This is a genomic window from Pseudomonas sp. 382 (assembly GCF_002759075.1).
GTDB classification, from domain to species: Bacteria; Pseudomonadota; Gammaproteobacteria; order Pseudomonadales; family Pseudomonadaceae; genus Aquipseudomonas; species Aquipseudomonas vlassakiae.
The window spans coordinates 1-43,995 of the sequence record NZ_PEMX01000040.1 but is presented as its reverse complement, the minus strand read 5'-3'; the positions used below and the strand labels follow the sequence as shown (position 1 = coordinate 43,995).

Here is a 43,995-nt window from a genome sequence, read left to right as displayed (position 1 = left end):
GTCCGTATGACCAAGGGCGCAGACCGCCGCGTCGTGATGGCTGATGGCAGCCAGAAGCGCGGCTATCACGTTGAATTCAAGCGCGCCGGGCAGCCGGCCGGGGAGGGGGTGTGAGCCTATTCCAGTGTGAAGAGTGCGGTTGCCGCGACAACACCGCTACCAGCGGCTACTGGTTCCGCAATGACGAGGGGAATCCATGCCAAGGCCGAAAGCTTTGCGCAGCGTGTGATCCCAGCATCGGCAAGTGGCACGGCGTGTTCAGGCGCGAATACCTGCCCAAGGGTGAGTTTTTCACCAATCGCCAAGGAAATCTTGAGCACAAGACCACGGGCAAGCTTTGCCACGAGTACCTGGCCGAGGAGAAGCACTGATGGACACCAACAAGATGCGCGAGCAGTTCGAGGCCTGGGTCTTGAGTGAGTACCCGAACCAATCCCTGGAGCGCTTCAATCCGCTCCACGGCGTGACTGAAGGCGAGTACACCGGGTTCACCGTTCAGCACTGCTGGCAAGCATGGCAGGCCTCACGCGAGGCCGTGGTGGTGGAGCTGCCTGCCGAATGGGTGACCAATGTAGGAACAATGCTGCCCCCTCCAGGCGTGCGGCGTGCGATCGAGGCCCAGGGAGTGAAATGCAAATGATCCCTATCGAATACTTAGTTGAGTGCCTCGATTACGACCCAGTTGGTGGCCAGTTGATCTGGAGGTCTCGCCCTCTCGGTCATTTCGGCTCGCGGAGATCAGCGTCTGTTTTCAATTCGCAGTTTGCAGGGAAGGAGGCTGGATCAGTCTCTTTCAAAAAATCTGCGGGCGCCGAGTATCGCAAGGTGTGCATTTCTGGGCCGTTTGGCTCAAAGACCATCGAGGCGCACCGGCTTGCATATGCGATCTACCACGGCGACTGGCCAGAGATGGTTGATCACTTCGACGGGAATACCCTGAACAACAGGATTTCCAATCTTCGACCTGCAACAAGATCAGTCAATGGCCGCAACCGCCGCTTAGCACGCCACAACACAAGCGGCGTGCCAGGCGTGTCGAGGAACGGCAGTGGCTGGATTGTCTACGGTGGAGGGTCGCCAAAGGAGTACCTGGGTCGCTTCCCAACCATCTTCGAAGCCGCCTGCGCGCGCAAAGGCTACGAGCTCAGGAGCGGGTATACCTTGCGACACGGGGAGATCAGACCATGACCGAGAAGATAAGCGTCAACAGCCAAGCCAAGCTCTCCGAGGCCGTGACCATGCTCACCCGCCTGTTCCGCGATAAGAAGTTCGTCGTGGTCACCATGCGCCCGGGCAAGGACCGCACCCTGGACCAGAACGCCCTGTGGTTCGCCATGTACGACCGCATCGCCAAGAGCACCGAGATGGGCGACATCGAGGACGTTCGCCGGTACTGCAAGCTCCACTTCGGCGTGCCGATCATGCGCGCCGGCTGCGAGGAGTTCCGCACCGGATGGGCCGAGTCGTTCATCCACCTGCCGTATGAGGTGAAGCTGCGCCTGATGGGACCGTGCGCCATGTTCGGGCCGGATGGCTTCCCGGTAACCCGCCTGTTCGACCGGGCCCAGGGCTGCCAGTACACAGACCGCATCGTGGCGGAGTTCGCGCCGCAGGGCGTGGTGTTCAGCGATTTGCTTGGGGAGGAGGCGGCATGAGCCTGACCAAGGAGATCAAGCCGAAAAAGTGCAAGGCACCAGGTTGCGGCAAGCCCTTCAAGCCAGTCATGACCACGCAGAAGGTGTGCAGCGTTGCATGTGCCCGCGCCATGGCCAAAGACCCGAAGCTACAGAAGATCGCCGCCAAGGCCATCACCAAGCAGGCCCGCCAGGACCTGCAGGAGCGCCGCGAGAAGCTCAAGACGCACCGCGAGCACATGGTTGAAGCGCAGGCCGCGTTCAACGCCTACATCCGCGAACGTGACGCCGGGCTGCCGTGCATCAGCTGCGACTCGCTGCCGAGCGACCACGACCTCATCACTGGCAGCCGCTGGGATGCCGGCCATTACCGGTCGGTGGGAGCCTGCCCGGAGCTGCGGTTCGAGCCGCTGAACGTCCACCGGCAGTGCGTGAAGTGCAACCGGAACTTGTCTGGGAACGCGGTCGAGTACCGCATCCGTCTGGTGAAGCGCATCGGCGCAGACCAGGTGGAATTCCTCGAAGGGCCTCATAAGCCCCAGCGCCTGACCATCGAAGACCTGCAGGCCATCAAGGCTATGTACAGGCAAAAACTCAAAGACCTACGGAGGGCAGCAGCATGAACTGGACACCAACCGACAGCGGCCAGCTGCTGATCCTGGCCATGGTTATCTTCGGCAGTTACGCGATTGTGCGCGGCATGGTCATCAAGGCCAAGCGCAAGCGCGAGGAGGGCGGCCCATGCAACTGAACAGCGCGCGTCAGTCCTGGCACGACTGCCTGTACATCCCGTGGGATAGCCAGGGCGTGTTCATCGAGCAACTGGGCCTGCTGGGCACTATGGTCCAGACCACGGAGAAGCAGCGTAAGGCGAGTCACGCTGTGCACCAGGCCCTGGCCGGGGGTGTGCAGGCGGCGATCTTCAAGCTTCCCGGCAGCCTCCGGGCCTTCGGCAACTTCATGTACGCCCCGCGCTGCAGCGATGACGAGCGCGAGGTGGCCGAGGAAGTGATCTTCAGCATGGCCATGGCCAGGTCCGGGCGTATGACCGCGGCGAAGCGCGAGCGCTGCGAGTATGTGTGCAAGGGCGTCATGTTCCGTTACCGCCGCATGCACCAGGGCGGGCAGTCATCGGCTCAGGATCCATTCGCCAGCCCTGAGTGGTTCAAGCGCTGGATCGACGAGACCTACGGCGTGGCGCTGCCGTCCTGTGCCTGGGCACGCGACTGGGAGCCTTTCGTGCAGATCTGCTTCGAGGTTTGCGAGGACATCGACAAGCGTGCTCTGTCGCCGGTGGCAGCGGCAATCTACGAAATGAAAGAGGCCGCTTGAGGGCCTATTGCGCTCCCGCACGCGTGGTGCTATCTTTTCGCCATTGTTAGAGTTTTGCCTACGGCAAACATCACCAAGAACCCGGCCAATGTGCCGGGTTTTTTATTGCCCATTGAGGCCCTCAAGAGACCCCGGAGGCTCAGTGACACGATCGGCTTGCTGGAGCCTGCTGGCCCTCGGGCTGGCCATGCTCAACTACGTGATGCACCGCGACATCAGTACGAACATCTTCTTCGCCACGTTCATCTTCATCCAGGCCCTGAAAAGGCCAGCCGAGGAAGATAACCTGGTTACCGGCAGGATGGTCGAATTCGCGGCATGCGCAGGCGCTGCCCTGCTGACCTTTGCGATTTTCTCAAGGCTGCTCGGTATCGAATGGAGCCCGCCGGCCTCATGGTAGGCCTGGCAGCCGCGCAATCATCCCGCCAGGAGGACTCATGAGCGCAGATGGAATTTCAGGCGCCATAGTCATTGGTGCAGCAACTGGCTCGGGTGTAGCGGCAGCGGCTCAGATCCCCATCGACCACGTCGTGATCATGGGTGCTATCGGCGGCTGCTGCGCTTTCCTGGCTTCCACGGCTGAACTCAGGTGGGGCTCCAAGATCCTATACGCTGTGTTCTCATTCATCGCCGGCTACCTTGCCGGGCTACTGGTGCTTGAGTACTACCCATACAACGTCGTGGCCGCCTTCATCGCATTGCTGATATCCGGTTTGGCCTCTGGCATGTTCGGATCACTCAAGGCGTGGTCGGAAGGTGGTCCTAAGCCCGGCTGGGTTGCCTGGATCGAGCGTTTCATTCCTTCCGCGCTTCTGCGAGGTAAGCGTGATGAAGGATGACACTGGAATCTACGCCGCCATAGGCCACTGGGCGCAATCGTTCGGGGAGTGGGCTCAGTCGTTCGCCCCCGAGGCGATGCTCTCCACCCGGGCCCTGTGCCACTTCGCCATCTTCCTGGTGATCGCCGGGTATCGGAAGAAGACGGACCACCACCGCCGCGTTGTCGGCCTGATGGCTGGCCTGCTCGCCGGAGCCAACCTGGCCGAGGCCTACCGCATCACCGTCAACTTCAGCTCATTCGCCGCGCTGACCCAGTACCCGCTCACGGTCGTGATGATCGGCTTCCTGTTCTTCGTGATCTACTCGCGGGGGAACGTGGCCAAGCTGATCCCGCCAAGGCTGAACCGGATACTGCGGTAGTCCGCGCCACGAAACGGCGTACTTCTGTTTTGTGGCGCGGATGTGGGCGTTATCGATAGGCGTCGCTTAGTCGGTCGCGCTCGGAGATTGCGTCAGCCTCCAAGTCGAACTCCCCATGCCGTCCACCGCCTTCGTCCTCGATTACGAACCAGAACTGGTTGGCGGGTGAAGGCTGGATCACCTCGCCAGGCCTGAACCCTTTAACCACAACCTTTGGCACTCTCTTCACCTCAAATTTGCGTTGCATAGACACCTCCGTTGTCAGTGAGCGAGTGAGTGTTACACCGGACCTATAGCATTGCCACTGGGATAGACCAATGAGCCGTCCTCAGCCTCCGGCCGACCTGCTCGAATCGCTCTGGCTGACCCTGTGTCCTGCCACGGGTGTTTGGGATTGGATACAGAGCGAGATCCTGGCAGACACAGGCACCATTCATAACCCAGAGCATGCCCACCTGATGGACGCCAACATCGGCGTGCTCTGGGCATCCAGCGGGTTCGCCAAGCAGGGGCGGGTCGTTCTCGGCCAGGCTGAACAGCTCATGTTCCGCGCTGGTGGATGGCAGAAGGCCCGGCAAGAGCAGCAGATGCGGCAATGGTTCGGCGAGGAGCCGACCTACCTGATCACCCTAGCCGCCGACTACTGCGCCCAGTGCACCGACGCTGAGTTCTGCGCCCTGGTCGAACACGAGCTGTACCACATCGCCCAGGCGACTGATGAGTTCGGCGCACCCAAGTTCAGGCAGGACGGAATGCCCAAGCTCTACCTGCGAGGCCACGACGTCGAAGAATTTGTCGGGGTGGTGAGGCGCTACGGTGCAAACGAAGAAGTCCAGCAGCTTATCGACGCTGCAAGCCGGCCGCCTGAGGTGGCCAAGATCAACATTTCGAGGGCCTGCGGAACCTGTCTACTCAAGTCGGCGTGATTCTGTACAGGCTCTGGACGGATGACAGCCTATGGCAGCCCTCAGCAACGACGTGAAGGCCTTTATCGTTCAGGCCCTGGCGTGCTTCGACACGCCTTCACAGGTGGCCGAGGCAGTCCAGAAGGAATTCAGCATCACCGTGACCCGCCAGCAGGTGGAGACACACGACCCTACCAAGTACTCGGGCAAGGGCCTGGCCAAGCGTTGGGTGACTCTGTTTGAAGACACCCGCAAGCGTTTCCGCGAGGAGACTGCCGAGATCCCCATCGCCAACAGGGCCTACCGCCTCCGTGCGCTGGGGAGGATGGCCGAGAAGGCCGAGTCAATGAAGAACATGGCCCTGACTGCGCAGCTGCTGGAGCAGGCGGCAAAGGAAGTCGGCGATGTCTATGTGAACCGCCAGACCAAGGCCGACGTGCCGCAGGACAACGTGGTACCGACCAGTATCCGGGTCGAGGTAGTGAACGCGAGGAAGCCAGATGCCGACGCTTAACGTCCCGCAGGCGCGCTTCCTTCAGATGGAGCACAAGTTTCGCGGGTTCGTGGCGGGCTTCGGATCGGGCAAGACCTGGGTAGGCTGCGCGGGCATCTGCAAGCACGTGTGGGAATGGCCGCGGATCAACTCCGGCTACTTCGCCCCGACCTATCCGCAGATTCGCGACATCTTCTTCCCGACTATCGAGGAAGTCGCCTTCGACTGGGGCCTGAAGGTCAAGACGAAGGAGAGCGACAAGGAGGTCGAGTTCTACAGCGGCGGCCAGTACCGCAGCACGACCATCTGCCGTTCGATGGAGAAGCCGCAGACCATCGTGGGCTTCAAGATCGGGCACGGCCTGGTAGACGAACTCGACGTACTGCCCAAGCTGAAGGCTGAACACGCCTGGCGCAAGATCATTGCCCGGATGCGCTACAGCGTGCCCGGACTCAAAAACGGTGTAGACGTCACCACGACCCCCGAGGGGTTCAAGTTCGTCTTTCAGCAGTTCGTGAAGCAGCTGCGCGAGAAGCCAGCGCTGAACGAGATGTACGGTCTGGTGCAGGCCAGCACGTTCGACAACGAGCTGAACCTGCCGCCGGACTACATCCCCTCGCTGAAAGAGTCGTACCCCGAGCAGTTGATCATGGCTTACCTCAACGGCCAGTTCGTCAACCTGACGTCGGGGACGATCTACACCGCCTACGACCGCAAGCTCAACGGCAGCAAGGAGACCATCCAGCCGGGTGAGGCCTTGTTCATCGGCATGGACTTCAACGTCGGCAAGATGTCGGCAATCATCCACGTCAAGCGCCTGGGCCTGCCGCACGCGGTGGACGAGATCATCAACGGCTACGACACGCCGGACATGATCCGCCAGATCAAGGAGCGGTACTGGCTATTCGACGGCACCGACTACCGCAACACGCGGCAGATTCGGGTCTACCCCGACGCCTCGGGCGGCTCACGCAAGTCGGTCAAGGCCAGCGAGACCGATATATCCCTGCTCAAGCAGGCCGGTTTCATGGTCTCGGCACCAGGTGCCAACCCACCGGTGAAAGACCGCATCAACTCCATGAACGCCATGTTCTGCAACGCAGCCGGCAAGCGCCGGTATCGGATCAACGCCGACAAGTGCCCGACCTACGCCGATGACCTCGAGCAGCAGATCTGGGACCCCAACGGCGAGCCGGACAAGAAGCAGGGCAACGACCACCGGCCAGACGCCGGCGGCTACTTCATCCACAAAGAGTACCCAATCAACAAGTACTCCCTCGCAGGTGTTTCCTAATGGGCGTAGTCCGATACCTCAGCGACAAGCTGGTGAACCTGGTGGCGAACCTGGGCACCGAGCGGGACAAGGCATCGGGCTCGACGTATGCGCCGGTGATCCTTACCGACGAGCAGCTAATCAACGCCTACCGAGGCGCTTGGCTGCCGCGCAAGATCGTGGACATCCCAGCCCTGGACGCCACGCGCCGCTGGCGGGCATGGCAGGCTGACAAGGCGCAGATCGAAAAGATCGAGGCCGAGGAAGCTCGCCTGGACCTTCGCGCCAAGGTGAAGCAGGCCATTATCCGTGCTCGACTGTTTGGCGGGGCGGCCATCTTCATCGGCACTGGCGAGACGAACACTGCGGTGCCGCTCAATGCAGACCGTATCCAGGCCGGGGGACTCAAGTACCTGGCGGTCATGAACCGCCGACAGCTATCTCCTACCGTGATCGAGCAGGACCCTCAGTCAGAGCGCTTCGGCAAGCCAAAGGCCTACCGCCTGGCTGATAGTCAACTCGAGATCCACCCGTCGCGCCTGGTGATCTTCTCCGGCGCCGAGCATCCCGACCCTGACCTGGCCCCGGCCAACATCTTCGGCTGGGGTGACTCTGTCCTCCAGGCGATTTTCGAAGCCATCAAGCAGTCAGACGGAACAATGGCCAACGTGGCCAGCCTGGTGTTCGAGGCCAAGGTCGACGTTATCCGCATTCCTGACTTCATGCAGAGCCTGCAGGACGATGGGTACCGGAAGCAGGTGCTGGAGCGAATCACCCTGGCAGCAACTGCCAAGGGCATCAACGGGACGCTGCTGCTGGACAAGGAGGAGGACTACGAGACCAAGTCTGCGAGCTTTGGCACGTTGCCCGACATCATCGACCGCTTCCTGCAGGCCGTATCGGGTGCTGCGGACATTCCGGCTACCCGCTTGCTCGGGCAGTCGCCGTCCGGCCTGAACTCCACCGGTGAGGCTGACCTACGCAACTACTACGACCGCATCCAGGCGCTGCAAGAGCTGGACATCACTCCGGCCCTAAAGCTGCTCGATGACTGCCTGATCCGCTCGGCGCTCGGCTCCAGGCCGGCCCAGATCCACTACGTGTGGAATCCCCTCTGGCAGGCTACGGCAAAAGAGCGGTCCGAGATCAGCAAGCAGACGGCCGAGACCGTCAAGATCCTTGGCGAAACGAAGCTCTGGCCTGAAGACGCGCTGAGCAAAGCGGCTACCACGCTGCTGGTCGAGCAGAGCGTTCTGCCGGGCCTTGAGGCGGCCATCGCGGAGTTCGGGGCGGAGCTGCCTGAAGAAGAGCCAGACGACGTTCCGTCCACGCCCTGAGGTAAACCATGCACATCACTGACAAAGTCAGCCTGGGCGACACCAGGCTGAACGATTCCGGCTACCTGGAAGCTTTTGCGCTCACCGCGCGCACTGGCATTCAGCAGTACCTGGGGGCCGAGGTAGGCCGGCCTGACCTGAAGGTCGTGAACGTCTACCGCGACGAGAAGGAGGTCTTCTCCAAGCGCTCGCTGGAGTCGTTCTCCAAGATCCCGATGACCAACGACCACCCTGGCCAGCCGGTCACGGCTGCCAATTGGAAGCAGGTTGCCGTGGGCACCACTGGCGAAGAGGTGCTGCGCGACGGCGAGTACCTGAAGATCGGCCTGAAGATCACCGACGGTGACGCCGTAGCCGCGGTGCAGGCCGGCAAGCGCGAACTGAGCGTGGGCTACAGCTGCGAACTGGTCTGGGAGGACGGGGAAGCCCCGGACGGCACCAAGTACCAGGCCAAGCAAACCAACATCATCGCCGACCACATCGCCATCGTTCAGCGCGGGCGGGCCGGCAGCCGGGCAAGCATTGGCGACTCCTGGCCACAACACACACCAACCCCCGAGGAAAGACCCATGACCCTGAAGACGGTTACCGTCGACGGCATCCCGGTTGAAGTAACCGACCAGGGCGCCGTTGTCATCGCCACCCTGCAAGGCCGCCTGGCCGACGCCGCCGCCAAGCTCAGCACCACCGAGGCTGCGCACGCCACCGCAATGGCAGCCAAGGACGCTGACCTGGCCAAGAAGGACGCCGAGATCGACGACCTCACGGCCAAGCAGATCACCGACGCGCAGATCGACGAGCGCGTGAAGGCTCGTGGCGACCTGATCGCCAAGGCCAAGGCTATCCATGACGGCGATTACGCCGGGAAGAGCGATGCGGAGATCCGCAAGGCCGTGGTCATCGCCAAGATCGGTGACGCGGCCATCGCCGGCAAGACGGATGCCTACATCGATGCGCGGTTCGACCTGCTGGTTGAGGACGCAGCCAAGGACCCGGTCCGCCAGCACCTGATCAATCAGGACGGCAAGTCGCCGAAGCCCAATGACAACGGACAGCAGGCCTACGAGCAGCGTCTGAACGACGCCTGGAAAGGGGGTGCCAAGTAATGGCCGTTCAAACAAGCTACACCTCGAACATTCGCGCCGGCCTTCCTGGCATGATCGTGGACATGATCCCGAAGACCCTGATCTCCCGCACCGTTGAGGCTGCTGGCGGCCTGGCGTTCGGCGTCCCGGTTATCCAGGGCACTGCCGATAAGGCTGGCCGTGCTGCCACCACCGGCGACACCGCTGCCAAGTTCGTCGGCATCAGCGTCCGCGATCGCTCGGTCAAGGCCGAGGCCAACCAGTACAGCCAGTACGAATCGGCCCGCGTCATGACCAAGGGCGCCATCTGGGTGACCGCTTCCGTGCAGGTAGCCGCTGGTGACCCGGTCTACTTCGTGCCGGCTACCGGCGTCTGGACCAACGTGGCCACCAGCAACGTGCTGGTCGCGAACGCCCGCTTCGACACCAGCACCACCGGTGCCAACCAACTCGCTCAAGTCCGCCTGGGCTAAGGAGAAACCATGCGACACATTCAGCTCCTCGATGCTCAGGCCGCCCTGGGCTTCGTGGTCTCCCAGACCTCGTACATCGAGCGTCAGGTGAACGAGATCGTCTATGCGGATATCCAGTACCCGCAGCTGATCCCGGTCGACACCTCGGCGCCCGAGTGGATCAAGACCGTCACCTACTACTCGGCCGACAAGGTCGGTAAGGCCGACTGGATCAACGGCAATGCCGATGACATCCCGCTGGCCAGCACCGAGCGCTCGAAGCTCGAGACCCAGATCCACATGGCCGGTATCGGCTACGGCTACGGCCTGGAAGAGATCAGCCAGGCGCAGATGCTGGGCATCAACCTGACCGCTGACGACGCCATGGCAGCGCGCCGCGCCTACGAGGAAATGGTCGACCGCGTTGCCCTGCTGGGTGACTCGTCGAAAGGCTTCTCGGGGCTGTTCAACTTCCCGGGCGTAACCGCCGGCACCGCTGTTACCGGCAACTGGGCCACCGCGACCGCCGACCAGATCCTGGCCGATGTCAACACCGCGCTGACCGTGCAGGCACAGGGCACTCTGTTCACCGCGTTCTCCGACACTCTGCTGCTGCCGTACAGCAAGTTCCTGCTGCTGGCCACCCGCAAGGTGAACCAGGATGGCCTGGAGTCGATCCTGACCTACCTGCAGCGCAACAACGTGTACACCGCTCAGACCGGCCGACCGCTGATGATCAAAGGCCTGAACGGCCTGGACACCGCCGGCGCCGGCGGTACCGCGCGCATGATCAGCTACCGCCGCGATCCGTCGGTGCTGAAGATGCACATCCCGATGCCTCATCGCTTCCTGCCTGTGTACCAGGCCGGACCGATCCGCTGGGAAGTTCCTGGCATCTTCCGCCTGGGCGGCGTGGACGTTCGCCGTCCTGCCGAAGTTCGCTACACCGACGGCATCTAAGGGGGTCACATGGCTAAGGTAACCAACACCCATAGCAAGACCCCCATCGGACTCCCTGACGGCTCTGTGGTGCCTCCTGGCGGCACCATCGATGTGCCGCAGTGGGTCGACTACAGCAAGCGTCAGAATCTGGCGTTCTACGTCGAGTCCGGCGTGCTGGTTGTCGAGGGCGGTGAGCCGGCCGAGCTGACCAAGGAAGAGTTGATGGCCAAGCTGAAAGCTTTGGGCATCGAGGTTGGCGCCAACGCTAAGCCTGAGACCTTGCAGAAGCGCCTGGTCGAGGCTGAAGCCAAGGCCAAGGAAGAGGCCATCGCCAAGCTCAAGGAAAAGGGCATTGAAGTCGGCGACGACGTCACCCTGGAAGAGCTGCAGGCCGAACTGGCCAAGCACCCGTAACAACCCCGGGCGGTTCGCCGCCCACTTATTCGAGGATCAGGGCATGAGACAGATCAAGGCGGAGCGCGTCGGCGACGTGGCGGCGGTAACCGGTCCAGGCTTCGAGTACCACAAGGCCGGCCAGCTGGCTGTGTTCAAGCAATGCGGCAAGGTGCCGTCGCTGCGCGCCGCCAAGGCCTTCTGCAAGATGTTCACCTCCTGATTCACGGCCTGTGGGCCATCCAATCGAGATATCCCGATGCCAGAATTCTACGGATCCGTCGCAGGTGCCGACGCCTACCATGCTGCGCGGGCAAATGCTGCGTGGGATGGCAGCGATGAGGCGAAACAGGCCGCGCTCATCCGGGCATCGTCCTACATTGACGGCAAGTACCAGCAGCAGAACAGCTGTGGGCGTTGGGAGTCGATGTTCTCCGGTATCAAGACTGGAGGCCGCGGGCAGGAACTCCAGTGGCCGCGCACCGGAGCCACTGACAACGAGGGCGCGGCCATCCCGCCCACCGAGGTGCCGTCCGAGATCGAGCGGGCCACCTACGAGGCCGCTCTGCGCGAGATCGTCGCCCCTGGCAGCCTCAGTCCTGACTATGTCGCCTCCGAAGCCATCAAGCGGCAGAAGGTCGATGTGCTGGAGATCGAATACCAGGCCGCTGCCGATGCTGGCGGCGTTCCCACGCGCCCGGTCATCACCGTGGTCGACGAGCTGGTGGCACCGCTCCTGCGCAGCACCAGGCTGTGCGGTGTGGCGGTGTATGTCGTATGAAGGCCTCCGAGGTAGAGGCCGAAATCGAGCGCCTTGAAGTCGAGGTGCAGCAGGCCTACCTGGATCAGGTCGCGCAGACGGTGCGCTATGTGAGCATCAGCGAGCTCGAGCAGGCGGTATCGGACAACGACGAAGACCGGATAGCCGAAATTCTGTCGCTTGGGCTATTCGCGCTGCTGGTGGAACGCCTGCGCGCTGTGTATGCCCGGGGCGCGAGCAAGGAACTCATTGCTGTCATCATCCCTGGAGTGCGCCGGGAGATCGACATGGGCGACCCTGACGTGACCTCGTTCCTGGCCAGCCAGGCCACTGCACTTCGCGAGCAGGCCGCCCGCGAGCAGGCCGAAGCCGTGCGGGTGGTGCTGTCCATGGGGCGTGACCGGGGCGACACGGCGCGCACCGCTGCGCTGAACCTGGCCGGCCGGATGAGCAAGCAGACTGGCCGGCGAACTGGTGGTGTGGTCGGCCTGAATGGGCCCGCCGCCGAGGCATCCCAGCGAGCACGCGACCAGTTGGCCAGCGGCGACCCTGCGCGCATGCGCGAGTACCTGACCCGGCTGCGTCGTGATCCAGCCTTTGACGCGGCAGTCCGCGAGGCGATCGAGCAGAAGCGGCCGGTGCCGAAGGTGATTATCGACCGGGCGGCCTCAGCCTATGCCCAGCGCCTGCTTGGCACCTATGCCGAGGCGCTGGCCCAAACCAACACCTCCGAGGCCTACAACAAGGGCCGGGAGGAGGGCTGGAAGCAGCTCACGGCACGCAGCAATGGCATGTACACCTTCGCCAAGACCTGGCGCTCCATGCGTGACAACAAGGTCAGGCATACCCATGCAGCAATGAATGGGCAGGTGGTCATGGCTGACCAGCCATTCACCTCGCCGAGCGGCGCGATGCTGATGTTCCCGTGCGACTCATCGCTGGGCGCACCGCTCAATGAGCGCATCCGCTGCCGCTGCGTCGTCGAATACTCACTCAGGAAGACCAGCCAGGCGGTGTGACATGCCGATCAAGAGCACCATGCAGTCGTCGTTCGGGCGCCTGTTCGATACCGCGTTCGCTGAGGCGGTGCGCGACTTCACCGGAACCTACCCGGGCGAAGGCGTCTGGGATCCGGTAGAGGAGGTGACCACCGCCCAGCCGGTCATCTACACCGGCCGCGGCGTGCTGAGCCGCTACAAGAAGGACCAGGTCGACGGTATCAACATCCTGGCCACCGATGTGAGGCTGATTGCCCTGGTGAACGAAGTCACCGATCAGCCGGCGCCCGACCACATCGTCACCGCGCCCGACCTCATCACCAGCCAGCCCAAGCAGTACCGGGTGGTGGAGGCCACCACCGACCCGGTTGGCGTGCACTACCAGATTCAACTGAGGGCGACGTAATGGCCGGCTGGTCGCTGTCGCCCGTACTGTTCGCCGACCAGATCGAGGAAGACCTGGTGGAGATGCAGCGCAGTATCGTCATCGAGCTGGTGGACGAGATCACAATCCGTGCGCCGATCGACAGCGGCAACTACATGGCGAACAACATCGTCTCGATAGGCGCCGAGGACTACAGCGTCAACACCAGGCTCGACATCCTTGGCACCGAGACCAGAAGCGCAGCCCGTTCAGCGCTGACCGATCTGAAGCCTTTCAGCACGGTCTTTGTGCAGAACAACAGCGTGTACGGCGAGATCATCGAGTTCGGCGGCTACCCCAGCGGCCCAAGCGTCAAAATTACCCCTGATGGCTTCAGCCGGATGGCACCCAAAGGCGTGTACGGGATTTCCTTCATCGCCGTCACCGAGAAGCTGATATGACCGTACCCTTCGAGACAGTCCGCAAGACGCTCACAGCTAGGATGGCGTCTTTCACCGGCATCGAGCAGTCCAGGATTGAGTATGCCAATAGCCCGATCCCGGGCGGCGGGGTGTTCAAGCCGCCGACCACGGGCGTCTGGTGCGCCTTCGAGATCCTGTATGCCACAGCGTCGTTCGCCGGCATGGCAGACAAGCCGCACTACCGCCGGCCTGGCCAGGTGGTGATCCAGTGCTTCTGCCGTCGATCCACCGGGCTGTCCGCCCTCAATAAGCTGGCCGACGCCCTGTCCGACCACTTCCAGTCCTGGCAGGACGGCCATATCGAGTGTCTTGAGGCTTCCCCGCAGGTGGTGGGCGACTTCGAAGACTACTACCAGATCAACGTGAATGTCCGGTTCCGCGCCGGCTGACCTGCAAAGACCCTGATCCTGCCCGCCTTGAGCGGGCTTTTTTATGCCCGCAGAAAGGAGACATTCGCATGTCATCTGGCGCCCGCGTTACCAGTTACCTCATCCCCGAGGTCACCCCCGGCATCACCCCGACCACAGGCAACTGGGATACCCTGCGCCTGACCAGCAACACCTTGTCGCCGACCGTGAACACCCAGGTCAGCGATGAAATCACCGAATCCCGTATCAGTCAGGGCTCTGTGGCCACCAGCGCCGACATTCAAGGCGACCTGGTAGGCGAACTGTCCTTCGGGTCGTTCGACAAGCTGTTGGAGGCCGCCTTCTACGGCACCTGGGCCGGCAACGTCCTGACCGTAGGCGACACCCGTCGCACCTTCACCATCGCCAAGAACTTCAACGATGTGAGCGTGTACACCCTGTTCAAGGGTATGCACGTGTCGACCTTCGCCCTGGACATCCCGTCCGACGGCAAGATCACCACCACCTTCACCATGGTGGGCCTGGACTATGCCGACGGCGACACCAACAGCGTCACGCCGGTCAATCCGCCGACCACCACGCCATTCATGTCGAACATCAACGTCGGCACGCTTACAGTGGACGGGCAATCCCTGGAAGGCGTTGCGTGCGTCTCGGCGCTGACCGTCAACCTCGACAACAGCCTCCAGGCCCAGCGCTGCATCGGCACTACCAAGCTCGGCCCTGGCGCGCAGATCGCCACCGAGGCGGCGATCACCGGCACTATCACCATGGCCTGGTCGAACCGCGCCTGGCAGATCTGGAAGAACACCTTCACCCGCCTGCCGATCGCGCTGTCGTTCCCGATCGAGGACAGCCTTGGCAACCAGTACATCTTCGACTTCCCAGCCATCGAGGTGGACGGCGACCTGCCGAATGGCGGCAAGCGCGACCTGATCGAGGTCACGCTGAACTACACCGTGGCAAAGGTCGCTCCGACTGTCACCCGCGTGCCCATGGTTGCAGTGACCGCTGTCGATGTCTCGCCGGCCACCGCCACCCTGGATGTCGGCGACACCCAGCAATTGACCAAAGCCGTGACCCCGGCCGGCGCACCGCAGAACGTGACCTGGTCGTCGAGCGCGCCGGGCGTGGCCTCGGTGAGCAGTGGCGGTCTGGTGACTGCGATCAGCGCCGGTACCGCCACCATCACCGCGACCAGCGTTGCCGACGGCACCAAGACCGATACCGCAACCATCACAGTTTCCTGATCCTTTTCGGTCGCTCCGGCAATAACGCCGGCCGGGGCGGCCATTTTTATGGCGTGGCGTGAGGATGATCCATGGCTCTCAAGCTGAAGAAGACCGACACCAGCAAAAGCGCTGAGGCGCGCTGGGAAGATTTCGACAAGGACACGAAGGTCCTGCTGATGCCGCTGGACAATCAGCAATACCAGATCGCCCTGGAGCGCATGCGCCGCAGACTCGCTCGCAACGACGCTCAGTTCAGCGAGGGTGCGGTTGGCGTGATCGATGGCGAGAAATCCGAACACGACAATCACTGCCAGCTCCTGGCCTCGTTCATCGTCCAAGACTGGCAGGGCGCCGAAGATGAGAACGGCCAACCTCTGGCCTACAGCGAGACCATCGGTGCTGAAATGCTCAGCGGTGATACCGAGTTCTTCTACTTCGTCCTGCGTCGCGCAGGTGCTATTGCTGCAGAGAACCGCCAGGAGCTCGAAGAAATCAAGGGAAAGCCATCGCCCGCTTCGAATGGGAAGCCGAGTGGGGCCAGGGCACGCAAAAGAGAAGCCTGATCTACCAGAAGCTTCGCATCGCCGTGCCGGAGGAGCCGACCCTGGACGTGATCACCGGCAGCCTGCTCAACACCTTCCGCAACGTCGCTCGAGGGCGTCGGTATCTGGTTGGTGCAGCGGCAATCCTCCCGCTTCGGCTGTCAGCCCGAGAGATCACCGACTGGCTGGATGCGCACCCGCTGCCTTTGCCGAGGCATTTGATTGACGAGGTGGTCTTTGCGCTGGACGAACTGGCGTTGTCTGAGGCGGCTGAACAGAGCAACAACTGACGCGGCAAGGCCGCAGGAGGGTGTGATGTTTAATGACAAAAAAACGATTGCAAAGGAGGTCGGAGAAAGAGCTAAGCGTGACTTGGCATTCCGCGACCTCCTGGACGGCATTAAGCGTCGGGAGCAGGAACCCGAGCCAGGTCCTTGATCAAGTTCTCAAGCGTCAGGTCGAAAATTTCCTTGTTATCGACGGCGGGGTACTCTGCATCGATGTGACCCTGCAGTCTCGTTGTATAGAGGCTTGAATGAAGGGCTCCGTTCTGCTTAAGGCTTGCGGCCAAGCATTTTAAAGCTACTCCGAGTGCACGAACTTCACTTTCAGTTGCGGTTTTGAGAGACACGACTACCTCCTGTCAAATAAGCGCATCCAAGATGCGCTTGCCCCAGTCCATGGGCTTTCCGGCAACGGACCGGGGCGGTTCGTTGGAGGCACAACGCTACTACGCCGCCAGCCTGGCCGGTTACTGGCTTTCCATCCACGCTGGATGCCTGGACAGGGCCTCGCAGCTGCTGGCCTTGGGATGGTAAATTTCAACCATCCACAGGGAGATGTTTTATGAAGAGAATCGCCGTATTTGCAGCAGCCGCAGTCTTTTGCGCTTCAGCATTTGCTGATCCAGTGGCCGCGGCATATGACGAGGCGCTGGCGTCGGGTCGGGTAGCGCTCAAAATGCACAAGGACTGCGAGAAGTCCATTGAGCGTAATGACATGAAGCCTTGCAAGCAGGCCAGGGGCGCGTTCGACCTATTCAAGCAGAAATCCAAAACGTTTTTAGCTTCAGTGAAACCGCAAGATCTTTTCCTTCATGTTACTCAAGACCAGATGGATGATCTGACCCTGGTTAATAAGCAGATCGGGCAGTCAATGGATTACATTACGGCCTATTTGGACGCGAAGGGAAAGTAGCTCCTCTATTATCAGAGCCGGGAGATTTCCCGGCTTTTTTTCGCCTGGAGAAAAGCCATGGCTTTGAAATCCCGCCTTGAACTTGAAGTTGATGGAAGGAGTGCTGAGCAGCAGGTGATCGACATTCGATCGGCCTTGGAAGCACTTGAGCAGGCGGGCATCAGGGCCAGCTCGACCCTTCGAAAGTCTGGCGGCGATTACACGAACCTCGCCATGTCCCTGGCGAAGGTCCAGGCAGCGAATGACAAGGTCACATCGTCGAATGATGCTGCGGCCAAGAGTGCAGACGCTGCTGCGAAGGCTGCCGCGGCCCAGCGAAAGGAGCTCGACAGCCTGCTCGGAAAGATTGACCCGCTCACCAAGAAACTGAATGACCTGGCGGCACAGGAGGCAGCTCTAGTACAGGCCAGAGATTCTGGCCAGATCAACTCCGCAGCCTATGACGCCTACAGCAGAAAGCTTCAGGATTCTCTGAACGCGCTCTCTGGTGTGTCAACCGCTCAGAAAGTTGTAGGCGAAACCGCAGAGCAGGCCCGCACACGTATTCTCGCGATTGCCGATGCCTCGGTGAAGGCGGCCCAGGAGCAGCGAAACCTGACCAATGTGGCTACCGGACTGTCCGAGGCCGAACAGGGTCTCTTGTCTGGGAACATGGTGCTTGCAGCAAATCAGGGGCGCCTGGCTGAATCGTCGCAAAAGGTCGCGGCAGCAACCAGGGCAGCTGAAACAGCGACGCAAAGCCAGAGCGACAGCTTGCAGGAGCTTCTCGCAAGCATTGACCCTACTACCCGCGCATTGAATCGCCTGGATGAGCAGGAGCGCAAACTTGCGCAGCAGAAGAAAATCGGCGCCCTGGATGATGACACCTTCGCCCAGTACCAGGGCAAGATCGATCAAGCGCGAGCGGCACTGACCGGTTTCGATGACGGACTGACCAGGACCGGGAACACGGCAAAGCAGAATGCCGCGGCCCTGAGAATGCTGCCCGCCCAGTTTTCCGACATCTTTATCAGTCTGCAGGGCGGACAGGCGCCGCTGACCGTCTTCTTGCAGCAAGGCTCGCAGATCAAAGATTCCTTTGGCGGAATCGGTGCTGCCGCCAAGGCAATGGGTGGATATGTTGCTGGGCTTGTAAATCCGTTTACTGCGGCAGCCGCAGCCGCGGCAGTGCTTGGGCTCGCTTACTATCAGGGGTCCAGGGAATCCGATGCGTACAGAGTGTCCTTGCTTGAAACTGGCAATGCGGCAGGAACAAGTTCGGGCGAGCTCGCTGCTATGGCCGAGCGTCTGAGCGCAATGTCAGGTACCACGGCATCTGCGGCAACGGCATTGGCTCAAATTGCTGGTACAGGCAAGGTTGCTGCGAGCAGCTTTGAGGAAGTAGCCCGAGCAGCGATCAACTATCAAAAAGCTACAGGTAAGGCTGTTTCCGACACAGTCGCTGATTTTGCTAGGCTTGGCGAGGATCCCGTCAAGGCTATTGCTGAGCTCAACAACAGGTACAACTTCCTGACTGCGTCCGTGTATGAGCAGGTAAGGGCTGCGCAGGAGATGGGGGAAAAGGAGGCAGCGGCGGCCATCGCTCAGGAGGCCTATTCCAAAGCCCTGACCCAGAGGGCAAAGAAGGCCAAAGAGGACCTGGGATACATCGAATCCGCATGGAACTCAATCACAAGCGCCGCAGGCCGGGCCTGGGATGCGATGCTGGCAGTAGGTCGCGATACTTCGCTTGAAAAGAAAATCAGCGATCTGCAAGACAACATCGCACGCCGGCAGAAGAATGGTTTCACCGTAGAGCCCTATCTTGACCAGCTCGAAGCCCTTCAGAGGCAACTTGCATTGCGGAACGCGAATGCGAAAGCAGAAGCGGACACAGCTCGAACGCAGCGTGACGGTCAGTCGGCTTATGAGGCATTCCAGAAGAGTATTGAGCAGAACTTCACCAAGCAGCAGAAGATGAACAAGGCCTTGGAGGACGAGCAGAAGCGCATCAACGCTGCTCGCGCTGCCGGTTACACGATCACGAAGCAAGAAGAGGAAGCCGCTCTCAAAGCAATCCGAAACAATCCGGCCTACAAAGACTCGAGTGCAAACAAGCCAGTCAAGGAAGATGCCGGCCAGCGCATGCTGGACGAGGCCCGCCAGCGCTACGCCGTTCTGCAGCAGCAGAGCCGGGCAATCGACGGCGAGCTGGATCAGACCCAGAAGCTTGGGACTGAGGCCCGCAAGCTGATCGAGCTGGAAACCGAGATCGCCAGCCTCAAGGAGAAGAAGACCCTCACTACGTCCCAGAAGCAGGTTCTGGCGATGGCTGAGCTGAACCTGGCCCAGCAGAAGCAGAATGCTGAGCTGGAGAAGGCAAACCAGTTGACCAAGGAGCGATACGAGACCGAGGCGAAGCTGAAAGCGTTCAGGGATAACCTGCAATCGCAGCTGTCGACGGCTCGTGAGGGGCATGATGTCGAGTTGGCCGGCTATGGGCAGGGCGACAAGCTCCGCCAGCGCCTGCAGGAAGACCTGAAGATTCGCCAGGACTACCAGCGTGAACTGGACAAGGTCACCCGCGACTACAACCGCATCACCAATCCGACGGCCAGCGACACCGCTCTCTACGAGGGGCAAACGCAGGCCCTGAAGTCGGCTCTGGCCACTCGTCTGTCGGATCAGCAGGCGTACTACTCGGAGGTTGACCGCCTTCAGACCGACTGGACGGTAGGCGCCTCGCAGGCGATCAACACCTATGCCGAGCAGGCGGCAGATGTCGCCTCGCAGACCCGGAATCTGTTCTCCAATGCCTTCAGCAACATGGAAGACGCGGTCGTCAACTTCGTGAAGACCGGCAAGCTTTCCTTCAAGGATTTCGCTGACCAGGTTGTCGAAGACCTCATCCGTATTCAGGTGCAGCAGGCAGCAGCAGGCTTCCTTGGGTCGGCCTTCGGTTTCCTTTCCGGCGGCAGCCAGGCGCTGGGGCAGGGCACGATGACTGGCTTCAGTGAGCCACTAAAGCAGCTTTCCACTGGTGGTTACACCGGCGATGGCGGAAAGTTCGAGCCAAAGGGTGTCGTGCATGGCGGCGAGTATGTTCTGCGCAAAGAGGTTGTGGCGCAGCCAGGCATGCGGGATTACCTCGATCGACTCAATCAAAAAGGGTATGCCAGCGGCGGGTACGTCGGTCCCGTTTCGTCGTCGTCAGATTCTGGCGTGAGTGTGGAAACGTCAGCAGGACAGGTGCAGATTGTTCAGCATATCACTGTGCAAGGCACCGCCGACGACGCCACTCTCGCGCGCATCCAGCAGGCCGCCCAGAAGGGCGCGCAGGATGGCTACAACCTGGTGCTGCGCGACTTCAAGATGAACGGGCCGGCGCGGCAGCTGATCGCCCGCAACCGATAGCAAGAAGGAGTACTGCATGGCTATCCAATGGCCGGCATCGCTGCGCCCGTCTGAAATGACGTGGGGCTTAGTCAACAACAGCCGCGCCTTTACCTCGACGCTCTCGAACGCCCAGCAGATCGTCGGGCAGCCGGGCGCGTACTGGCAGTGCACCCTGACGTTTGGTCTGCTTACCCGAGAGCAGGAGCGCGAGCTGTCGGCGTTCCTCGGGCGCCTGGACGGGCTGTTCGGAACGTTCAACCTGCCGGCGTTCACCCGAACCCGGAAAGTGAGCGTTGGAAGCCTCACCGTCGTGTCAGGCGTGGCCCAGGCCAGGGCCATCACGGTGGCCGGTGCCGCTGCGAACACCCCGGTTTTCGCCGTGGGGGATTACCTCACGGTCGCCGGGGAGATGTTCGAAGTGGTGGAGCCTGCTTCCTCCAACGCCCAAGGCCAGGCCATCGTGTCGGTCAACAAGCGCATCCGCAAATCTCTAGTCGCCGGGATGCCGGTTGAATACCTCAACCCCTACGCCGAATGCCGCATGACCCAGGACACGTGGAACATGACGGTGCGGCCGGTGGTGGCCAGTGGCAGCTACCAGTTCAGGGAGGCCTTCTGATGCCCTCGACGTTCCCATTCAGCCAGAGCGTGGTCGATATCATCGCCACCGGCAAATTCCTCAGCGTGTACGCCTGCCAGCTCGACTTCGAGGATGGCCCGGTGTACGCGCACACCGGCACCGGTGACCTAGTGATCGACGGCATTACCTACCTCGGGGTGGGACAGTTCGGCGAGGTTGGTCAGTCGCAGGAGAGTGACAACTCGAACTCGCCCATGTCCATCGACCTGGCTCTCACCGGCCTGGACAGCTACATCATCACCGAGACCAACATCCGGGGCTGCCGCGGGCGCTCGGGGAAGCTCATGTTTGTGGTGTTCGACGAGCTGGGCAACTACGCCGCCGACATCCTGTTCTCCGGCCGCATGGACGCCGCCACCTTTTCCTACGCCGGCAACGGTGAGGACGGCAACAAGATCACCGTCCCGATCGTTGACCGGATGGCCGAGTGGAGCCGAACGGGCACCGAGCGGTTCACCGACGAGAACCACCGGGCCCGCCACGAGGGCGACCGGTTCTTCTACGCCATCGCCCAGATGTCCGAATGGCCCATCTACTGGGGCTCCAAGAAGGACGCCCCGACGTTCACCTACGAGAAATAGCCATGCGCTACCGAGACTGGACCACACGCCTCAGCGAAGTGATCAAGGCCGCCTTAGAGCGGCCTTTTTCATGGGGCGAATTCGACTGCTGCCTGTTCGCGGCGGACTGCGCGGTAGCGGTGTGCGGTACCGACCCGGCCGAGACGTACCGCGGCACCTACAAGACCGAGGCGGGGGCGAAGCGGGCGCTGAAGAAGCAGCACGGAAGCCTCGAGGCAGCATGGGATGCCTGCTTCGCCCGGGTTGCGCCGGCATTCATCCAGCGCGGCGATATCGCCATGTACGAAGCGCCCGGCGGCCGTTCTATGGCCGTGTACTGGGCAAACGAATTCTGGGCGACCACTGACGACGGGGTGGCCCGCGTGGTGTGCGACCCGCTTGCAGTCTGGAGAGTTGAATAATGTCCGGTGGCGTCAGGAAGATTGCTCAAGTCGCCGTCGGCGCGGTGATTGGCTTCGTTCAAGGTGGCCCGGTGGGCGCGGCAATTGGTGCCGGCCTGGCGTTCTACATGGCCGAGCAGCAGGAAAAGCTGAACACCAAGTCGCCGATGCGCGACAACGAACCTTCGGCCCAGACCGTCCGCTCCTCCAAGGCGCCCGCGCGCTTCATCCTTGGCCGGGTCAGTACCGGTGGCGTGCTGGTCTGGGCGCAGGAGCAGGCCGGTGACCAAACCGATGGCGAGTGGCTGCACCTGGTGTACGTCCTCTGTGAAGGCCCGGTCGACGCCCTGGAGAACATATACCTGGGCGAGGAGGAGATCGCCACCTATGGCGAGCATGCCTCCTATGAGCTGGTCGTCAACCCGACCCAGGTGAACGCCTTCCTGAAGGCCAACTGTCCTGACTGGAAAGACGAGCAGATCGGCCGTGGGCTGTCGTTCGTGCGTCTGTCGCTCAAGTACAGCGCCGAGAAATTCCCGTCCGGCATCCCTGACGCACGCTTCATCGTCCGTGGCCGCAACGATATCTACGACCCGCGCAGCGGCATGGCCGTGTACACGGAGAACACCGCGCTCCACATCCTCTGGTTCCTGCGCAACCGCTGCGGCGTGCCCGACGATGAAATTGTATTCGAGACCTTCGCCAGCGGCGCCAATATCTGCGATGAATCGGTCGCCAACCCTGATAACACCACCAGCCCGCGCTATCGCAGCAGCTGCGTGATCGGCGCCGACGAGCAGCGCACCAACGTGCTGCAGAAGCTTGAGGCTGCCTGTGGTGGCAGGACAATCCGCGTCGGCGGCCGCTGGATGTTCCAGGCCGGGGCCTACTATGGCCCGTACGACTTCGAGGTCACCGAGGACATGGTGATCGGTACCATTACCGGCAGCACCGAGCCGACCAATGATGCCGCGATCAACACTGTGCGCGGCACGTTCATCGACACCTCGCAGTCGTGGACAGAGACCGATTACCCCGAGGTCAGCGTTGCCGAATGGGTGGTCGAGGACGGCGGGGAGGCGGCTGAAACGCTGACCTTCTCCTACGTCACGGATGCCTACCAGGCCCAGCGCCTGGCGAACATCGAGCTGCGCCGTCGGCGTGCGGGTGGCACCATCAGCATTCCCATGAATTTCCTAGGCTACAACTGCCGGCCGGGTCGCGCCGTGCGCGTGAACCTGCCGTCGCTGAACATCCTTGGTGAGTTCATCGTCACCAACTGGAGCATGGGCGCTGACCAGGGCTGCACCGCCCAGCTGCAGCAGTACGATGCAGCGCAGTTCGACGATGCCGTGGGCCAGCCGTACAACCCGATCGGCTTCATCAACCTGCCGACTGGTGGACTGGGCAGTCCTACCAACCTGGCCTGGGAACCCGACGAGACTGCCGAAGTCACCCAGGGCGTGCTGAGTTGGACGCAGCCGGCCGGCATTGTCACGGGGTATGCGGTCACCATCCGTCAAGGCGGTACCGCGGTGCAGGCCCAGCAGGTGCCAGAGACCACCCTGCAGCTGCCGATCGCTGGCCTGCCCTCGGGCAACTACACGATGAGCGTTGCCGCACTCGGCCCGCTGACCCGCTCCGGCGAGGCCAGCATCACCGTGAACATCGATGGCCCGCCTATTCCAGAGGCGTGCACGGTGCAGTCCACGATCGACACCATCACGCTGTTCCCAAGCAACGTGCAGCACGGGCTGAACGGAGGCACCTACGAGTATTTTTACAGCGAAGACCCGCAGGCTCCCGCTGCTCAGGCGACTTACCTGGGGCAAGGACTCAGCCTGACGCATACCGGGTTGGCCTTCTTCACCAACTACTTCTACTTCATCCGCTCCCGCAACGCCTACGGGGTTAGCGGCTTCCTCAAGATCGCCGCGTCCACGTCGAACGACGTCACCGCCATGCTGGCAGCTCTGTCGGGCAAGATCACCGAGAGCGAACTGGGGCAGGAGCTGCTGGAGGAAATCCAGAAGATTCCAGGTCTGGAGGAGCAGATTGCTGCGCTGGATGGGCTCAAGGCCTACGACAAGGATGAGACCTACCAAAAGGGTCAGATGGTCGTGGTTGATGGACGCATCTACCAGGCTCTGCAGGCTGTTCCCGCAGACGCGTCTGGTGCGAATGCTCCGCCAAATGCCGCTCTTTGGGGCGACGTTGGCCAGTCGATCGAGGCTGCTAATGGCCTGGCCCAGCAGGTGGCCACCAACACAGCCGACATTGCCGAGGTCGACGGCAAGGTCACCGCTACGGCAGGCAGCCTACAGGCGCTGCGCGCCTCTGCCCGTGATGACAACGGGGAAGGGGAGCTGCTGGATGCTCTGAAGGGCTGGGACAGCACCGCCAGCTACGCCCAAGAGGTAAAGGTGCGGGCCGAGGCAGACTTTGCGCAGACCCAGCGGACCACCACTCTGGAGGCCCGAGTCGGTGGCAATGAAAGCCGTATCACCACGGTTGAAACCACGGTTGCAACCAACCAGCAGGCTACGGCCACGGCGATACAGCAGCTGAACGCCTCGGTTGCCGACAACTCTGCTGCGATCCAACAGACCTCTTCGGCCTATGCCGACACGGCTGGCAAGCTGACCACGATGTGGACCGTGAAGATGCAGCTCAACGCCCAAGGCCAGTACGTGGCAGCGGGTATCGGCTTGGGCATCGAGAACGGCCCGGCCGGACTGCAAAGCCAATTCCTGGTCAGCGCCGACAGGTTCGCGGTGGTGAACGGGGTAAATGGCACGCTCTCTTCGCCATTCGTGGTGCAGAACGGTCAGGTGTTCATCAACCAGGCGTTCATCAACACCGCCTTCATCCAGCAAATCATCCTTGGGATGACTTTGCGGTCGCAAGCCGTTGACTCGCAGGGTCGGCCGCTGATCGAGCTCAACATGGTCAACGGCACGTTCACCCTGCGCGGCCAGGATGCCAGCGGCAGTCTGCTGATCAATAACGGCGGGGTCTACGTCTATGACGCCAACAGCATCGAACGAACTGCGGTGGGGAGGATGACTCAATGACCGACGTGTATGGCCTTCGGACGCGTGATGCGTCCGGAGCTATCACCCTGGACACCACCATTACCCCGATCCGCTCGCTGAAGATGATGCAGGTCACCGGTAATAACGCACAGGACCAGTACATCGCGATACCTGAAATACAGGCCGCCTCGTTCGTGGTAGTTGACTCGCTGTTTGATGGAGGAGATAGCGGTTCCTTCAGCCCTCAGGCCTGGTACACAACGGGTCAGCTGCAACTTCGTCGCCCCATGACGAGGCAGTGGCAGGTCATGATTCTTTCTCAAGGTGGGGAGCCCTTTCAGGCTGCAGGCAGTTACGGGATTCGAGCAAACAACAATAACGTCAGAACTCAGATAGATGCTGTAAACAGAGTCCTGACGGTTCGCTATAACGGCGCACTCAATCTCGGCCAACAGGGACCAGGCTCCGGGAGTGTGATCCAGTGGGGTGACGTGACCTTCCCTGCGCCGGTCACCACGTACGAGCGGCCGTTGGTGTTCTTCAACGCTGCTGACTACATGATGATTGGAAACTTCTACGTCAGAGGATCGCCAGGAAACTGGACAGGCTTCCGAATCAAGGCTTTTCCGTCCAGGGCCGCGCATGGCGACATTGCCCTGTACCCGATGGCTATTAAATGGTTCTGCGCGAGTTACATGACGCCAAATACGCCTGTCGGTGAGTATGGAGCATCGGTGAAAGATGCCGCCGGCAATCGCCTCTTCGTGACGTCGGCGAACCTGTCTCTGCTAAACAGCCAGCCAGCGACAAACTCATTCGCTACTGCCGGCACGCCAATCACTGGGACCGGCTATTACGCTTCGCCTGCGCAGATGGCCTGGACAGGAAGTTTCGAAGACTACGTGCTGGGCAACGCCCTTTTCTCAAGCACCAACGTTGGACAAACCGCGCAGCCAATTCGGGCAAACTTCGGCGGGTTTCTCTCCGGCAACAGAAGCGTACTGCAGATGTACTGCGAAAACTTCGACGGAATAAACGCGGTGAGCGTCAACGGGCGAACACTTTTCGCCTCGCGCCCAATGAAACCACTTTGAAAGGAAACATGCATGCCATGGTACAGATCAGGCACGGTCGCGATCACGACCGGCCAAACGTCGGTGGTCGGCACGAACACTGACTTCGCCGCGAATGCCAGGGTGGGGGATGCCTTCCAGGGGCCTGATGGCCGCTGGTATGAGGTGGCCAACATCGCGAGCGCGACGGTGCTGAGCATCCTGCCGGCCTACCAAGGTGCGACCGTATCCGCTGGCGGTTACGGCCTAGCCCCGATGCAAGGCTACGTCAAAGATTCTGCGGACGCCCTGCGTGCCTTGGTGAATCAGTACGGGAACAAGCTCGCTGCTCTGGGAACTACGGGCAACTATGAAATCCTTCCAGTCGCCAAGGGAGGGACAGGCGGCGCAACTGCGGCAGACGGGCGAGCTGGCCTTGGGCTGGGTGCTGTCGCTGTAGAGAGCGTGCTCCCTGTGGCTAAAGGAGGTACTGGCGGCACCACTCCTGCCTCTGCAAGGGTCGCCCTCGGGTTAGGTACGGCGGCTGTCGCGCCATTGACTACCTCGAACTACGACCCTTCAGTGGGTAGCGTGCTCAGGGTGGGCGATTTTGGTCTCGGAGGCTCGAGCGGCGGTGTTCTTCGCTCACCCAACCTGACCTACATCCCCGGGTTTTCTCGATTCAATGGTGAAGAGGCAGGAGTTCCACACCCAGGAACTGGCGGCTCTTTGTTGACTAACACTTTGGGCGGATCGTACATCCAACAGATCGCCCAGGATCCGTCTGCCGGCATCTACAACCCGTACATCGCTGTTCGCCACTTCTCGTCGCAAGGAAGTCCTGGGCCATGGTGCGTGTTTTATCACACGGGAAACACCACTCGCGGCTCTGGCGGGGCTTTATCTGCAGCTTCACCCATTCTCCGAATCGCTGACATTGATCGATCCGAGCGTCGCGATCTTCTGGAGCAAAGCTTTGAGCGTGCTGGCGACTACGGCGCAACGAACGACGAGGCCCGTGGCGTCACCGTTGAGCGAGTAGATGTTGGCGTCTACCTGGTCACCGGCAGCCTAGGCCTTGCAATGGAGGGCTGGCGCATTCAAGACCCGTGCTCACCCGACGGCGGCCGGATGCTCGGCATCACCCAGAGCGAACAGGATGACCAAGGAGTGATCATCATCAAACTCTTCAAGCAGCGGTGGACGCTGGACGATGAGGGTGAAATGCATCTCGGGCCTGGCGCTCCTTTGGATGTGCCGCTGAATAGCTGGATTGACGTGCGCCTGGAGATGCCCGCCAAGACCGAAGAGGACGTACCTAAAGAACTTCCGGCCTGACCCGCACGGAAACCACCGACCGCCGCCTGGCGGTATTTTTTTGCCTGGAGAAAACCAATGACCCAATCCCAGCCCCGGGGCGTGCGCAACCGCAACCCCGGCAACATCGATTTCAACCCCCGCAACGACTGGCAGGGCCAGATTGGCAAGGAACCTGGTGGCCGCTTCGCCATTTTTGACACCCCTGAGAACGGCATCCGCGCCCTTGGCAAGCTGCTGATCAACTATCGCGGCAAGGACGGCATGCCCGGCGTTGGCGGGAAGGGAATCGACACGGTGCTGGAGACCATCAACCGCTGGGCGCCGAGCAGCGAGAACGACACCCAGGCCTACGCCTCGGCCGTGGCAAAGCGCATTGGCGTGCGCACCACCGACCCGATCGACATCAAGGACCCGGCCACGCTGCGCGGGATGGTGATCAGCATCATCATCCACGAGAACGGCGGCAACCCGTACCCTCCGGCGATCATCGATGAGGGCGTGCGGCGGGCGCTGGCATGAGCTGGCTGGGCGCGGTGCCGGCCTGGTGCTGGTGGTTGATCGGCCTGGTGCTCGTGGCTGGAGGCCAGGAAATTCGTGTGGGAGCGGGAAAAGTTGAGGCTTCGACGGCGAAGTCTGAGCTGGCCGACTACCGCGTGCAGGTGGCCGAGCGCGACCGGCGCGCCGCGGCCCAGGCCAGAACCGAAGAACAGCGCCGCCAAGCCGTGGCGGACAAGGAGGGCGAGAGTGCACGAAAACAACTGGAATTGGCCCAAGGCCGCGCCGCTGCTGCTGAGTCTGCTGCTGGCGGGCTGCGCGGGGAAATCGATCGATTGCGCGCCGGCCGAGCAGCAACCTGCAACACCATCACTACCCAGCAGCGCCAGGCAGGAACCTCTGCCGTCGTGGTGCTCGGGGGATTGCTTGAAGACGCTGACCGAATGGCGGGCAGCTGCGCAGCAGCGCTTGAGCGAAGCCGAATAGCCGGGCTGGCGTGCGAGTCGATCTATAATGGCCTCTCCATCAAGGGGAGAGAGAATAGTGAGCGGTCGTTACGGTAACCAGAGGCCCCAGGAGTTTTTGCCAGGGATCATCATGCCTCCAGAAATCCACGGCCTGCTGCGCAAGCGGGTCGCGGAGATCGAGGTCAGTGACACGGCGACCAATTGCCTGATTGCCCAGGCGAGGGCCGAGAGTCTGGTAGAGGCGCTGGAGGTGCTGAAGGCGATCCCGGCCGCTGCGGTCGAGCGGCTGTACCTGGTGATTGTACATTCGGCAGAGGCACGGCTGGCCGAGCTCGGTGGCTAGCTATATAAAGGAAGGGAACGTTCGGCAGGAAGCCGTAGGCGTGGGGCAAAAGGCGAGGGACAATCCTGGGACACTGGATGTCCCAAATAGTCATGAACTACCAGCACCAGCAATTAAGGCTTAGGCCAGTAATTCCGCGGTCTGCAGGCTGAAAGCCCCGAAAAACCTGAATCTCTTACCGGATTGCAAATCCGTCTACGCCGGTTCGATTCCGACCTCGGCCTCCACTATTCGAAAACCCCGCAGATGAAAATCTGTGGGGTTTTTCATTTTGCCCGGCATTCAGCCATGGCTGAGCGAAAGGTCGCTGATGATGCACACTGAACCATCATCGGCCGGCGTGGCATCGGTGTAGTCGACCTGGTTGTAGACCCCACCATGGAACTCGAACAAGTGGGTGTCCCAGGTATCATCGAGTTGCAGTTCGCTCGATGACTTGGAGACGCCGTTGCATCTGGCGGTCACCTTGACCATGCCGGCAGAAGTGGCATGGATGATCACATCGAATTTGGTGCCGAGCGGCACGCCCTGCAGGAGGGTGCTGTTCACCGGGTTGGTCTGGTTGTAAGACGTCCGGAAGCCGATGGTGATATTGCCCTTGTTCCAGAACACCTTGACTGGCGGACTGTCGTCCCCCCTGACGTGCATCTGGCTGATGACGACCTTTTGCGCCAAGTTGACCTTGGTCAACGTCATTGTCTGGCGATTCCAGTGGTCTGGGGCGCTGGCCAGCGTCCAGTTCTGGGTCTCTGACCACTCGCAACGGGTTCTATGGGTGCTCTTGCTCGAAGCGCCTTTGGTCGGTGCTGTGAACTGGACGGACCCGTCGCTGAGCACTTTAACCACACTCGGGAACTCGGCGATGGCGACAGCGCCGTTGAGTTCAAGCGCGACGGGGTTCGTTGAAGAGACGGCTATGGGGGTAGTGATCGTTAGATTACTGATATTTACGGTCATAAATACTCCTGACGATAAAATCATTGGCCTGGCACGATTGCCATCCAACCGTGATGCGTTCCTCCGCATCCGGCTGGGCACTCGTGAATGCGCAGGCGGATGATTTGGAAGTCACGATGACTGTATGTATATACAGTACATTCGAGTGACCTTATTTCAACCTCCGCAAGCGTGTACAGCGAAATGACGGGTAAGCAAATGGCACAGACCTGCAGCTGGCAGCTTGGTAAAAGCCCGGCTCAATGCCGGGCTTCACTCATTTTTTTCGGGCGTTGATGGTTTCGACTGCTGCGGTCAGCCAAGTGATGCGACTACTTTCGGTACACATTTCACATACCCGGAAAAAGAAAAACCCGCCAACCAGTGGCGGGTCCAAAGAAAGTACGGAGCAGGGTCAGATTGTCAAAATGCTTGTCATAAACTCGTGAAGTTCACGTTGGCGGTGTGTCGACACCCGATGCGCATAAAAAAGCCCGCCATCGAGGCGGGCAACGAACGTTCTGAAGGGAGAGCTTTCAGGCTGAGGCCCGCTGATTAAGTCAGCATTAATGGCACGCCATTGACCGCAGCGAACGATGCGCCTATAAGGCGTGCCAGCATTCCAGGAGGCACCATGCGCGACGAAGACGACCTGCACGAACCCGAACATGATCATCTGCTCGATCATGAATTCCTCTATGAAGACTACGACCCTGAAGCGGACGCTCAAGGCGCCGAGGACGAAGTCGAGGAAGACGACGCGCTGCTGGATGACCTCGATGACGAAGCGTGCGATCACCCAGCCTGGCACGACGACCTGGACGACTGAATCAGCGCCCGTCGACCGAGTAGCGCCCTGGGCCGCTGACTGCGAGTGCCAGCAGGCCGCCGCAGATGCTGAGGTTTTTCAGGAACTGAGTCATGTTCGCGGCGCGCTCCGGGTCGATCATGTTCCAGAAGGGATGACCAAGCAGCCCGGTGCCCAGCACGAACAGGGCAAACAGGAAGGCCAGCGGACGAGTGTAGAAGCCCAGGATCAGCAGGATGCCGACGATGAACTCCATGAACACTGCAACCGCTGCCGCGAGCATCGGCGCAGGGGCGCCCAGCGAGGTCATGTAGCCGACCGTGCCTTCAAAGCCTGTGAGCTTGGCCCAGCCGGACAGCACGAAAAGGATCATGAGCAGCACGCGAGCGATCAGCAGCATGATGTCGCGTTGACCATCGAACAGGGAGTAGCGCATGGTGGCATACCGGCGAAGGGGGACAAGCTCCACTCTAGCAGTTGCTCAGGGGATTGCTGCCGGGCAGCAAAAAGGCGCCGCAAGGGCGCCTTTTCAAAGGAATTTGGTGCGAGTGGCGGGACTCGAACCCGCAAGGCTCACGCCGACAGATTTTAAGTCTGCTGTGTATACCAATTCCACCACACTCGCACGCTTGAAAGGGTCATGACGACCGGCGCGCTTCTAGGCAGAAGGGCCTGACAATCAAGTGCGCTTTATAACCCATTGTTATAGTTGAGTCAAACGCAGCGCCTATGATCAAAGGAATGAGGGGTCGATCGAAAGGGCAATTGACACCTTGCTGTCATTACGCCACTGTTGCCCAATTCATTGGATCCAATGAGTGTGACGCCATGTTCCAGGCCACTCCTTCGGTTCTTTCCGGGCGTGCTGTTCGTCCCCGGTTGTTCTGGCGCCTGCTGTTCGCGCAGGTGTTGCTGGTGGGCGCTTTTCTGTACCTCAGCCTGATCACCCTCGGTAGCTACCTTCTGCTACTGGGGTTCGATGGCGAGCAGCAGCAACCGCAGCGCTTGATGGCGTTGGCAGGTGGCGGCCTGATCCTGCTGGTGGGCCTGTGGCTGTTGAAAGTGGCGATGCCGAGGCGCATCAGCCTGGTCATGGTCGAACCCGAGCGCTGATAATCTGTTACAGCGCGTGCTGTTGCAGAAGGGTACGCTTGGCTAAGCTAATCAGGCCCCCCTGCTGTGCCTGTGGAGTATGCATGGTTTCAGCCGACTGTATCGATCACCCGGTCATGCCCGCCAGCCGCTATGAGCAGCTGGTGCAATCAGTGGTGGATTACGCCATCTACATGCTCGACCCCACCGGCCATGTGGTGTCCTGGAATGCCGGCGCCCAGCGGATCAAGGGTTACCGCGCCGAAGAAGTCATAGGCCGGCATTTCTCGTTGTTCTTCACGCCTCAGGATTGTGCCGAAGGGCGCCCGGAGCGCCTGCTGAAAATGGCCCTGGAGCAGGGCGTGGCGCAGGACGAGGGCTGGCGCGTGCGCAAGGACGGCACGCAATTCTGGGCCTTGGCTGCGCTCGATGTGATCCGCGATGAGCAGGGGCAGATCATCGGCCTGGCCAAGGTCACCCGTGATATCACCGACCGGCGCGAATCGGCGCTGCAGCTCGACGCCGTGCGGGCCCAGTTGTTCCAGGCGCAGAAGCTCGAAGCGCTGGGCCAGCTGACTGGCGGCCTGGCGCACGACTTCAACAATCTGCTGACCATCATCATCAGCTCGGCGCGCCTGGCCCAGGCCAGCCAGGATCCGGCGCGGGTGCAACGCATGCTCGAACATATCCTCGATGCCGGGCAGCGCGGCACCGAGCTGACCCAGCAGCTGCTCAGTTTCGCCCGCCACCGGCAACTCGATGTGTCACTGATCGCCCCGGCCAAGCTGCTGGATTCCACGCGTGGGCTGCTGGAGCATGCGCTGCCGCGTGAGATCGTGTTGCAGGAATACCTGCAGCCCGGCCTGCCGCTGATCGAGGTGGATGCCGGCCAGCTGCAGATGGTGCTGCTCAATCTGCTGTTCAATGCACGCGATGCGATCGGCGAGCGGGGCACGATCGACCTGGCGGTGCTCACGGTCGAACTGGCAGGGGAAGTCGAAGGGCTGCATGGCACCTTCGTGTGCTTCGAAGTGAATGACACGGGTGAGGGTATCGACCCGCTGGTGTTGCCGCGTATCTTCGAGCCGTTCTTCACCACCAAGGCTTTCGGCAAGGGCACCGGCCTTGGCCTCAGCCAGGTCTACGGTTTTGCCAAGCAGAGCAATGGCGCCATCCGTGTCGACAGCACGCTCGGCAAGGGCACGTGCATGCGCCTGTATCTGCCGGCCTATCAGCCCGATGCGCGGGCACAATCCGACAGGTAGCCACCATGGTTCAAGCACTCAAACGGCTGGTCACGGGGATCGAAGGGCTCGATGCCTTGCTCAAGGGCGGCCTGGTTGCGGGCGCTTCATACACCGTTCAAGGCCCGCCCGGTGCGGGCAAGACCATCCTGGCCAACCAGTTGGCCTGCGGCCACGTACGGGGCGGCGGCAAGGTGCTGGTGGCGACGTTGCTCAGCGAGTCCCATGAGCGCTTGTTCCAGTACCTGGCGACGCTCGAATTCTTCGACCCGGGCATGGTGGGTGACCAGATCCAGTACGTCAGTGCCTTCGACGCCCTCGAACAGGAGGGGCTCGATGCGGTGGTCCGGTTGCTGCGCCAGGAAATCGGCAAGCAGCAGGCGAGCCTGCTGATCGTTGATGGCGTGCTCAATGCCCGGGTGCGTGCGGAAACGGCGCTGGATACCAAGAAGTTCGTCTCGGAGCTGCAAGGGCACGCGGCCTTCGCCGGCTGTACCGTGTTGCTGCTGACCAGTGCCCGGCTGGATGACAACAGCCCGGAACACACCATGGTCGATGGCGTGATCGAGTTGGGCGAGCAATTGGTCGGTAGCCGCGCCGTGCGCCACGTGCAGTTGCGCAAGACGCGGGGCAGCGGGGCGTTGTCCGGGCGCCACGAGTGCCTGATCGATGAAGCCGGGATGCACGTCTACCCGCGCCTGGAATCGCTTTACAGCCACCCCAGCCAGCTGGGCTCTGCCTCCTTGAGCCGGGTGTCCACAGGTGTCGAGACGTTGGACGAAATGCTGGGCGGGGGGCTGACGCTGGGCTCGGTCAGCCTGCTGATGGGCCCCTCGGGGATTGGCAAAACCTCGATTGGCCTGGCTTTTCTGGCCGCAGGCAGCGTGGAGCAGCCGGCACTGCACTTCGGTTTCTACGAAACGCCTGCCCGCCTACGCCTGAAGGCTGCGGCGCTGGGCTACGACTTTGCCGCCCTCGAGCGTTCCGGCGCCTTGCACCTGAGCTGGCAACCGACCACCGAAGGCCTGCTTGACCAGGTGGGGGCTCGTCTGCTCAAGCAAGTCGAGCAGCACGGCAGCAAGCGTGTGTTGATCGACAGCCTGGGCGCGTTCAGCCGCCTGGCGGTCGACCCGGCGCGGCTCAACGCGTTCTTCCGGGCTTTGGCGGGTGAGTTGCGGGCGCGGGATGTCAGCGTCATGCTGACCTGGGAGATGCGTGATATTTTCGGTTCGGAAATCACCGCCCCGGCGCCGGACCTGTCGAGCATCGTCGACAACCTGATGCTGATGCGCTTCGTCGAGCTGGAGTCCCGGCTGCGTCGCATGCTGTCGATCTTGAAGGTGCGCGACAGCCACCACGACCCGGCGCTGCACGAACTGCGCATCGGCCCGCAAGGTATCAATCTGCGCAAGGCGTTCGAAGGTGCCACAGGCGTGCTTTCGGGTACGCCGGTCGCGCAAGGGGCTGGCTGACGGAGCCTGCCGATGAACACCATCCTGATCGTCGATGACGAGTACCTGATCGCCGATATCCTCGGCTTTGCCCTGGAGGATGAAGGTTTCTTGGTGGAAAAGGCGAGCAATGGGCGCAAGGCGCTGGAGGCGTTACAGGAAAAGCGCGTGGAGCTGGTGATCACCGACTACATGATGCCAGTGCTCGACGGCGGTGAACTGGCGCGGGCCATCCGCGACGAACTGGGGCTCAATGACTTGCCGGTGATTCTCATGAGCGGCGCACAGGCCAGCAAGGCCGACCCAAGGCTGTTCGCTGCGGTCTTCGACAAGCCGTTCGACATGGACAAGATGATCGCCAAGGTGCGCGAGCTGCTCGGCACCTGAGGTTCAGGTTGTGGCTTGTGCCAGTCGGTCAAGCGCGTCCGTGCGGCTTGAAACGAGGCTCGGGTCAGTGTTGGTCGTCGTGCTTTTCCGGAGCCGGGCTGCCGGCCTGGATGCGCTTGAAGATCTCTTCCCGGTGCACCTGGACATCTTTTGGTGCATCGATGCCAATCCTCACCTGCATCCCTTTAACGCCCAGAATGGTGACTTTGATGTCATCGTTGATGACGATACTTTCGCCAACCTTACGGGTGAGTATCAGCATGTAGTTCTCCTTGGTAATGTCGAAATCCGTCGGGCCAATGGACCGCAACGGTGGGAGCTGGTCCCTCTTCCTTCTCATTAAAGACGCTTTCGGCGGATAGTAATTCCCCGGAAGACAAATTCTGTTGCGTGTCTTTAGTTGCAGGTGCCGAAGAAAATGCTGCAAGGCAGGTCGACGAGGTGCTCGACGGCAAGAATAGGGGGGTTCGCGCTTTATGGGAAATTTCTCTGCATGATGGGCTGGATAGATCGGCTCAATCATCGTCTTTTGTCTCCAGTGCCTGAAGAAACAGCAGCAAGGCCACTTCTTCTGCATCCAGCCCCTTGCGCACGCGGCGCTCAGGCAGGTCGGCGAGGCGCCCGAGGGCGTAGTGTTCGAGTACGGCCGGGTGGATATAGCAGCGCCTGCACACTGCTGGGGTATTGCCCAGGCGTGCGGCCACCTGCTTGACGATGGCCGCGACCTGGCGTTTGGCTTCACTCTCCGGCTCCCAAGCCAATGGCCGCAGCAGGCTCAGCGCCAGGCTGCTGCCGGCCCAGGTGCGGTAGTCCTTGGCGGTGAAGTCGGCGCCAGTGAGCTGCTGCAGAAACTGGTTGACCTCGCTGGAGCCGATACTGTGCCGCTGGCCGTTCTCGTCCAGATACTGGAACAGCGCCTGCCCGGGCAGTTCCATGCAGCGCTTGAGCAGGTTGGCCAGGCGCCGGTCGCGCAGCGTGACATTGTGCTCGACACCACGCTTGCCGCGGAACTGGAAGCGTACGGTGCTGCCCTGCACCTGAACGTGGCGATTGCGCAGGGTGGTCAGGCCATAGGACTGGTTGTCGCGCAGGTAGCGCTCGTTGCCGATGCGGATCAGCGTGTGATCGAGCAGGCTCACCACCAGCGCCATGACCTTTTCCCGGTGCAGGCCCGGCCGGGCCAGGTGCGTTTCCAGTTGTGCGCGCAGTTTCGGCAGGGCCTGGGCAAAGGCCAGCATGCGCCCGTACTTGTGCTGGTCGCGCATTTCGCGCCACTGGGCGTGGTAGCGGTACTGCTTGCGGCCGCGGGCATCGCGGCCGGTGGCCTGCAGGTGACCTTGCGGGTCGGCGCAGATCCATACATCGGTGTAGGCCGGTGGGATCACCAGGGCGGCGATGCGCGCCAGGGTTTGTTCGTCGCGGATGCGCTGCCCCTGTGCATCGAGGTAAATGAAACGATCGCGCCAGCGGCGCCGGGTCAGGCCCGGCTGGCTGTCGTCGACATAATGCAGGTTGGCTGGCAGGGGGCAGTCGAGCATTGGCGGCGGGCCTCGATCAGGTCACTGATCAATGGACAACGGCCGCTTCGATGATGCTCAACCCAGCAGTGCCACCGACTTGATCTGCGCGAACAGCGCCTGGCCGGTATGCAGGCCGAGCTGGTCCGCCGAGAACCGGGTGATGCGCGCCAGCAAGGCGTTGCCGCCGGCGTCCAGGCTCACCAGCACATGCGCCGGGTTGTCTGCCGGGCGCGTTTCGCGCACCCGCACCGCTAGCCGGTTGAGAATGCTCGAGGTGCTGTCGGCGCGCAGTGCCAAGCTCACGTCCCTGGCCTGGACCTTGATCCGCAACGTGCTGCCCATGCTGTGCGCCGGGTGGGCGATACGCAGCAGCGGCGCTTCATGGCCGGGCAGGCGCAGGTCGAGCAGGCCGTAGTGCGGATCGTGGCCGACCACGATGCCCTCGAAGACCACCCCGGCATCCTCGCCCTGGGCCAGTGACAAGTCGAGGCGGGCCAAGGTCTCGCCGATCGGCCCGCTGGCCGTGGCCCGGCCTTGTTCCAGCAGCACCAGGTGGTCGGCCAGGCGCGCCACTTCGTCCTGGGCATGACTGACGTACACCAGCGGGATGTCCAGCTCGTCGTGCAGGCGTTCCAGGTACGGCAGGATCTCACGCTTGCGTGGTCCGTCGAGTGCGGCCAGCGGTTCGTCCATCAACAGCAGCCGCGGGCTGCTGAGCAGGGCGCGGGCAATGCCGACCCGTTGCGCCTCGCCACCTGACAAGGTGGCCGGTTTGCGTTCGAGCAGGTGGCCAATGCCCAGCAACTCGCGGGCCTGTTCCAGGCTGACCCTGCGTTCGGCAGGGGCGATGCGCCGCCAGCCGAATTCCAGGTTACCGCGCACCGACAGATGCGGGAACAGGCTGGCCTCCTGGAACACATAGCCCACCGGGCGCAGGTGCGCAGCCAAAAAGTAGTTGCGGCTACTGTCTTCCCATACCTCGCCGTTTACCTCGATGTAGGCACTGGCTGCCCGCTCGAGCCCGGCCAGGCAGCGCAGGCATGATGTTTTGCCTGAGCCCGAGTGGCCGAACAGCGCGCTGATGCCGCGGCCGGGCAGGTTCAGGTCGACGTCCAGGGTGAAGTCGTCACGCGCCAGCTTCAGCTGCGCCACAATCGATCCGCTCATTTCAGCTCCAGCCAGCCTTGCTACGGCGCCCGGTGTAGAGCAGGAGCAGTACCAGGAACGAGAACACCAGCATGGCACCGGCCAGCCAGTGGGCTTGTGCATATTCCATGGCCTCGACGTGATCGAATATCTGCACCGAAACCACGCGGGTCTTGTCAGGGATGTTGCCACCGATCATCAGCACCACGCCGAACTCGCCCACGGTATGGGCAAAGCCGAGGATGCTGGCGGTGATGAAGCCGGGACGGGCCAGCGGCAGCACCACATGGACAAAGGTGTCCCAAGGGCTGGCGCGCAGGGTCGCGGCCACTTCCAGCGGGCGCTGGCCGATGGAGCCGAAGGCATTTTGCAGCGGCTGCACCACGAAAGGCATGGAGTACACCGTCGAGCCGATCACCAGGCCGCTGAAGCTGAACACCACGGTACCCAGGCCCAATGCCTGGGTAGCCTGGCCGAGCCAGCCATGCGGGCCGAGGGCGATCAGCAAGTAGAAGCCGATGACCGTTGGCGGCAGCACCAGGGGAAGTGCTACCACCGCGCCCACCGGCCCGCGCAGCCACGAGCGCGTGCGCGCCAGCCACCAGGCGATGGGCGTCCCAACGATCAGCAGGATCAGCGTGGTCAGGCTGGCCAGTTTGAGGGTCAGCCAGACCGCGCCGAAGTCACTGGCGTCCAGCGGCATCAGATTTCATAACCGTAGGACTTGATCACCGCAGCGGCTTTCGGGCCTTTCAGGTAGTCGACCAGGGCTTTGGCAGCCGGGTTGTCCTTGCCTTTGTTGAGGATGACCGCGTCCTGCAGGATCGGCTCGTGCAGGTTGGCCGGGACGATCCAGGCCGAACCGCTTGCGACCTTGCCGTCCTTGTAGATCTGCGACAGGGCGACGAAGCCCAGTTCGGCGTTGCCGGTGGAGACGAACTGGTAGGCCTGGGTGATGTTCTGGCCTTCGACGATCTTGGCCTTGGTGGCCTCGGTCAACTTCAGCTTGTCCAGCACCTGAGTGGCAGCCAGGCCGTAAGGGGCGGCTTTCGGGTTGGCGATGGACAGGTGCTGGAACTGGTTGTTCTTCAGTACCTCACCCTTGTCATCCACGTAGCCCGGCTTGGCCGACCACAGGGCCAGGGTGCCGGTGGCGTAGGTGAAGCGCGAGCCCGGGACGATTTGCTGCTCTTCTTCCAGCTTCTTCGGGGTGCTGTCATCGGCCGCGAGGAATACTTCGAATGGTGCGCCGTTCTTGATCTGCGCATAGAACTGGCCGGTGGCGCCATAGGCGGCGACCAGCGTGTGGCCGGTGTCTTTTTCGAACTCCTTGGCGATGGCCTGGATCGGCGCGGTGAAGTTCGCCGCGACAGCTACCTGCACCTCGTCGGCCCAGGCGCTGTTGAGTGTGACCAGGCTGGCCAGGCTGGTGGCGGCCAAGTGGGACAGGCGGATACGCATGAAGACATTTCCTTGGAGTGGTTATCGTTATGGTGTGAACTATATAGCGATAGGCCATTTGCCGGGAAGGGGCTGGAAGGCGGGTTATAGCCTGGGAGAATTTTGGTTGATAGTGCCGGCCTCTTCGCGGGCACGCCCGCACAGGATCATCACAGGCCTCAAGGCCTGCACTGTACCTGTGGGAGCGGGCATGCCCGCGAAGAAGCAGGCACTGATTCACGATCCTATTGCTTGATCTGCGCCAACGCCTTTGCGGCAATCTCCCGAGTCAACTGCTCCGCCGGCATGTGCCTGCCCAGGCGTAGCGCCTGCCCTGACCACAGGTTGCTGAAATCGCTGTTGCCTTGCGCATCGGTAATCGCCCGCAGTGGCATCAATGCACCACCGGCCAGCGGGAAGCGCGGCGCCAGTTCGCTCATCGGCCCCAGCTCTCGCATGATGCGGTTGTTGATGCCACGTGCCGGGCGCCCGGTGAACAGGTTGGTCAACGCGGTGTCGCTGGCCGCTGCGCTGTCCAGTGCGCGGCGGTGGGCAGGGGAGACCTTGGCCTCCGGGCAGAACAGGTAGGCGGTGCCGATCTGCACCGCGCTGGCGCCCAAGGCCAGGGCTGCCAGCAGGCCGCGGTGGTCGCCAATGCCGCCGGCAGCGATCACCGGCAGGCGCACGGCATCGGCAATCTGCGGCACCAGGGCGAAGGTGCCGATCTGGCTGGTGATATCGTCGCTGAGGAACATGCCGCGATGGCCGCCGGCTTCATAGCCCATGGCGATGATCGCATCGCAGCCATTGGCTTCGAGCCACTGCGCTTCTTCCACCGTGGTGGCGCTGGACAGCACCTTGGCACCCGTGGCTTTGACCCGCTGCAGCAGTGCCGAGTGCGGCAAGCCGAAGTGGAAACTCACCACCTCCGGGCGCAGTTGCTCGACCAGCAGGCAGCTCTGTTCATCAAAGGGGGCGCGATTGGAAACGGGCGTAGGTGCATCGAAATCGGCACCGACTTCGCTGTAGTACGCTTTCAGGGCCTGTTTCCAGCGGGCGTCGCGCTCGGGGTCCGGCGCTGGCGGCTGGTGGCAGAAGAAGTTCAGGTTCAGCGGCTGCCCAGGGCAGGCCGTGCGGAAGGCCTCGATCTCGCTACGCACCTGCTCGCCCGTGAGCATGGCGCAGGGCAGGGCACCGAGGCCACCCGCCCGGGCCACGGCGATGGCCATGGCCGAACCCGTGGCACCGGCCATTGGCGCTTGAAGAATGGGCAACCCGATGCCCAGCAGATCGAGGATACGACGGTCGGGCCAGTTGCTCATGCGCTTCTCCTTGTTGCCGCTGCCTTACAGTGCTTTGCTCACCTGGATGTCGCTGATCTTTTCGGCGTCTTCGCCGTGGATCTTGCGCAGGGCTTGCATGGCCTGTTCGTGCGAGGCGTCGGTCATTACCGCGAAGTCCCAGCGGCGCTGGCCGTCGAGCTTGTACTTGATGACGTATTTGATGTTCTGGGTCATGGTGGGCCTTATCCGAGTTTCGACGACGAGCGGCGGATGATCTTGATCTTGTGGGTCAGGGTCGGCTTGCGCGTGACCGAGATCGGCCGGGTGGTCACCGTATCGATGGTGATGTTCCAGAAACCGGTGCTGGGCACGGTGATCTTGGCCGGGAAGCGATCGAAGTGGCCACCATGGTAGGTGTGCCGGCCGCCGTTCTTGAAGCTGCGGAAGTTGGCGTCGTTCATCAGGCGGATGTTGCAGCGCTGGGAGCACTCGATGACGACGATGTCGTCCTCGTTCAGGTGCTCGCGCTGGTGTACGAATTTCATGTGGTGCTCCGCAAGGATTGGTTCAGCAAAGGCGAAAGATACCACGATGTCGGCTTGCGCTGCCGCGCCTGATGGCAGCTGGCGGATAAAACGGCCAAAGCGGGGAGCAAAACTGCCTCGCTGTTGTCCTACGCTCTCTTGTCATTCGAGGTGCGGCAAATGAAGTGGATGGTGGCGGCGTTTTTTCTGGCGCTGGGAGGGTGTGTCAGTGTGTCGGAACTTGAGCAATCCCATGAAACCATGGATGTGATGTCCGGCAAGACGCCGCGCGAATATGCCGATTGCATCAAGGCGCACCTGGCCAAGAGCCGTGACCCTCTGGTAGAGGAGCAGCGCGACGACGGCCTGCGTCTGATCGTGCCGCAAAAGCTTACGGCAGGTTCCGGGCCGGCAGCGTTGCTCGACATCCACAAGCGGGGCAGCGGCAGCAGCATCAAGCTGCATGAGCGCCTGAACAACTTCCCGCTGCGCCCGGGTGATGTACGCGAGGCAACGACCGAGTGCATCTCGGGGAGTTGATCTGGCTCAACGGATCGGCGCTTAGCAGGCCAATTGCCAGCCGGTGATCGGCTGGGGCGTTGTTGCGAATTCCCTTACAGGGCTAGTATCCATTTGCTTATGTTTTTTAAGCCTAAGCTTATAACAAAAGAAATGGAGATTCGTGATGACACCGTTGAGTCGCGTCGTGATCGGCAGCCTGCTGATCCTGACCTGGCCCGCGGCGCATGCCGCCGATGGCCAGAAAGTCTTTACCCAGGGCGGGGCCAACCCCGCCGCCATGGCCTGCCTGGGCTGCCATGGCCCGGACGGCAAGGGCATGGCCGCCGCAGGGTTCCCCCGCCTGGCTGGCCTGCCGGCCGGTTACCTGAGCAAACAGCTGCACGACTGGCGCAGTGGCAGCCGCCATCAGCCGGTCATGGCGCCGTTGGCCAAAGCCCTGAGCATCGATGAGATCGAGGCCGTCAGCCAGTACCTGGCCGCGCTGCCGAGTGATCCTGCCCCGGACTGGCGTCGCCAGCAGATCGCGACCAACCCCACTGAACGCCTGGCCCTCTACGGCGACTGGAGCCGGCAGATACCCGGCTGCGTGCAGTGCCATGGCCCAGGCGGCAGCGGGGTTGGCGAGCATTTCCCGCCGCTGGCTGGGCAGCCTGCGGCGTACCTGATGGCGCAGCTCAACGGCTGGCGCGACGGCAGCCGCAGCAACGACCCCAATCAGCTGATGGCAGGCGTGGCCAAGGCCATGACCGACGCCGAGGTCAAGGCAATTGCCGAGTACTTCGCCCACACCGCCAGCCCGGAGGCCAAGCCATGAAGACCCTGTTGCCAACATTACTGCTGCTGGCCACGGGCAGTGCCTTTGCCAGTCAGGCGCCCATCGCCATGGAAGACCAGTCGCAGCTGAAAGTCCCCGATGCCCAGGCGGCGCCACGGTTCGCACCGCCCGCCGAAGGCGCGCTGCCCGACAATGCCTTTGGCAAGATGGTCCGTGAGGGGCACGCGCTGTTCGTCGACACCCGCCGGTTGATGCCCGAGGCGGTGGGCAATGGCATGAACTGCAGCAACTGCCACCTCGATCAGGGCCGCCTGGCGCATTCCGCGCCGCTGTGGGGCGCTTATCCGATGTACCCGGCCTACCGCAAGAAGAACGACAAGGTGAACACCTTTGCCGAGCGCATCCAGGGTTGCTTCCAGTTCAGCATGAACGGCAAGCCGCCGGCCGCCGACAGCCCGCAGATGACGGCGCTTGCCGTGTATTCATACTGGCTATCGACCCAGGCGCCCACCGGCGTGGAAATCGCCGGTCGTGGTTACCCCGAGGTGCCGCAGCCAAAAGGTGGCTATGACTTCAAGCGTGGCCAGCAGGTCTACCGCGAGCAGTGTGCCATCTGCCACGGTGACAACGGCGAGGGGCAGAAGGTAGCCGATGACTATGTGATGCCGCCGCTGTGGGGCAAGGACTCCTACAACTGGGGCGCCGGCATGCACCGGATCAATACTGCGGCCTCGTTCATCAAGTACAACATGCCACTGGGCAAGCCGGGCAGCCTGAGCGATCAGCAGGCCTGGGATGTGGCCGCCTGGATCAACCGCCACGAACGCCCCCAGGACCCTCGCCTGGTGGAGGGTTCCATCGAAAAGACACGGCTGAAGTTCCATGCCAACGACGGCGTCAACCTGTACGGCCAGCAGGTCGACGGGGTGCTGGTCGGGCAGGGCACAGGCAGCTGAGCACGCGTCGTGCCGGCCCTTTCGCGGCTGCCCCGAAGGGGCCGGATGACGGGATTTTCACGAACTTTTTGGAACTATCTACACTGGGTTATCTCTATCATGGCAACGGTCGTCGCAGGCAGGGCATTGTAAGCTGCATGCCGCCTGATTAGACTGCGCCGAATTCCACAGGCTTCGCCTATGTTTAAGGATGTTTATGATCAAGAAATGCTTGTTCCCGGCAGCCGGCTACGGCACCCGCTTCCTGCCCGCTACCAAAGCCATGCCCAAGGAAATGCTGCCGGTGGTCAACAAGCCACTGATCCAGTATGGCGTTGAAGAAGCATTGGATGCTGGCCTGAACGAGATTTCCATCGTCACCGGCCGCGGCAAGCGCGCACTGGAAGACCACTTCGACATCAGCTACGAGCTGGAAAACCAGATCAAGGGCACCGACAAGGAAAAATACCTGGTCGGTATCCGTCGCCTGCTCGACGAATGCTCGTTCTCCTACACCCGCCAGACCGAAATGAAAGGCCTGGGCCACGCCATCCTGACCGGCCGCCCGCTGATCGGTGACGAACCGTTCGCCGTGGTACTGGCGGATGACCTGTGCGTCAACCTGGAAGGCGAAGGCGTGCTCGCGCAGATGGTCGCGCTGTACAAGAAGTACCGCTGCTCGATCGTTGCCATCCAGGAAGTCGATCCGCAGGAAACCAACAAGTACGGCGTCATCGCCGGTGAAGAAATCAAGGACGGCATTTTCCGCGTCGACTCCATGGTCGAGAAGCCAAAGCCGGAAGACGCCCCGTCCAACCTGGCGATCATCGGTCGCTACATCCTGACCCCGGACATCTTCGAGAAAATCGAACAGACCGAGCCAGGCAAAGGTGGCGAGATCCAGATCACCGACGCGCTGATGAAACAGGCCGCCGAAGGCAACGTGATTGCCTACAAGTTCAAGGGCAAGCGTTTCGACTGCGGTGGCGCCGAAGGCTACATCGAGGCGACCAACTTCTGCTTCGAGAACTTCTACAAGGCCGGCAAGGCATATTGATTTAAGCCGCTGCTGGTTACTGGGGCCGCTTCGCGCCCCTTCGCGGGCTTGCCCGCTCCCACACCGATACCTGGACTGCCCCCTAAAAGTTGGACAGTTCTATGCTGCAGCCTGAGCCCTGTACTCAACAGGGCTCAGGCCATTGAGCTTCAGTTTGATGCGGTCATGGTTGTAGTAGCGGATGTACTCGTCCAGGCC

At 61.8% G+C, this 43,995-nt stretch carries 61 protein-coding genes and 1 tRNA gene; 48 read left to right on the top strand and 14 right to left on the bottom strand.

Annotated features, from left to right (window positions below; translation table 11 throughout):
* Positions 1-110 precede the first annotated feature (110 nt).
* From CQW31_RS27405 to CQW31_RS27370, 10 genes are all read left to right on the top strand, one after another.
* Entirely contained in the window at positions 111-371 is a 261-nt protein-coding gene (locus tag CQW31_RS27405) for a hypothetical protein (protein ID WP_099815890.1), read from the top strand.
* Positions 371-640 (top strand): hypothetical protein, encoded by a 270-nt coding sequence (locus CQW31_RS31220; RefSeq protein ID WP_158238190.1) that lies wholly within the window; start codon positions 371-373, stop codon positions 638-640. Before CQW31_RS27405 ends, CQW31_RS31220 begins: the two co-directional genes overlap by 1 nt.
* Positions 637-1,188, top strand: coding sequence for an HNH endonuclease signature motif containing protein (locus tag CQW31_RS27400; protein ID WP_158238189.1), 552 nt, complete (start codon positions 637-639; stop codon positions 1,186-1,188). Before CQW31_RS31220 ends, CQW31_RS27400 begins: the two co-directional genes overlap by 4 nt.
* The gene (locus CQW31_RS27395; protein ID WP_099815888.1) at positions 1,185-1,655 is read left to right on the top strand and encodes a hypothetical protein; all 471 of its coding nucleotides are present in this window, start codon (positions 1,185-1,187) and stop codon (positions 1,653-1,655) included. Before CQW31_RS27400 ends, CQW31_RS27395 begins: the two co-directional genes overlap by 4 nt.
* Positions 1,652-2,257 (top strand): recombination protein NinG, encoded by a 606-nt coding sequence (locus CQW31_RS27390; protein WP_099815887.1) that lies wholly within the window; start codon positions 1,652-1,654, stop codon positions 2,255-2,257. The genes CQW31_RS27395 and CQW31_RS27390 overlap by 4 nt, the downstream gene beginning before the upstream one ends.
* Positions 2,254-2,385, top strand: a complete 132-nt coding sequence (locus tag CQW31_RS31845) for a hypothetical protein (protein WP_256587445.1) — start codon at positions 2,254-2,256, stop codon at positions 2,383-2,385. The genes CQW31_RS27390 and CQW31_RS31845 overlap by 4 nt, the downstream gene beginning before the upstream one ends.
* Positions 2,376-2,966, top strand: coding sequence for a hypothetical protein (locus CQW31_RS27385; RefSeq protein WP_099815886.1), 591 nt, complete (start codon positions 2,376-2,378; stop codon positions 2,964-2,966). The genes CQW31_RS31845 and CQW31_RS27385 overlap by 10 nt, the downstream gene beginning before the upstream one ends.
* Positions 2,967-3,108: 142 nt before the next feature.
* Entirely contained in the window at positions 3,109-3,366 is a 258-nt protein-coding gene (locus tag CQW31_RS27380; protein ID WP_143524261.1) for a hypothetical protein, read from the top strand.
* A gap of 37 nt (positions 3,367-3,403) precedes the next feature.
* Positions 3,404-3,805, top strand: coding sequence for a putative holin (locus CQW31_RS27375; protein ID WP_099815884.1), 402 nt, complete (start codon positions 3,404-3,406; stop codon positions 3,803-3,805).
* The gene (locus CQW31_RS27370; protein ID WP_099815883.1) at positions 3,795-4,166 is read left to right on the top strand and encodes a phage holin family protein; all 372 of its coding nucleotides are present in this window, start codon (positions 3,795-3,797) and stop codon (positions 4,164-4,166) included. Before CQW31_RS27375 ends, CQW31_RS27370 begins: the two co-directional genes overlap by 11 nt.
* 49 nt (positions 4,167-4,215) lie before the next feature.
* Here the strand turns inward: CQW31_RS27370 and CQW31_RS27365 are convergent, their stop codons facing one another.
* Positions 4,216-4,413, bottom strand: a complete 198-nt coding sequence (locus CQW31_RS27365) for a hypothetical protein (protein WP_099815882.1) — start codon at positions 4,411-4,413, stop codon at positions 4,216-4,218.
* A 70-nt stretch (positions 4,414-4,483) separates the two neighbouring features.
* On the opposite strand from CQW31_RS27365, the gene CQW31_RS27360 reads away from it, so the two are divergent.
* From CQW31_RS27360 to CQW31_RS27285, 17 genes are all read left to right on the top strand, one after another.
* Complete coding sequence (locus tag CQW31_RS27360) at positions 4,484-5,092, top strand: putative metallopeptidase (RefSeq protein ID WP_099815881.1); 609 nt, start codon at positions 4,484-4,486, stop codon at positions 5,090-5,092.
* Positions 5,093-5,123: 31 nt separating this feature from the next.
* A complete protein-coding gene (locus CQW31_RS27355; protein WP_099815880.1) occupies positions 5,124-5,585 on the top strand; it encodes a DUF2280 domain-containing protein in 462 nt (153 codons plus the stop codon).
* Positions 5,572-6,858, top strand: coding sequence for a terminase large subunit domain-containing protein (locus tag CQW31_RS27350; RefSeq protein WP_099815879.1), 1,287 nt, complete (start codon positions 5,572-5,574; stop codon positions 6,856-6,858). The genes CQW31_RS27355 and CQW31_RS27350 overlap by 14 nt, the downstream gene beginning before the upstream one ends.
* Entirely contained in the window at positions 6,858-8,174 is a 1,317-nt protein-coding gene (locus CQW31_RS27345; protein ID WP_099815878.1) for a DUF1073 domain-containing protein, read from the top strand. The genes CQW31_RS27350 and CQW31_RS27345 overlap by 1 nt, the downstream gene beginning before the upstream one ends.
* Positions 8,175-8,182: 8 nt before the next feature.
* Positions 8,183-9,280, top strand: coding sequence for a DUF2213 domain-containing protein (locus tag CQW31_RS27340; protein WP_099815877.1), 1,098 nt, complete (start codon positions 8,183-8,185; stop codon positions 9,278-9,280).
* Positions 9,280-9,732 carry a DUF2190 family protein gene (locus CQW31_RS27335; RefSeq protein ID WP_099815876.1) on the top strand — a complete coding sequence of 151 codons (453 nt, stop codon included), beginning with the start codon at positions 9,280-9,282 and terminating at the stop codon, positions 9,730-9,732. The genes CQW31_RS27340 and CQW31_RS27335 overlap by 1 nt, the downstream gene beginning before the upstream one ends.
* A gap of 9 nt (positions 9,733-9,741) precedes the next feature.
* Positions 9,742-10,671 (top strand): DUF2184 domain-containing protein, encoded by a 930-nt coding sequence (locus tag CQW31_RS27330; RefSeq protein WP_099815875.1) that lies wholly within the window; start codon positions 9,742-9,744, stop codon positions 10,669-10,671.
* Positions 10,672-10,680: 9 nt separating this feature from the next.
* Positions 10,681-11,067 (top strand): hypothetical protein, encoded by a 387-nt coding sequence (locus CQW31_RS27325; protein WP_099815874.1) that lies wholly within the window; start codon positions 10,681-10,683, stop codon positions 11,065-11,067.
* 43 nt (positions 11,068-11,110) lie between these two features.
* Positions 11,111-11,269: a hypothetical protein gene (locus tag CQW31_RS31215; protein ID WP_158238188.1), complete on the top strand. Its 159-nt coding sequence runs from the start codon at positions 11,111-11,113 to the stop codon at positions 11,267-11,269.
* A gap of 36 nt (positions 11,270-11,305) precedes the next feature.
* Entirely contained in the window at positions 11,306-11,827 is a 522-nt protein-coding gene (locus tag CQW31_RS27320) for a DnaT-like ssDNA-binding protein (protein ID WP_099815873.1), read from the top strand.
* On the top strand, positions 11,824-12,825 hold the full coding sequence (locus CQW31_RS27315) for a phage minor head protein (protein WP_099815872.1): 1,002 nt from the start codon (positions 11,824-11,826) through the stop codon (positions 12,823-12,825). Before CQW31_RS27320 ends, CQW31_RS27315 begins: the two co-directional genes overlap by 4 nt.
* 1 nt (position 12,826) lies before the next feature.
* A complete protein-coding gene (locus tag CQW31_RS27310) occupies positions 12,827-13,210 on the top strand; it encodes a hypothetical protein (RefSeq protein ID WP_099815871.1) in 384 nt (127 codons plus the stop codon).
* The gene (locus CQW31_RS27305; RefSeq protein ID WP_099815870.1) at positions 13,210-13,629 is read left to right on the top strand and encodes a hypothetical protein; all 420 of its coding nucleotides are present in this window, start codon (positions 13,210-13,212) and stop codon (positions 13,627-13,629) included. The genes CQW31_RS27310 and CQW31_RS27305 overlap by 1 nt, the downstream gene beginning before the upstream one ends.
* On the top strand, positions 13,626-14,039 hold the full coding sequence (locus CQW31_RS27300) for a phage tail terminator-like protein (protein ID WP_099815869.1): 414 nt from the start codon (positions 13,626-13,628) through the stop codon (positions 14,037-14,039). Before CQW31_RS27305 ends, CQW31_RS27300 begins: the two co-directional genes overlap by 4 nt.
* A gap of 68 nt (positions 14,040-14,107) precedes the next feature.
* Complete coding sequence (locus tag CQW31_RS27295; RefSeq protein ID WP_099815868.1) at positions 14,108-15,268, top strand: phage tail tube protein; 1,161 nt, start codon at positions 14,108-14,110, stop codon at positions 15,266-15,268.
* 71 nt (positions 15,269-15,339) lie between these two features.
* Entirely contained in the window at positions 15,340-15,813 is a 474-nt protein-coding gene (locus CQW31_RS27290; protein ID WP_099815867.1) for a hypothetical protein, read from the top strand.
* A gap of 47 nt (positions 15,814-15,860) precedes the next feature.
* Complete coding sequence (locus tag CQW31_RS27285; RefSeq protein ID WP_099815893.1) at positions 15,861-16,082, top strand: hypothetical protein; 222 nt, start codon at positions 15,861-15,863, stop codon at positions 16,080-16,082.
* 110 nt (positions 16,083-16,192) lie between these two features.
* Here the strand turns inward: CQW31_RS27285 and CQW31_RS27280 are convergent, their stop codons facing one another.
* Positions 16,193-16,423, bottom strand: coding sequence for a hypothetical protein (locus CQW31_RS27280; protein ID WP_099815866.1), 231 nt, complete (start codon positions 16,421-16,423; stop codon positions 16,193-16,195).
* A gap of 31 nt (positions 16,424-16,454) precedes the next feature.
* Between CQW31_RS27280 and CQW31_RS31210 the strand changes: the two genes are divergently transcribed.
* From CQW31_RS31210 to CQW31_RS27220, 12 genes are read left to right on the top strand one after another with little or no spacing between them, the layout of a single operon-like run.
* Positions 16,455-16,610, top strand: coding sequence for a hypothetical protein (locus CQW31_RS31210; protein WP_158238187.1), 156 nt, complete (start codon positions 16,455-16,457; stop codon positions 16,608-16,610).
* Positions 16,611-16,638: 28 nt separating this feature from the next.
* Complete coding sequence (locus CQW31_RS27275; RefSeq protein ID WP_099815865.1) at positions 16,639-16,989, top strand: hypothetical protein; 351 nt, start codon at positions 16,639-16,641, stop codon at positions 16,987-16,989.
* 57 nt (positions 16,990-17,046) lie between these two features.
* Positions 17,047-20,382, top strand: a complete 3,336-nt coding sequence (locus CQW31_RS27270; RefSeq protein WP_099815864.1) for a phage tail tape measure protein — start codon at positions 17,047-17,049, stop codon at positions 20,380-20,382.
* A 16-nt stretch (positions 20,383-20,398) separates the two neighbouring features.
* On the top strand, positions 20,399-20,983 hold the full coding sequence (locus tag CQW31_RS27265) for a hypothetical protein (protein WP_096010340.1): 585 nt from the start codon (positions 20,399-20,401) through the stop codon (positions 20,981-20,983).
* Positions 20,983-21,585, top strand: a complete 603-nt coding sequence (locus tag CQW31_RS27260; protein ID WP_099815863.1) for a hypothetical protein — start codon at positions 20,983-20,985, stop codon at positions 21,583-21,585. The genes CQW31_RS27265 and CQW31_RS27260 overlap by 1 nt, the downstream gene beginning before the upstream one ends.
* 2 nt (positions 21,586-21,587) lie before the next feature.
* The gene (locus CQW31_RS27255; protein ID WP_099815862.1) at positions 21,588-21,986 is read left to right on the top strand and encodes a hypothetical protein; all 399 of its coding nucleotides are present in this window, start codon (positions 21,588-21,590) and stop codon (positions 21,984-21,986) included.
* On the top strand, positions 21,986-25,039 hold the full coding sequence (locus CQW31_RS27250; protein WP_099815861.1) for a phage tail protein: 3,054 nt from the start codon (positions 21,986-21,988) through the stop codon (positions 25,037-25,039). Before CQW31_RS27255 ends, CQW31_RS27250 begins: the two co-directional genes overlap by 1 nt.
* Entirely contained in the window at positions 25,036-26,094 is a 1,059-nt protein-coding gene (locus CQW31_RS27245) for a hypothetical protein (protein ID WP_099815860.1), read from the top strand. The genes CQW31_RS27250 and CQW31_RS27245 overlap by 4 nt, the downstream gene beginning before the upstream one ends.
* Positions 26,095-26,106: 12 nt before the next feature.
* A complete protein-coding gene (locus tag CQW31_RS31840; RefSeq protein ID WP_256587444.1) occupies positions 26,107-27,390 on the top strand; it encodes a hypothetical protein in 1,284 nt (427 codons plus the stop codon).
* 57 nt (positions 27,391-27,447) lie between these two features.
* A complete protein-coding gene (locus tag CQW31_RS27230) occupies positions 27,448-27,891 on the top strand; it encodes a structural protein P5 (RefSeq protein WP_099815859.1) in 444 nt (147 codons plus the stop codon).
* Positions 27,888-28,430, top strand: a complete 543-nt coding sequence (locus CQW31_RS27225; protein WP_099815858.1) for a DUF2514 family protein — start codon at positions 27,888-27,890, stop codon at positions 28,428-28,430. Before CQW31_RS27230 ends, CQW31_RS27225 begins: the two co-directional genes overlap by 4 nt.
* A 34-nt stretch (positions 28,431-28,464) precedes the next feature.
* Complete coding sequence (locus tag CQW31_RS27220; protein ID WP_256587443.1) at positions 28,465-28,677, top strand: hypothetical protein; 213 nt, start codon at positions 28,465-28,467, stop codon at positions 28,675-28,677.
* Between the two features lie 282 nt (positions 28,678-28,959).
* Here the strand turns inward: CQW31_RS27220 and CQW31_RS27215 are convergent, their stop codons facing one another.
* Positions 28,960-29,634 (bottom strand): polysaccharide lyase family 7 protein, encoded by a 675-nt coding sequence (locus CQW31_RS27215; RefSeq protein WP_099815856.1) that lies wholly within the window; start codon positions 29,632-29,634, stop codon positions 28,960-28,962.
* A gap of 613 nt (positions 29,635-30,247) precedes the next feature.
* On the opposite strand from CQW31_RS27215, the gene CQW31_RS27210 reads away from it, so the two are divergent.
* Positions 30,248-30,442, top strand: a complete 195-nt coding sequence (locus tag CQW31_RS27210) for a hypothetical protein (RefSeq protein WP_054884935.1) — start codon at positions 30,248-30,250, stop codon at positions 30,440-30,442.
* A 1-nt stretch (position 30,443) separates the two neighbouring features.
* On the opposite strand, the gene CQW31_RS27205 is transcribed toward CQW31_RS27210, so the two are convergent.
* Together CQW31_RS27205 and CQW31_RS27200 are read right to left on the bottom strand one after the other, a co-directional pair.
* Positions 30,444-30,857, bottom strand: coding sequence for a DoxX family protein (locus CQW31_RS27205; RefSeq protein ID WP_099815855.1), 414 nt, complete (start codon positions 30,855-30,857; stop codon positions 30,444-30,446).
* A gap of 104 nt (positions 30,858-30,961) precedes the next feature.
* Positions 30,962-31,046 (bottom strand) — tRNA-Leu (locus tag CQW31_RS27200).
* Between the two features lie 203 nt (positions 31,047-31,249).
* On the opposite strand from CQW31_RS27200, the gene CQW31_RS27195 reads away from it, so the two are divergent.
* From CQW31_RS27195 to CQW31_RS27180, 4 genes are all read left to right on the top strand, one after another.
* Positions 31,250-31,534 (top strand): hypothetical protein, encoded by a 285-nt coding sequence (locus tag CQW31_RS27195; protein WP_178075593.1) that lies wholly within the window; start codon positions 31,250-31,252, stop codon positions 31,532-31,534.
* A gap of 83 nt (positions 31,535-31,617) precedes the next feature.
* Complete coding sequence (locus tag CQW31_RS27190; protein WP_099815854.1) at positions 31,618-32,778, top strand: nitrogen regulation protein NR(II); 1,161 nt, start codon at positions 31,618-31,620, stop codon at positions 32,776-32,778.
* A 5-nt stretch (positions 32,779-32,783) separates the two neighbouring features.
* Positions 32,784-34,229, top strand: a complete 1,446-nt coding sequence (locus tag CQW31_RS27185; RefSeq protein ID WP_099815853.1) for an ATPase domain-containing protein — start codon at positions 32,784-32,786, stop codon at positions 34,227-34,229.
* 12 nt (positions 34,230-34,241) lie between these two features.
* Positions 34,242-34,595, top strand: coding sequence for a response regulator (locus CQW31_RS27180; RefSeq protein WP_054884940.1), 354 nt, complete (start codon positions 34,242-34,244; stop codon positions 34,593-34,595).
* Between the two features lie 64 nt (positions 34,596-34,659).
* On the opposite strand, the gene csrA is transcribed toward CQW31_RS27180, so the two are convergent.
* From csrA to CQW31_RS27135, 8 genes are all read right to left on the bottom strand, one after another.
* On the bottom strand, positions 34,660-34,857 hold the full coding sequence (gene csrA / locus CQW31_RS27175) for a carbon storage regulator CsrA (RefSeq protein WP_012315047.1): 198 nt from the start codon (positions 34,855-34,857) through the stop codon (positions 34,660-34,662).
* Positions 34,858-35,110: 253 nt separating this feature from the next.
* Positions 35,111-36,133 carry a DNA topoisomerase IB gene (locus tag CQW31_RS27170; RefSeq protein ID WP_054884941.1) on the bottom strand — a complete coding sequence of 341 codons (1,023 nt, stop codon included), beginning with the start codon at positions 36,131-36,133 and terminating at the stop codon, positions 35,111-35,113.
* Between the two features lie 57 nt (positions 36,134-36,190).
* On the bottom strand, positions 36,191-37,282 hold the full coding sequence (gene modC, locus CQW31_RS27165) for a molybdenum ABC transporter ATP-binding protein (protein ID WP_099815852.1): 1,092 nt from the start codon (positions 37,280-37,282) through the stop codon (positions 36,191-36,193).
* A gap of 1 nt (position 37,283) precedes the next feature.
* Complete coding sequence (gene modB, locus CQW31_RS27160; protein WP_099815851.1) at positions 37,284-37,964, bottom strand: molybdate ABC transporter permease subunit; 681 nt, start codon at positions 37,962-37,964, stop codon at positions 37,284-37,286.
* Complete coding sequence (gene modA, locus CQW31_RS27155; protein ID WP_099815850.1) at positions 37,964-38,722, bottom strand: molybdate ABC transporter substrate-binding protein; 759 nt, start codon at positions 38,720-38,722, stop codon at positions 37,964-37,966. Before modA ends, modB begins: the two co-directional genes overlap by 1 nt.
* A 224-nt stretch (positions 38,723-38,946) precedes the next feature.
* The gene (locus tag CQW31_RS27145) at positions 38,947-40,023 is read right to left on the bottom strand and encodes a nitronate monooxygenase family protein (protein ID WP_099815848.1); all 1,077 of its coding nucleotides are present in this window, start codon (positions 40,021-40,023) and stop codon (positions 38,947-38,949) included.
* A gap of 24 nt (positions 40,024-40,047) precedes the next feature.
* Entirely contained in the window at positions 40,048-40,218 is a 171-nt protein-coding gene (locus tag CQW31_RS31400; RefSeq protein WP_099815847.1) for a hypothetical protein, read from the bottom strand.
* Positions 40,219-40,226: 8 nt separating this feature from the next.
* Positions 40,227-40,529, bottom strand: a complete 303-nt coding sequence (locus tag CQW31_RS27135) for a DUF1883 domain-containing protein (protein ID WP_054884946.1) — start codon at positions 40,527-40,529, stop codon at positions 40,227-40,229.
* Between the two features lie 159 nt (positions 40,530-40,688).
* On the opposite strand from CQW31_RS27135, the gene CQW31_RS27130 reads away from it, so the two are divergent.
* The 4 genes from CQW31_RS27130 (at position 40,689) to galU (ending at position 43,797) form a co-directional block, all read left to right on the top strand.
* Positions 40,689-41,048: a hypothetical protein gene (locus tag CQW31_RS27130; RefSeq protein WP_054884947.1), complete on the top strand. Its 360-nt coding sequence runs from the start codon at positions 40,689-40,691 to the stop codon at positions 41,046-41,048.
* Between the two features lie 145 nt (positions 41,049-41,193).
* Positions 41,194-41,844 (top strand): c-type cytochrome, encoded by a 651-nt coding sequence (locus tag CQW31_RS27125; protein ID WP_099815846.1) that lies wholly within the window; start codon positions 41,194-41,196, stop codon positions 41,842-41,844.
* Complete coding sequence (locus tag CQW31_RS27120; protein ID WP_099815845.1) at positions 41,841-42,761, top strand: c-type cytochrome; 921 nt, start codon at positions 41,841-41,843, stop codon at positions 42,759-42,761. The genes CQW31_RS27125 and CQW31_RS27120 overlap by 4 nt, the downstream gene beginning before the upstream one ends.
* Positions 42,762-42,957: 196 nt before the next feature.
* Positions 42,958-43,797: a UTP--glucose-1-phosphate uridylyltransferase GalU gene (gene galU, locus CQW31_RS27115; RefSeq protein WP_054884950.1), complete on the top strand. Its 840-nt coding sequence runs from the start codon at positions 42,958-42,960 to the stop codon at positions 43,795-43,797.
* 99 nt (positions 43,798-43,896) lie between these two features.
* On the opposite strand, the gene CQW31_RS27110 is transcribed toward galU, so the two are convergent.
* Positions 43,897-43,995: IS3 family transposase (locus CQW31_RS27110; protein WP_143524211.1), on the bottom strand; the 99-nt coding region annotated here is incomplete at its 5' end.

What these genes read in the sequence shown, in the direction of transcription:
- CQW31_RS31220 (WP_158238190.1), top strand. Translation starts at nt 371, where the DNA reads ATGGACACCAACAAGATGCGCGAGCAGTTCGAGGCCTGGGTCTTGAGT.
- CQW31_RS27400 (WP_158238189.1), top strand. Translation starts at nt 637, where the DNA reads ATGATCCCTATCGAATACTTAGTTGAGTGCCTCGATTACGACCCAGTT.
- CQW31_RS27395 (WP_099815888.1), top strand. Translation starts at nt 1,185, where the DNA reads ATGACCGAGAAGATAAGCGTCAACAGCCAAGCCAAGCTCTCCGAGGCC.
- CQW31_RS27390 (WP_099815887.1), top strand. Translation starts at nt 1,652, where the DNA reads ATGAGCCTGACCAAGGAGATCAAGCCGAAAAAGTGCAAGGCACCAGGT.
- CQW31_RS31845 (WP_256587445.1), top strand. Translation starts at nt 2,254, where the DNA reads ATGAACTGGACACCAACCGACAGCGGCCAGCTGCTGATCCTGGCCATG.
- CQW31_RS27385 (WP_099815886.1), top strand. Translation starts at nt 2,376, where the DNA reads ATGCAACTGAACAGCGCGCGTCAGTCCTGGCACGACTGCCTGTACATC.
- CQW31_RS27375 (WP_099815884.1), top strand. Translation starts at nt 3,404, where the DNA reads ATGAGCGCAGATGGAATTTCAGGCGCCATAGTCATTGGTGCAGCAACT.
- CQW31_RS27370 (WP_099815883.1), top strand. Translation starts at nt 3,795, where the DNA reads ATGAAGGATGACACTGGAATCTACGCCGCCATAGGCCACTGGGCGCAA.
- CQW31_RS27365 (WP_099815882.1), bottom strand. Translation starts at nt 4,413, where the DNA reads ATGCAACGCAAATTTGAGGTGAAGAGAGTGCCAAAGGTTGTGGTTAAA.
- CQW31_RS27360 (WP_099815881.1), top strand. Translation starts at nt 4,484, where the DNA reads ATGAGCCGTCCTCAGCCTCCGGCCGACCTGCTCGAATCGCTCTGGCTG.
- CQW31_RS27355 (WP_099815880.1), top strand. Translation starts at nt 5,124, where the DNA reads ATGGCAGCCCTCAGCAACGACGTGAAGGCCTTTATCGTTCAGGCCCTG.
- CQW31_RS27350 (WP_099815879.1), top strand. Translation starts at nt 5,572, where the DNA reads ATGCCGACGCTTAACGTCCCGCAGGCGCGCTTCCTTCAGATGGAGCAC.
- CQW31_RS27345 (WP_099815878.1), top strand. Translation starts at nt 6,858, where the DNA reads ATGGGCGTAGTCCGATACCTCAGCGACAAGCTGGTGAACCTGGTGGCG.
- CQW31_RS27340 (WP_099815877.1), top strand. Translation starts at nt 8,183, where the DNA reads ATGCACATCACTGACAAAGTCAGCCTGGGCGACACCAGGCTGAACGAT.
- CQW31_RS27335 (WP_099815876.1), top strand. Translation starts at nt 9,280, where the DNA reads ATGGCCGTTCAAACAAGCTACACCTCGAACATTCGCGCCGGCCTTCCT.
- CQW31_RS27330 (WP_099815875.1), top strand. Translation starts at nt 9,742, where the DNA reads ATGCGACACATTCAGCTCCTCGATGCTCAGGCCGCCCTGGGCTTCGTG.
- CQW31_RS27325 (WP_099815874.1), top strand. Translation starts at nt 10,681, where the DNA reads ATGGCTAAGGTAACCAACACCCATAGCAAGACCCCCATCGGACTCCCT.
- CQW31_RS31215 (WP_158238188.1), top strand. Translation starts at nt 11,111, where the DNA reads ATGAGACAGATCAAGGCGGAGCGCGTCGGCGACGTGGCGGCGGTAACC.
- CQW31_RS27320 (WP_099815873.1), top strand. Translation starts at nt 11,306, where the DNA reads ATGCCAGAATTCTACGGATCCGTCGCAGGTGCCGACGCCTACCATGCT.
- CQW31_RS27315 (WP_099815872.1), top strand. Translation starts at nt 11,824, where the DNA reads ATGAAGGCCTCCGAGGTAGAGGCCGAAATCGAGCGCCTTGAAGTCGAG.
- CQW31_RS27310 (WP_099815871.1), top strand. Translation starts at nt 12,827, where the DNA reads ATGCCGATCAAGAGCACCATGCAGTCGTCGTTCGGGCGCCTGTTCGAT.
- CQW31_RS27305 (WP_099815870.1), top strand. Translation starts at nt 13,210, where the DNA reads ATGGCCGGCTGGTCGCTGTCGCCCGTACTGTTCGCCGACCAGATCGAG.
- CQW31_RS27300 (WP_099815869.1), top strand. Translation starts at nt 13,626, where the DNA reads ATGACCGTACCCTTCGAGACAGTCCGCAAGACGCTCACAGCTAGGATG.
- CQW31_RS27295 (WP_099815868.1), top strand. Translation starts at nt 14,108, where the DNA reads ATGTCATCTGGCGCCCGCGTTACCAGTTACCTCATCCCCGAGGTCACC.
- CQW31_RS27290 (WP_099815867.1), top strand. Translation starts at nt 15,340, where the DNA reads ATGGCTCTCAAGCTGAAGAAGACCGACACCAGCAAAAGCGCTGAGGCG.
- CQW31_RS31210 (WP_158238187.1), top strand. Translation starts at nt 16,455, where the DNA reads ATGCGCTTGCCCCAGTCCATGGGCTTTCCGGCAACGGACCGGGGCGGT.
- CQW31_RS27275 (WP_099815865.1), top strand. Translation starts at nt 16,639, where the DNA reads ATGAAGAGAATCGCCGTATTTGCAGCAGCCGCAGTCTTTTGCGCTTCA.
- CQW31_RS27270 (WP_099815864.1), top strand. Translation starts at nt 17,047, where the DNA reads ATGGCTTTGAAATCCCGCCTTGAACTTGAAGTTGATGGAAGGAGTGCT.
- CQW31_RS27265 (WP_096010340.1), top strand. Translation starts at nt 20,399, where the DNA reads ATGGCTATCCAATGGCCGGCATCGCTGCGCCCGTCTGAAATGACGTGG.
- CQW31_RS27260 (WP_099815863.1), top strand. Translation starts at nt 20,983, where the DNA reads ATGCCCTCGACGTTCCCATTCAGCCAGAGCGTGGTCGATATCATCGCC.
- CQW31_RS27255 (WP_099815862.1), top strand. Translation starts at nt 21,588, where the DNA reads ATGCGCTACCGAGACTGGACCACACGCCTCAGCGAAGTGATCAAGGCC.
- CQW31_RS27250 (WP_099815861.1), top strand. Translation starts at nt 21,986, where the DNA reads ATGTCCGGTGGCGTCAGGAAGATTGCTCAAGTCGCCGTCGGCGCGGTG.
- CQW31_RS27245 (WP_099815860.1), top strand. Translation starts at nt 25,036, where the DNA reads ATGACCGACGTGTATGGCCTTCGGACGCGTGATGCGTCCGGAGCTATC.
- CQW31_RS31840 (WP_256587444.1), top strand. Translation starts at nt 26,107, where the DNA reads ATGCCATGGTACAGATCAGGCACGGTCGCGATCACGACCGGCCAAACG.
- CQW31_RS27230 (WP_099815859.1), top strand. Translation starts at nt 27,448, where the DNA reads ATGACCCAATCCCAGCCCCGGGGCGTGCGCAACCGCAACCCCGGCAAC.
- CQW31_RS27225 (WP_099815858.1), top strand. Translation starts at nt 27,888, where the DNA reads ATGAGCTGGCTGGGCGCGGTGCCGGCCTGGTGCTGGTGGTTGATCGGC.
- CQW31_RS27220 (WP_256587443.1), top strand. Translation starts at nt 28,465, where the DNA reads ATGCCTCCAGAAATCCACGGCCTGCTGCGCAAGCGGGTCGCGGAGATC.
- CQW31_RS27215 (WP_099815856.1), bottom strand. Translation starts at nt 29,634, where the DNA reads ATGACCGTAAATATCAGTAATCTAACGATCACTACCCCCATAGCCGTC.
- CQW31_RS27210 (WP_054884935.1), top strand. Translation starts at nt 30,248, where the DNA reads ATGCGCGACGAAGACGACCTGCACGAACCCGAACATGATCATCTGCTC.
- CQW31_RS27205 (WP_099815855.1), bottom strand. Translation starts at nt 30,857, where the DNA reads ATGCGCTACTCCCTGTTCGATGGTCAACGCGACATCATGCTGCTGATC.
- CQW31_RS27195 (WP_178075593.1), top strand. Translation starts at nt 31,250, where the DNA reads ATGTTCCAGGCCACTCCTTCGGTTCTTTCCGGGCGTGCTGTTCGTCCC.
- CQW31_RS27190 (WP_099815854.1), top strand. Translation starts at nt 31,618, where the DNA reads ATGGTTTCAGCCGACTGTATCGATCACCCGGTCATGCCCGCCAGCCGC.
- CQW31_RS27185 (WP_099815853.1), top strand. Translation starts at nt 32,784, where the DNA reads ATGGTTCAAGCACTCAAACGGCTGGTCACGGGGATCGAAGGGCTCGAT.
- CQW31_RS27180 (WP_054884940.1), top strand. Translation starts at nt 34,242, where the DNA reads ATGAACACCATCCTGATCGTCGATGACGAGTACCTGATCGCCGATATC.
- csrA (WP_012315047.1), bottom strand. Translation starts at nt 34,857, where the DNA reads ATGCTGATACTCACCCGTAAGGTTGGCGAAAGTATCGTCATCAACGAT.
- CQW31_RS27170 (WP_054884941.1), bottom strand. Translation starts at nt 36,133, where the DNA reads ATGCTCGACTGCCCCCTGCCAGCCAACCTGCATTATGTCGACGACAGC.
- modC (WP_099815852.1), bottom strand. Translation starts at nt 37,282, where the DNA reads ATGAGCGGATCGATTGTGGCGCAGCTGAAGCTGGCGCGTGACGACTTC.
- modB (WP_099815851.1), bottom strand. Translation starts at nt 37,964, where the DNA reads ATGCCGCTGGACGCCAGTGACTTCGGCGCGGTCTGGCTGACCCTCAAA.
- modA (WP_099815850.1), bottom strand. Translation starts at nt 38,722, where the DNA reads ATGCGTATCCGCCTGTCCCACTTGGCCGCCACCAGCCTGGCCAGCCTG.
- CQW31_RS27145 (WP_099815848.1), bottom strand. Translation starts at nt 40,023, where the DNA reads ATGAGCAACTGGCCCGACCGTCGTATCCTCGATCTGCTGGGCATCGGG.
- CQW31_RS31400 (WP_099815847.1), bottom strand. Translation starts at nt 40,218, where the DNA reads ATGACCCAGAACATCAAATACGTCATCAAGTACAAGCTCGACGGCCAG.
- CQW31_RS27135 (WP_054884946.1), bottom strand. Translation starts at nt 40,529, where the DNA reads ATGAAATTCGTACACCAGCGCGAGCACCTGAACGAGGACGACATCGTC.
- CQW31_RS27130 (WP_054884947.1), top strand. Translation starts at nt 40,689, where the DNA reads ATGAAGTGGATGGTGGCGGCGTTTTTTCTGGCGCTGGGAGGGTGTGTC.
- CQW31_RS27125 (WP_099815846.1), top strand. Translation starts at nt 41,194, where the DNA reads ATGACACCGTTGAGTCGCGTCGTGATCGGCAGCCTGCTGATCCTGACC.
- CQW31_RS27120 (WP_099815845.1), top strand. Translation starts at nt 41,841, where the DNA reads ATGAAGACCCTGTTGCCAACATTACTGCTGCTGGCCACGGGCAGTGCC.
- galU (WP_054884950.1), top strand. Translation starts at nt 42,958, where the DNA reads ATGATCAAGAAATGCTTGTTCCCGGCAGCCGGCTACGGCACCCGCTTC.